The sequence below is a fragment of the Pseudoalteromonas sp. Angola-4 genome, from assembly GCF_028599265.1.
Lineage (GTDB): Bacteria > Pseudomonadota > Gammaproteobacteria > Enterobacterales > Alteromonadaceae > Pseudoalteromonas > Pseudoalteromonas atlantica.
Map to the genome: position 1 here is coordinate 57,672 of NZ_JAQREK010000017.1, position 45,705 is coordinate 103,376.

Genomic DNA, 45,705 nt, shown 5'->3' on the forward strand with positions numbered 1-45,705 from the left:
AAATGCGCCAAAAAGATTCAAACAACATTTTGAGTATACAAGTTAGTTGATAGCTCAAACGCATATGCGTTGGTCGAATTTACCCAGTGATACACCACGTAGATTTACAATGCACCCCATTAGACCAATGGATAACTTTTAGTAGGGCAAAGCCCATGAACAGGATGTGAATGAGTAAAATGTCTACCAAATAATGGGGTAAAGGTGAGCCAGCGTTGATCTAGCTGACTCGAAGACGGACAAAACTGTTAAATCATGCGGCATCACTAAGACGGAGGCTTTCGTAATAGTCTTCCGCCAGAGCGGTCATTTTGAACTGAGCATCTACTCCAGCGATCTTTTCAACGGCATCTTTAATTTCCTCTAGATCGACACTGAAGAACTCCTTACGAATGTTAACTGCATTAACACGTTGAGAATGGAATTCACGGTGCAAAGCTGTTTCGAGTGCAGGTGCATCATCAGTATAAATCATGGCATGTACGTCAAATGGGAATGGTACACTGGCATCACCAAGCTCTTTAACTCTGTCCATAGGCTCTAGCCTACGCGTTAAACCTATCTTGTAAACATCTTCTCCAAAGGAACCAATGTTACTTATCACGTACACATGGCCCTTACGAGTTTGTTCCGCCATACTCTTGGCACGTTCTTCTTTGGCTTCAGCTTCGGCCAATTGCAGCTCTAGAATGGCTATTCTTTGTTCCATTTCACTACGTTCTTGTTCATTAGCTTGAGCAAGCTCTTGCTGAGCTTTATCAAGAAGGTTTCGATACATTTTTTCTTCTTTCTCAGCTTCAGCTATAGCTTTTTCAAACTCCTTTATTGCTCTCTGCTCTTCACGAATTTGCTCTTTGATGAGCTTCTGCTCGGCAATTTCTTCCTGCTTCTTCAGGGTATATTGATACTGAAGCTTACATTCTTCGAATTTTAGTTCGATGTAGTCAATATCAAAGCCACACTCCATTGTCGCAGCTGACTTTTCTAGATTGTTTGCTAGTTTCTCGATTCGTTCCAGCGTACGACCAAATGAGCTTGGTGAAACCTTGCCAATAAGCATGTCACATTCAATATTGAACGCAGTTAGCATTAGCTTAACTTGACCATTGAGGATTTTTTTATTCAAAGACTTATCATTAGAAATAACGGTCGTTTCAGGGAAGGTGACAGCGGTTTTCGCTTTAATCATGTCTTTTTGCTGCTGCCGTATGTCTTTGATCTCTTCAGAATAGCGAGTTGATGTTTCGTAGAGATATTGTGGCATTTCAAAATGACCATGAGCAGTATATTCATCGAGTCGTGAATACAAGTCTATCCCACCCATAAGCTCGTTCAGATCCTGTTCGCTCTTTTCAATATTGGCATTAAGTTCATTTAGAGAGTTTTGGGCCGCGTCAAGAGACTGTTGCTGTTCTAGAATACTAACTTTAAGAGAGTCATCTTGTCCTTTCAAAGCTTGTAGGTCGGCAGTTTCAGTGTTAATTTTGGAAAGCGCCTGCTTTGCTATCTCATTAGTTTGCTGAAGAGATTCATTTGCTTTCTTTAATGTCTCGTGCTCTTCTTTGGCTTTCTTTAACGCTTCATCTATTGACTTGTACTGTCCAACTTTTTTATCCGCAAAGCGTTTCGTCACTATATAGGTCAGCAAAACTGCTAACAAAGATATGCCTGCTAATATCAGTAAATTATTATCCATTGTTTACCTTAAAACCTCTTGTATGAATTGCTTTCTAAGTGCGGCTCGTTCTTCGCAGCGGTTTTGGTACTCTTCATTTGCATTTGATAGCGCATTTTTAAATGCTTGCTTTGCTGCGGATTGTTGCTGTCTTACTTGCCGCTTTAGTTCTCGCTGAGCTTCACGCACACCTTTTTCATGCTCTCTAAGTGCTTGAGCTTCAGCACGTTGCCGAGCTTTCTCTCTACGCTGAGTTTCGCGGGCGGCTTGTTTGTTGGCCCTATCTATAGCTTTAACAACCTTTATAGCCGTCCTTAAACCACTTCCTCGTCTGGCCAATGCATTTCTCCTCTAAGCAAATTAGAATTATGCTTCCGATGCTAGCACAACAAAATTGGAAGGGTTACATTGAAATCAAACAGATTACATAAAGTCTATAGCTATGAGAGCGCTAAGGTTTCAAATATCTATGTTTCTTATAGGCAGATTAGCTCCTTGCTTTGAGTTAGAAAAAATATTCCAAATGATGGCATGGGGAGTAATGGCTCATGCAGTCGCTGACTAATCTTGGGGCAAAGGCAGCATAAGAACACTGCCTGCGCTAAATCAACAATCGGTTTATCTCGATATTTTAATGGCGTCTTCAATCTCTATTCCCAAATATCTGATGGTGTAATCAATTTTTGTATGACCAAGTAGTAACTGAACGGCACGTATATTTTTGGTTCGAGCATAAACCAAAGTCGCTTTGGTTCTTCGCATTGAGTGAGTTCCATAAAGGTCAGAATCAAGTCCTAATTGCTCAGCCCAGCTCCTGATGATAGACCTGTAATATGAATAGCTTATTGGTTGATTAGAGCGACGTATACTCCGAAACAAATAATCACTGGGTTGCAATTTAACTTCTTGAATCCAATGGATAATACTTTGTTGTGTTCTCGGAGTTATCTCAAATTGAACTTTGATCCCAGTTTTCTTCTGCGTTAATTGAACCCTTTCAAATACTTGATCGAGAGTAGTGACGTCTCGAACTTTTAAAGAGAGTAAGTCACATGATCTTAGCTTGCTATCTATAGCCAAATTAAGTAAAGCTAATTGCATCAAGTTGTTTTGAATTTCAATTCGAGTGCGAATACGCCAAATCTCTTCAAGCTTGAAAGGACGTTTCACACCAGTAGCATTGTGGTTTAGTTCTGGTTTCATAGTGACCTCCTATTTAAAAGTCACTATGAGTGATAGTGGATGGATTACTGATTAGGATTTGGACAAAAACGCGTTAGAGGCTATGGTCAGCTTTGTGCTAAAAAGGGGATCTTCATCTCACCACTCACCGGAATTTTTGGAGCGAAGCGAGTTAAATTTCCTAGTGCAGTGGCTTCTTATAAGCTTTTACACTAATTATGCAACAACCTCGAGCATTTCGTTGTAATGAATCTCATCAACTTCCTGAAGCCACGTAAAAATATCACCAATGACATTTTGGCTTTCACCTAAAAGGTTTTCTGAAGAATCTTCATTGATTTCAATAACAGCACTATGTGAGTATTTGTTTATGAATCGATAAATCTTTTCTTTGGTAGATTCATCAGTGATTTCGCAACCGTTCAAGCCACAATTCATCAGCTGCGCAATATCACTTCGGTGCTTTGGAAACTTGAAGCTAAAAAATGATTCAAGCAGTTTCCTTGAGAGATTCGCGGTTAAAAAGACTTCGTCTCGAGACAATGCAGAACTATCTTTGTATGCATGCAGCTTTGAAAATATATAATGGTATTCTGAATTGTAATTAACCAGACTAGAGTTTGCGTCTTTAAATGTCGATTGGCGTGGAGTGACTGTTGACGCTTCAATTGTATAAAAGAACGCATTTGGATCTTTGGGCGGATTCTTTCGTTTTCTATTGCGGTTTACACCTTCAAACCAATCTCGGATCAATTTGAAGTAAGTAAAGTTGTGCGTAAATACAAATAACTGCTTTGCTTTGTTACAATTGCTACGAAGAAATGAATACGCATGAAATAAGTGGTTCGAGTCAAAGCTTGAAACGGGATCATCCACAACAACGATAGTATTTTCCATCTTGTTATCGTTTTCTTTTAACTTGGTTATAAAGTAAACAAAGGCAATAGCAGTTTTTTCCCCTTCGCTTAAGTTTCCTTCTACCGGAATAGATTCATTCCGCAATATTTCATAGCCTTTTTTAAAAGGGCTAAAACGAAGGGTTAATTCACTGCGACCAAGAAACTTGTGAAGTGATTCATTAAACTGGTCAGCCCCCAAGCCCTCGTTTGATAAAGAATCTTCAAGGCTTCTAATTTCACTGTTTCGGCTAGTTATTGTGGCTTTTAATGTATTATTTGCGGCTGTACGGTGAACAACTTCTTTTTTCTTACTGTGGTAACCGAAAGACTTAACCTCACTGGTTGTATAGTGAAGTTCAAGTTGTTTCTTGGATTTGTCTGTTTCCTCCTTGAAGTTGTTCGATTTGTGGTTGTGCTTATCAACAGTTGTACCAATCGCTGCCATAGCATTGTTAAAGGCCTTTATCGAAGATTCACTAATAACGTCGACCGTAAGACCAGTCTCAAGGGGGTTTCCTGTCTTCTCTTTCAGGATTTTATGCCAAGCTGAGATTTCTTCATTAAGGTCTTTGGTAGCCTTTTCCAAGGCTGCACATAATTCGCTGTACTCCTTTTTCAATTCTTCGTAAAAGTCAGCTGTCGCAGGTAAAGTAGGGACTTGAATGTATTGAGCTGTAAGCCAACCATCAGCATTCACAAGCCTGCTTTGAAAAGCTTTGTAATCGTCATTGAAATGGGCTTCGAGTTGTTTGATGCGCTCTTCAGTTATGGTATTACCACAAAATTCACACTGGTTTGATTTATGGCGCTTATGAAGATCAAGACCAGTTTCAACCCAAGACTTTATATCACCATGCTCAACAAGTCGTTGAATGGTTTTACTGACTACGCTGGTATTTAGAAGATCATCAAGACGGCCTTTTGCTTTGCCGAAAGTTTCCTGATTAATTGCCTTTCGTGTGAATGAAATAGGGTTCTTCTGATCTGGTTTAGCAGCATTGGTTAGTTCGATAATTTTATCTTCATTAAGAAGCGGCTCGTCTGTTTTCGTTGCTTGAAGGTTTGAGGCGATAAACGCTTCAAATTTTGTTTTGTTATAATTAAGATAATGGCTATCAGACGTATCAATAGATTGGAGGCTCATTTTCAAGCGACGAGCACTATCAGTTCCAAATTTTGAAATGGCACCTTCCAGTTTTTTTATTTCTGTTGCTTCTTTGCTATACGCTTCGGAATCGGCCTTTTGCGTCTTCTTCAGCTCTTCCAGCTTTTCTCGTTCTTCAATTTTGGCTTTGTCTACCAGCAAAATACTTTTGACAACGCTATTCCATGAAATATTTTCGTCAATGAAGTCTTGATTGAAGGTGTATACGTTTAGATCAGAAGTCCCCACGTTCGCTTGTGTGATAAGCGTACCGTTGTCTACTCTTACTTCGAATTCTGAAGAAGGAAATTTACTGGAAGTGGCTTTATTTTCTATACAGCGAAACAACCCCGAAAGCGTAGATTTACCACTTCCGTTCCAACCATAAAACAGATTGTACTTCCCAAAATCTTTAGCATTGGTGTTAGTGTGATCCTGATAGATACCAAAGTGTTTTAGTTTTTGTATGTTTTTTATTGACATAACATCCTTGCTTTAAAGCTACGCTGTGTTCAATTTGCGTCTAAAAATTTTAAAGTGCGCGATGCGCACATCTTTTCCCTGATATCACTTCATGTATTAAATAAATTTATTTTTAACAAATAACGTAATGCATTGCCAACTATAATTTTTATTGGTGCTAATGAGATCCAGAAAAAAGAAGATACGTTAAAGGAACATTCGCTTTTTAGAATTGGCTCTATAGTACTAAATTACTTGGACCGTCTCTTAATTGCTCAAAGCCATAATTAAATAATTTACCCTAACTTGTTTTGGGGCAGAAACGATCTACGGCTGATAGTCGGCTTATGGCACTTTAGAGAAGTTCGACTAGAGCGAAGAGCAGAGAGTCGATCAAAATCATTTTTGGACAGAAACGCGCTAAATTATTTGCTCTAATTCGATAAAATAAAAAACAAGCCAATGATGAACACAAATAATTAAACTTCTATCCCTTACCAACAAATTTCTTTACTATTTTTAAATTTTTAAGTCTATGTTTTAGTATAAAAATGGTTATTATATAGGTGAATAAATAACCTAAACCATTACAGAGGATATACATATGTTCATTAAACCAGGACCGAAAAGAGAAAATGATGATGGAACGCCGGATAAAAGACAACGTACTAACACACCAGATAAACATAAGCCGTTAAAACGACATGATCACCAACGAGGTGATTAATTTAGACCTAAATTATTTAAAGTTATTATAATTTTGTTACTTTTGTTGGGAAAATAAACTTCCACTTTTCTTGTTTTTTTTATTTTTCCCTTTATTTTTCCACTTTACTATCCAACTCATTACAGGGCAGAAATGAGTTGGACTGCCGAGCTTTCATTAGATACCTACTTATAATCTTAAAGTACAAAACGGAAGTAAACTTCCGGTTTCTAACCCAATATTGCTATATTTCGGAAGCAAACTTCCGTTTATAGGGATTCAAAGGTAGTTATCGGAAATATACTTCTGTTTTTTGAAAGCGTTAACCTAGATAGCTATATGAGCCATTTTTTGGGTCTTATTTGAGCGAAAAGCAGACATTGACCGTTAATCGTTTCAACGACGGCAATTAGCCATACGTTGCATGTTTGCTCCCTTACTGGTTTTACGATATCCAAAACCGACATAACGACCATTAAGCAAATACCAAAGTAAAATAGGTATGTGCTCCAATCATATAGCCAAAGAGGATAAAGCGTTAATAGCACTGCTACAGGCCCTAGAATGCTGAAGACAGCTCTGGTATGGTTTTTATTTTTGTGCCAGTTGTATAAGTTTACCAATAGTTCCAAAGATGCAAAAATAGGTAAAAGCGTATTTACAGCTATTCCTTTGAAGTGAGAGAAGAAGCCTAGTCCTAATGCCGATGCAAGTGACCTTAATGCAGGGAGGCAGGCCGTGCCGCTAGCCAAACGCCACTAGAGCCTACTCTGTCTAATATTTTATTTATCATTTGAAAGTCTATTGGTTGATATTACCATCATTCTAAACTCCGTATACAAGTACGGAGTCAATCATTTTAATGAGTCAATTATGGGGCAATGTGTTGGATCTTCGTTTTGCATACAGGTATTTGTCATACCCACAATTACTTTCTCTAAACGTTGAAGGTCATTAATTTTGTCTCGAATGATTGCTAACTTTTGTCGGTTTAATAGCTCAACTTGAGCGCAGTTGCTGTCCATAGACATTAGCGATTTTATTTCTCTTAACGTAAAGCCGAGCGCTTTGGCTTTTGTGATAAACCTAAGTTGTCCTGCTATTGATTCGTCATGTTGTCTATAACCAGATATTGGTTTCTCAGGTGGTGTAATCAGTCCTTCTCGTTAATAAAAACGAATGGTTTCTACATTTAAATTTAATGATTGTGCTAATTTGCCAATGGTTTTCATTATTGCCTTTGTGAATACTACTAATCTAAAGTTATATTTAGTTCAACTATCTAATGACTTGATAATGCCACAGACTTCAATTGTACCGTCAGACCCGCAAGAGCTTGCCATTAGTTTTAACTCTTTTTTGAGTGCATTCAATTCCTTCATTCGTTGATTAACTAAAGTTAGTTGCCGATCAATTAATGCATTTACACTAGAGCAACTCTCCTCTGGCTTGTTTTTTAATTCAATGAGTCGCTTAATATCATTAAGCGGAATATCTAAACTTCGACAATGCTTTACGAACTCTAGCTCTTTAAGTGCCTTATTAGAATACAACCTGAAATTCCCTTCAGTGCGATCAGGATCTGACAGCAAGCCCTCCTTTTCATAATATCGGATGGTTTGTACTGAACACCCCGATGTTTTCGATAACTCACCAATTTTCATAAAATTTCCAAATAAACTTGACCCTATAGTCACTATAGGGTTTATAGTTAGAGCATACAAGTTAATCGGAGATGAAAATGAGCGATTGTGGGTGTGAAGTTGAGCTAAAAGATAACCAGCAAAAAACGGTGCTTTATTGGCTTCTGGCTATCAATGTCTCGATGTTTGTTTTTGAAATTGGCTTTGGTTGGTTATCAGAATCAACGGCTTTAATTGCAGATTCGTTAGACATGCTAGCGGATGCAATCGTCTATGCAATTGCACTATACGCGGTGGGAAAGTCAATCCAACATAAGGCTAATGCTGCTTTAGTGAGTGGCTATTTCCAACTGGGGTTAGGCGTGCTAATTCTAATGGATATTGCTAGAAGGCTGTATGGTGAAAGTGAGCCTCACTCTTGGTTTATGATTGGCGTAGGCATGGTTGCTTTAGTTGCAAATGTGATTTGTCTCATCCTTATTCGAAAGCACAACAACGATGAAGTACATATGAGAGCTAGCTGGATATTTTCAGCGAATGATGTAATTGCAAATCTTGGTGTTGTTATCGCAGGCATACTCGTTATGGTGCTGAAACAGCGTTGGCCTGATATCGTCATTGGTAGCATCATTTCAATGTTAATTCTTCGAGGCGCTTACCGAATACTAAGCGATGCTAAACAAGAATTAGCTGTTGCTGAGAAAACACGTTAAACACCAAATGAAGATAAACAATCAACCTTTGGTTGTTCAAAGTAAGGAAACATCAATGAATAGCAAATATCTAGAAAAAACCAAGATAGTAAATTTTGAACACTCTACAATTCAATCATTAATTTCTGAGCGTAATTGGCAAGAACTCGATGACTTCAACAAAATTGGTGCAGCCTACCAATTTGTTAAAGATGAAATATTATTTGGTTACAATGAGAGTGATGATATTTCAGCAAGCAGTGTTTTAGCCGATGGTTACGGACAATGCAATACCAAGGGTAACCTGCTGATGGCTTTGTTACGAGGATTAGGTATTCAATGTCGTTTTCACGGCTTTACTATTGAGCAGCGATTACAAAAAGGAGCTATTCCCACTTATGTATTTTGGTTAGCACCTAAATATATCATTCATAGTTGGATTGAAGTTTATTTCAAGGATCGTTGGATAAACTTAGAAGGCTTTATATTAGATGAACAATATTTAAGTTCACTACAGCACAAATTTAGTCAAATAAAAAACGAATTTTGTGGTTATGGTGTTGCAACAAAGTGTTTCTCTTCGCCAGATACAGATTGGCGTGGTCAAGATACCTATATACAAAAAGAAGGTATTCATGATGATTTTGGTGTTTATAATTCCCCTGATGAGTTTTATCTCGAAAAAGGAACTAACTTATCAGGAATCAAACGTTGGATGTATCAACGAGTGATCCGTCACTTTATCAATTTTAACGTAGTCAATGTAAGAAATTTAAAAGTTCTTGAGGTGGAAAATGCACAATCATAGCCATAGCCATTCGCATGGAAAAGACGACCGTATAGGTTGGACATTTTTCCTTAATGTTTCATTTACTATTATCGAATTTATTGGTGGTTGGCTAACCAACAGTACCGCTATTATGGCTGATGCTGTACATGACCTGGGTGACAGTTTATCTATAGGATTCGCTTGGATACTGAGTCGTTTCTCGGATAAAGAAGCATCCGATAGATTTAGCTATGGTTATCGTCGTCTTACCCTGTTTGGCGCATTAATTAACAGTATTGTATTAGTTATTGGTTCTGTCTGGGTGCTATTTGAAGCAATACCAAGATTATCTAATCCTGAAATGCCAATGGCTGAAGGAATGTTGGGTCTTGCATTACTTGGGGTTGCTGTTAATGGGTATGCAGTATTTAAACTAAAAGCGGGTAAAACGCTGAACGAAAAAGTACTTACGTGGCATTTGCTTGAAGACGTACTTGGCTGGGTTGCAGTCCTAATTGTTTCTATCGTGCTGCTTTTTGTAGATCTACCCATATTAGATCCTTTGCTTTCTATAGGCTTTACACTGTTTATATTGTTTAACGTTTTGAAAAACCTGAAAACAACATTGGCACTATTTCTTCAAGCTACACCTGATGAAGAAGTGCAGAATAATATTGAAAAAGCGATAAAGGCTATACCTGAAATTAATGGGATTCATCATATGCACTTTTGGTCATTAGACGGGGAAAGTCACGTATTAACTGCTCACCTAGAGTTAGCCCATAACTTTGAGGTTGATAAATTAATTAGGCTAAAACAACAAGTGGCTAAGGAACTTTCTTCTTATAATTTATCTCATACAACCATTGAGTTTGAGTTTCCTCAAGAAACTTGCCGTGACGAGCATGAAAAACATGCGCATGGCTAGTTTAGAAAACCTTTTTTTGATATTATAATTTTTCATATTTAAGTAGGTGTTTATTTTGAAATTCAATGTTGCGTTAAAAATACTATTAGTCGTTTCGATTGTTTTGCAATCGTTAACTGCTGTTGTATCCGCAACACCTGAGAATCACCAGATAGATATAGAGCACCTTCAAATTCAACATGATCATGCAGATGATCGAAATGTTTTAAATGATAATACAGATGATGAACAGCACGATGTAAAGGATTGTCATCACTGCGGACATTGCAGTGGCAGCCATTTATCTTGGATTTTAGTCAGTAATTCAAATGTCGATGGTAAGCTAAATATTATCAATAAAACTCCTTATCAAATTGATCAAACAAGTACCTTTCTTGAAGCGATACTTCGTCCGCCTATTTCTTAATTAGATTAATTTTTAATGACCTATTTATCCTTTAATAATGGATAAAGGTTTCGTGTTTATTAATTTTAAAATTAAGAATTTTTATGTATATATATTTAAAAAATGCAGGTTTAGTCCTGTCTTTATGCATGGCTGTGAGTTTTTCAGTTGCCACTTATGCCAAACAGAAAAGTATTTCATGGCTAGATAGTCAAATAAATAAAGATCCCGAAGTTGTTGCGGCTAAAGAGTTACTTAATGCAAGTAATCATAGAGCCAAGAGCTTAACTAAAGCCGTATATAACCCAGAGCTTGAAGCAAGCTATGAAAAAGAGGGTGATTTTGATAATTATTCTATTGGTATCAGTCAAACGATTGATTTTTGGGATAAGCAATCAGCAAATAAAAGCATTGGTGAAATTGGTGTTTATGCAAACCAGCAACAATTGTTATCTCTACTCGATTCTAAAAAGGCTAACGCTTTAACTGCAATAGTTAATTGGCAAGCAGCAAAAAAGGTGGCTCAGTTACTTTCAGTAAGAGAAAATCAATTACAAACGCTCGTTGGAATTGTTGAAGATAAGCGAAAAGCAGGACTTCTAGAGCCACTTGACGCTGAACTGGTTTATTTAAACTTGTCCCAAGTTTTCAGTGAAATATCTGAGTCGCAAATTGCTTTGAAAAATGCAGAGGTAAATGTTCAGGAGTTATTGCCTGATTGGACGCCTAATACTACCAATTTGTTTTCATTTACTTTTGGAGCAACAAACTATTCATTTAACTCTCAGTGGGTTGAGGAACATCCAAAAGTTAAACTCGCTAGAGCGCAATGGAAGGTAAAACAATCTAAAGCTCAACTAACCACTATGGAATCTAAAGCCAATCCAACCATTGGAGTTAACGCAGGGAAAAGTGGAGATGAAGACTTGATTGGCGTGACTTTCTCAATTCCTTTAAATATCAGAAATAACTATTCAGATACTGTTAAAGCCGCTTATTCAGAAGCAATTGCAGCAGAGGCTAAGTTTCGGTCGGTTTATCGAAAGCAGTCATTTGAAGCAAAAGCTAATTATGAATCGCTTATTGTCAGTAAAAAATACTATGAGCAATGGCAAAAACTGACAAAAGGCAGATTAGATAGCAGCGAAAACTTATTAAATAAGCGCTGGGAAGCTGGTGACATTAATACTTCTGACTACTTACTTGCATTAAATCAACGTGCGGAAGGGCTTCATGCAGGAATACGTTTGGAAAATCAATTCAAGCTTGCAGAAATATCCTTCATTTTAAGTATGGGTCAGTTATCCAAATTTGAGATTTGAGCGCTTTGTTTTTTCAGTAGCGAAAAACGAAATCTTAAATTTATTAAAAATATAGGTTACAAAAATGAATACAGTAATTAGTAAAAAATTTTTAGCCGTAGTAATTAGCAGCCTGTTAGTTGGGTTTACTACAAATCATGATGCTTTTGCACAGTCGTCAGATGGAACTGGTTCTGTCACAAACGTTTCGAAACAAGAAGAAAAAGAACATCAAGATGAGCATGAACACGAAAAGGGACATGAAGAAGATAAAGGTGACCATGACGAGCACGGCCATGAAGGTGGTAATAAAGAGGGAGAAGAAGAACATGAAGAAGGTATCACTATTGATCCAAAGAAGATGTCGCTTGCTAAAATTAAAGTGGAAAGTGTTAAGCCTGAATATCAATTTAGCTCCGTATATGCACCTGGCGAAATAAAAGCTAATGGCTATAAAAGTTATGTGGTATCACCACGTACAGAGTCAGTCATTATCAGTCGCCATGCAGCGCTTGGCGAGTATGTAGAAATAGGTCAGAAGTTAGTTACATTATTTAGTGAAGCAATGGCACAAGCACAAGCTGACTATTTAATCGCTTCAACCGAATGGCAACGTGTAAAAAAGCTGGGTAATAAGACGGTGAGTGAAAGTCGATTATTACAAGCTGAAACAACATACAATGCGAGCTATGGCAAGCTCATTGCTTTAGGGTTAACTGAAAAAGCAATAAATGGTATTTCTAACAAAGACATTAAAGCATTTGGACAATATGCATTAACGGCGCACCGTGAAGGTGTCGTGCTTCAAGACGACTTTATCCAAGGGCAACGTGTTGATGCTGGGGATGCAGTCATGTTGTTAGCTGATGAAAAACAACTATGGGTTGAAGCAAAAGTTTCTCCAAATAAAAAGCTAAATTTATCAATTGATTCTCCTGCGGTACTTAAATTAGAAGGCCAGAGTTACAATGCCAAAGTTATCCAAGAAGCCCATACAATTGATCCCGTAACTCGTACAAGAATTATTAGATTGGGGGTACAGAATGCTGATGATAACCTTCATTCAGGTATGTTTGTAAAAGTTTACTTTCAGTTTGCCACAAAGCAGAAAGTGATGGCTGTGCCAGAAGAAGCATTGATCCGCAGCGCAGATGGTGATTGGACGGTATTTGTCGAAGACCACCCTGGAGAATTTAAAGCTGTAGAAGTAGAACTAGGCCGAGCCTTAGGTGATTTTAGGGAAATCATTGGCCTTGATAGTGGGACGCGAATTGTAACCAAAGGCGCATTTTTTGTTGCTTCTGAAATCGCTAAAGGCGGATTTGATCCGCATAACCACTAAGGAGCAAGACTATGTTTAATAAAATAATAGATTGGTCTGTTAATAATAGACTCCTGATTTTGATTGCGCTGTTTGCCACAGTTGTCGGCGCAATTATGGTTATACCAAAACTAAATTTAGATGCCTTTCCTGATGTTACTAATGTTCAAGTTGCTGTAAATACTGAAGCGCCAGGACTAGCTGCTGAAGAAGTTGAACAACTCATTACGTACCCCATTGAAGCGGTCATGTATGCCTTACCTGATGTAGAACAAGTGCGCTCAATTTCTAAAACAGGCTTGTCTGGCGTCACGGTTGTTTTCAAAGAAGGCACCGACATTTACTTTGCAAGACAACTTGTATTTGAGCGTCTTCAAGCCGCAAAAGAACTGATACCAGAAGGTGTCGGCACACCCGAAATGGGGCCAAACACCTCAGGGCTAGGCCAAGTATTTCAGTACCTTCTTATTTCAGATAAAGATGCAGGCTATGATGCTATGGCACTCAGGAGTCTCAATGATTGGGTAGTAAAATTACTCGTTATGCCTGTCGATGGTGTTACTGATGTACTCTCCTTTGGAGGTATTGTTAGGCAGTACCAAGTAAATGTAGATCCATCTAAGCTTCTTTCTTATAACCTAACGCAAGAAGACGTTGTTGGTGCCCTAGATAACAACAATGCCAATGTTGGCGGATGGTATATGAACCGTGGGCAAGAGCAGCTTGTTATTAGAGGTGCAGGTTGGTTTGAAAGTGGTGACGCTGGTATTAGTAATATCAAACAAGTTCCCGTCAAAACAGTTGATGGGACAGTTGTGACGGTTTCGGATATTGCTAAAGTTGAAATGGGCAGTGAAATTCGTCAAGGTGCTGTCACAATGACGCGCAAAACCGAAGACGGTAAAGTCGAAAATTTAGGTGAAGTTGTCTCTGGCATTGTCTTAAAACGCATGGGGTCTAATACTAAAGCCACCATTGATGGTATCAATGCAAGAATCCCATTGATTAATCAAGCATTGCCTAAAGGTGTTCGCTTTGAACCATTTTATGATCAGGCTGATTTGATTGAAAAAGCCGTTGATACAGTAGTTGATGCACTATTACTAGCATTTATTTTCATCTGTATTGTATTAGCACTATTTTTAATGAATATACGTGCAACCTTCCTTGTCCTAATATCTATTCCAATTTCAATTGGTATCGCGTTAATGATCATGGCTTGGTGGGGCATTTCTGCAAACCTTATGTCATTGGGTGGCATTGCCGTAGCCATTGGTATGCTAGTTGATGGTTCAGTCGTGATGGTTGAAAACATGTTTAAGCATTTAAATAGACCAGACTCTACCCATTTAAAAACTGTAAAAGAAAGAGTGCCTAGTGCTGATACTGATCCACATGATGTAGAACAAGATGAGCATGGTATTAAGTTACGTCTTCAAAATGCGGGTAAAGAAGTGGCTCGTCCCGTATTTTTTGCAGCTTCTATTATTTTAGTCGTATTTACGCCTTTATTTAGCTTTGAAGGTGTTGAGGCAAAGTTATTTCAACCTATGGCAATAAGCATCATTTTAGCTGTTATATCTGCTATTGTGGTTGCGTTGTTTGTTGTACCCGCTTTAGCTACTTATTTATTTAAGTCAGGTGTAAAAGAGAGGGAAAGCTTTGTTCTTAGGCCATTAGACAAACTCTACAGAAAAGGGCTTACATTCGCACTAAAACGCACCAAATTAGTCATTTCAGCCGCACTTATATTAGTTTTCTCTGCCTTTGCATTAGTTCCATTAATTGGTACTGAATTTGTACCTGAGTTAGAAGAAGGGACGATAAACTTAAGAGCAACGCTTGCACCTTCTTCCAGTTTAGATACCGCGCTCACTGTGGCACCAATTCTAGAAGAAAAACTAATGGCTTTCCCTGAAGTAACCTATGCATTAAGCCGAATTGGTCGAGCAGAAATAGGTGGAGACCCAGAGCCTGTGAATAACATCGAAATTTACATAGGGTTGAAGCCTGTTTCTGAGTGGACCAGTGCATCTAATCGATATGAACTTCAAGGAAAAATGGAGAGATCTTTAGAAGAATTCCCTGGGTTGCTACTCAACTTTTCTCAACCTATTGCGACTCGTGTCGATGAGCTACTATCTGGTGTTAAGGCTCAGTTGGCGATAAAGTTGTTTGGGCCTGAACTTGAGGTACTGGCGGCTAAAGGTCAAGAAATAGAAACAGCAATTAAAAACATTGAAGGTGCAAGGGATGTTGCATTGGAGCAAATTGCTGGTGAAGCGCAATTGGTGATAAGTCCTAACAGGCAAGAACTATCACGCTTTGGATTGTCTGTGAGTGACATAATGGAGGTTGTGCGTGATGGTATTGGTGGTGTTGAAGCCGGACAAATAATCAATGGTAATGAACGTTATGATATTTACGTTCGCATAGAGGAAGAGTACCGAAGTAACAAAGAAGCTATTGCTGATATTCGGCTTCAATCACCTACTGGTGCTTGGGTGCGACTGGGTGACGTAGCCTCAGTCTCATTTGAGTCAGGCCCACCACAAGTTAGACGCGATGATGTACAACGAAGAGTCGTTATCCAAGCAAATGTACAAAATCGAGATATGGGAAGCGTGGTTGCCGATATCAGAAAGGTAATTGCTGAAAAGGTTGACTTACCTTCAGGTTATTCTGTTTCGATTGGCGGCCAGTTCGAAAGTCAAAAACGTGCTCAAAATAGGTTAGCTATAGTTGTACCTTTATCGTTAGCACTAATCGCACTACTACTTTACTTTGCCTTTGGTTCTGTTGGTCAAGCTATGCTGATATTGGTCAACGTGCCGCTTGCTGTAATTGGCGGAGTTTTCTCCTTATATTTATCTGGACAATACTTGTCTGTACCAAGCTCCGTTGGCTTTATTACCTTATTTGGTGTAGCGGTATTGAATGGGGTCGTTATGGTAGAAAGTATCAACCAACGTATTAAAGACGGTCTAGAAGCATCTAAAGCCGTTTTTGAAGGCGCTACTTCAAGATTAAGACCTGTACTTATGACTGCTATAACATCAGCTTTAGGTTTGATACCGATGTTAATGTCTAATGGTGTTGGTGCAGAAATACAGCGCCCATTAGCGAGTGTTATTGTTGGCGGCTTGGTAACTGCAACACTGTTAACATTATTTGTTTTACCTGTTTTATATCGCTGGTTTTCAGAGAAAAAAATAAAAGAGCTATCCAGATAAAATGACTGTGAACTCTAACCCCACGCTAAAGTCACGTTTAGCGTGGGGTTATTGAGTAGATGAACGAAAAAAAGATTAGATTTAACAATAAACTAATAGTCATGACTGCTTTGTCGGAACATTTGTCGTTAAACAGGCCAAAGCTAACTTCCGCTTTCGTATCTTTGCAGTCTTAATCTCTATGTGTCTCAAGGTCGGCTTATGGCACAGAGCAGACCGCCGGTAATTATTGAGTGATGCAATCCACGGCTATAACTGCCCATGAATACAAGTTCTTTATGTAATGAAAAATAAAGATGCGCTGTTGCTACTCCGCAAAGCATCGGCCTAAATAAACTCTACCTCGAAGTAAACCGATTAGCTTTCGTATAACAGATAGGCAAATTATCAATTCAAATCACTTACTGTAATAGATGTTTTCAAGCGATTTCTCGTTGTTTAAGAAATTTACCTAATAAAAACATAATTATTTTTAGAGTGTAATTTAGTTAATAAATCTCAATTTAAGTGCCATATTTCATTATAAATCAATAAGTTCTCAACGCGCCGTGAATTCTCGATTTAGGTGGCACTGATCACTGGTTGCCAGTCCAACTATTAACGTTGGTTGTTTTTTCTATTGCGGCGACGCAAGTTAATGTGGTAATTGACTCAGTGGGCATACTTCCAAGCTTGTTTGCTGAAATATTTACATTTGGACTCATCCCTTTTATTCGCATGTTGGTGATCTGGAAGATCTTGAGATCCTCGATTCAGATATTTACTAGCGTTAATTTCCACTATCTTTTAATTGGTTTTGTAGTTTTTGAATTTCTATTAACAGTGCCTGATTCTCTTCGTCTTTTTGCTCTGCGCTTTCTACCGCTTTTTGCCTTTCTAACTCAAGGCGAGTTTTATCTGATTCTAGTTCACTAATTTTTAATGACTTCTTAAAAGATTCAGTTTGTTGCATAGTTCTTTTACGACTCGAAATATAGTCTTCTAGAGAGCCTGCGCTGCGGTGGGTCATTTCCCTTTCCATCTGAAGTGCAATTGCAGTTTCATTAGCACTAAAGCCTAACTCTAATGCAGCGTCCAAATGTTTATCAAGACTATCTCCGGAAAATTTATGGCGTAATGAATAAATCGATTTACCTTTAGGCCAGCCAAGTTCTGTGGTGATTTCACTGAAGATCTTGCTGATATTCTCAGCGGTTAATGGTTGAAAGCTGTTGGGGTCTAAGAATAAATGACCTTCATAGTTGCCAGTATCAATGTTGGTGAGAAACTCTTCCAAATCATTCTCAATGAAATTCCTGACAGCGAGCACTGTAGAGAACCTAAAGCTCACTGGCATAGTATTTCCTTGCTTAGCCAGCTTTGGAACAATTGATAAACTATCTTGCTTGTTGAGGAAGAACTCTCTTTCGATGATTTCTTTAGAAAATTGAAGCCTACGATAGCTACTAACAGAAATCGGGCGGCTACCCGTTTCATTCATGATCTGCGCAATTAGCAATAGTGACGCTCGCTCATAGCCCTCATATTCATTAATTATGTAATTGTTAAGTTCTTCTAGCTCATACTCACTTGCATCTTTTCTGTTTCGGCTTCTGGTATCACAATCTCTAAATAATTCTGGATAAAGTGAATTATTGTTTGGCTTTTCATTTCTAGATACGGCGATTTCCTTCAAAAGTAATGATGATGTTATCTGATATGAAAACTTATTGGCCGGATCAAAACCAAGAATATTTGGGTGATATGTACCTTGCTTTTGTACCCAATGATAAAAGTTATAGATTGGCATCAAAAAGTCGCTATTGACTGTCTGTTTAGCAACGTTTTCATCACCTCGATATCGTGAATCTGTTGTCGTTTCTTTCAAGCAGAGCGTCCTAAATTCCCTCATGCGAGAGTCATTCATTTCAAGCCAGCTTATTTTATGTTTACCAGAGTTCAAAAATTTAAATAATCGTCTGATAGCCTTTCGATAAGTGCGTATAGTTTTGGGGTTTCTATCCAGCTCAATGATAAAATCTGTAGGTGCCCAAAGAACCTCTCCGTTGATATCTTGGTAAACATAGTGGTCTTGACGATCATAGTGTACTTTTGTTTCAGTAATACCGTTACTCATCTGAAACCTCCAACTTTAGTGGAACACCATGATGCCTATTAGCGCTAAACTCTGCGGCATCAACCGTATTGACTAGTTGATTCCTATTACCGATAAATAACATCGACTCTCTAGATGCGTTTATACATGTGTAAAGCCATGATTTATCAATCAAATAGAAATTATCCAAAATAACTAAGGAATGAGTAAATTGATTCCCCTGAACTTTGTGCACCGTAATTGCATAACAAAGCGCAATACTTTCAATATCATCTAATGACAAATCAATACAATCACCACCAATGTCTATCTTCATCCAACACTCACGCCCATATGCAACGACAGGCTTTTCGTATACTTCTACTATGTTTGCTAACGTACCAACCGATACATCAATAAACTTATTAGGTTTGGCAAAAATAATTGGCTCCCCCGCGTAGAAAACAGATTCACCAATTTCTAGCTTTGCTACTTTTTTCCGGTCAAAACGAATCCGCTGAACTTGAGAATTTATGTCATCGCATAACTGAGGATTCGAACAAATGATCTTAGGTACATCACTTAACATTGAAGTCAATTCGAACCAAATATTGATTGTAATGGTACTAAGCATCTCGTGAGATTTATCTTTAGTATGGTACATACTTAGGCTTTGTTCTTTTGACACGTCAAATGCGGTAATAGCATCGAATACTGATGATGCAGTATTATTAAATAAAGAGTTAGAGATCCGTTGGATATCTGAATTCGATGTCGAACCGTAGACTTCAAAAAGCCCTGTAATCGCATCATGTTTTAAGTCAGCAGCCTGTTTGAGAAAAGCTCCCGGACCAATTGGTGGCAATTTGTATTTATCGCCAATAAAACAAATGTGAGCATTAAGAGGAACAACCTTTAATAGTTTATATAACGTTAACATATCAACTGAATTTGAATTTTCTATCAGTATAAGTGCTCCTGACAATGCGCCTTTTAGGTTTCGCTTTTTTGCCTGTGAAATGAAGCGATTAATAGTTTCTCCCTTTAAATTAGGCAGTATATTGTCTCCATTACAAACAACTGAATTAACTCTCCAAACGTTAATACCATTATTAAGGCATACATCAATGATGATCTGGGATAGCAAAGACTTTCCTGTACCAGCTTCTCCTACAATAAAAGAAACAGGTCGATTAAAGGCATTACCTAATGCCTGTAACTGAAGAGGATTTAGTTCAACACTGTGGTGATCTAATATTGATAACGTTTCGTCAAACGCCAACGAATTCGTATCAAATAGCTGCTTTATCTTAGATAAACGCCTGTGAAGTAATGCATTAATTGCCTTTTCAATCGCCTGATGACCTAAGATTTGTATAGTGTCATTTTGTTTGTTGAAACAAAGTGTCTGAAAAGCACAGTCTTCAATTTCATTAAGTTCAAGCCCAATGCCTGCTTCAATCAGTTCAGCTTTGACTTCATTAGCAGGTAACGCCATATCACCGTTATTGCTATGTGCTGAATAAAGTAGTGATTCAACAAATGAAATAGCTCTACGCTTATCGTTTAAATTGATATCAAAGTTAGCTCTTACTTTTTTGTCTAGTGATTTCCATGTCCGCTTTGCAGCATTTACAGAGGTTATAGGATAGAGCAGATATGGATTCTTTTTTATCAGGAAACTTGCGTCACTTCCTAGTAGCTGACGAGTAGTTTCAACATACTCAACTGGTAAGTTGTGCCGCTCAAAAAATAGATCTAATTCACTTTCACCAACAACTTTAGCCCAACCATCACAAAGATTTTGAGCCATAACTGGTGAGATTTTTAGCTTTTTACAGTTAGAAAATTTTTTAGCCGAGTAACTATGTAAAGTTGCGAACAAACCATCGCCAAAAGCGACCTTAAGTTTCTTGGCCCAATAGCTATTTATACCGACAAAATGAGCGTTGTAGATAAGAAAATCACAAAGAACATCTGTTGAAATCTCTGCGCTGGGGTACTGCTTTGAAGCCTTATTAACAACAAACTGTGAGCCATATTCTTTATCAAAGGAATAATCACCAGTCGCTCTCCAGATTTCTCCTGTTTGCGGGATTGACGTAATCGCACCGAATTCAGCCTTAACGACTATTTTTTCACGTGCAACCTTTAATAAAAATATAGATGAGATACCACGTTTATCTTGTGTATAGTGCCGAACTAAAGTGACTACGCCTGTTAATTGCTTAACATCTTCGTGAAATGATATATTGCTTATTTGCATCACACGTCACCGTCATCCAAGTAAAGCTTTGGAATATACCGACCTGTTGCCAACAAAAACTCTTCTGAAGCCAGATCTAATTGAATAGAGTTAAGCTGGGTCTCTAATGCCTTAACTTTCAATTCAAGCTCACTATTTGAAACCATATTTTCTACATTTTCTTTTGCTGAATTTTCTTCTTCAACATCATCAGGTAGTTCAATCTCAAGCCCGTTTTGTTTTCGAACTAGCTTCTCTATTGGACCATCAGGAGCAAATAACTTTTGTAGATCTTCATTCGTATCAAGCGTTGATTTAGGCACATTATGCATTTTGAAAATTTGAGTCTTGTTAACCCGACCTTGATACAAAGGGATAACAGGCGAAGTATTTAACCAATCTGCTATCTTTTTAGCATTCTGTTTACCGATATCTTGAGAAGACTTTCTGCGCTTATTCACCATGATTTACTTCCCCGGAAAATCAATAATAGAGGTGCTCTCGTCAGCATTTTCGTAGTCGATACCATGTTCGTCTAAAAGCTTTTTTAGTTTTGCATTTTCGATGCTAAGTTGCTTGTTCTTTAGATCAGACTGCTTAAGTTGTTTTTTCTTCAGATCAAGCTGAGATTTTATAGACACGCGTACACTTTCAATCTGGTTTTCTAACGTGCTGTTTTCTTCCTCTAAGTGTTTGTTAGTCAATCGAAGTTCAATTAGTTCATACGCTAACCCCTGATGATTCGCTTCAGAAACTTTCAGTTTTTCTTCTAGCTCTTGTAGGGCGTTCTTTTCTTTAGTGTTGGCTTGCAGCTTGGCCTTAAACTTCAGCCTTTCCCAAAGGTTAAGCCTATTTTTATCGCCATAGATTCTTAGCTTTAAATTCGTTGGTATTGCATCCAGAGACTTTGCAGACGTTGTAAATGGCGGAATATCATATTGCTTAACAACTTCTTTGCTATTTTGTTTACCATTCCAGTTTCTTAGTCCTGTAGGGCTGCTAGGGAAGAACTCAAGGACGTATTTTCCGTTGTTATCAACCTGCTTGTTACCATTAACTATTACAAAGGGGATTCCCTCGCTTGCCCACTTTTCAAGTATTTCCACTTTTTTTTCAATACGCTCAAAAGCTTCTTTTTGTTGGGGATCTTGGTTTTGATTTATCTTAGACATTAGGTTGCCCCCCTTTGAAAATACTCTTACTTCTTTCCATTGTACGTTCATGGCTTTCAATCAAAATCTCTAAATTAGCGCTTTGTTCCTTAGCTCGCATACGTTCAACGGGGAGCGTCAAATAATCAGCTTGTACTGCCTTTAGTGCGATTAAGTCTTCTTTCATGATATTAAGCTGGGTTCGTTTTACTTCTTGGTATGCACAACCCTTACATACAGATGGTTCACAAGGAGCCTTGTGCTTTTTAGCTTCTCCCTCTTTTTTATGGCAAGTAGCATGGGGTTTAGGCTTGTGTTTATGACCCCTAGCATCAAGTACTTGAGCCATTTCATTACTTTTTTCTTTGTTAGGTAACTCGCTAAAGCCTTTACCGTACTTGTCTTTGGTATAGTTGTTGAACCTCACACTCTTTTGCAAAACGCGGTAAACCTTTTTCAAATAAGAAGTATATTTACCTGCCATTTCTTCGGTGCCCATAAGTAAGGCCAGAATGTCTTTTGCCGTTGTTTCAACACCTACTTCAGCAATGATTTTATCTAGAGCCTTATTTTCTTCTTTTATCGCAATGGTTGATTCAGCTTTCTCATTTCGAGTCAGCTTGGTTTTATGATGAAGTTGCTCATGCGTTTCTCTAGCGGCAGGCTCCGTTACATAAACAGTTGTTTCTTCGGGATCAACATGTCCTAGCTGGTGACATAATGCTAGTAAGTCTGCGTTTTTATACTGATAATGGTAAATAACAGCGTAGATACGTCTGAATGGGTGGCTTGACATGTCCACTTCAGCATCATCTAGCACCATTTTTAAAAATGCATTGCCAGTGATCTTTGAATCTTTTCCCTTATTAAAATGATATTTATAGTGTTTAAAGTTTCCTTGATCATCAATTCGAAAACTTGGCACATTAAACAAACCGTCAACATCAACAGCGCCCCATGCTTTTTTCAATTTAATTAAGCATTGAATTGCTTTAGTGCTACCGTTGTTAGTTGTGTACCAGCGTCGCTCACCATTTTTCTCGTTATAAAAGCACGCTTGATACCAATTGAATTTTTTATCTTTACAGCGAAAGAACTCTTCCGTAATGCCAATAAGAGGGTGCTGGACTTCGGCTTGTCTTCTTGCGTTGTAAGTTTGCAATATGACATAGCATGCGGTCATCAATAACGTGATTACTTCGGTTACAGAGAACGCCTCAGAATCTTTATCTGAAGCGGTTAAACTCGATTTGTGAATTTCAATACCTAGCAGTTTTTCAAGCTCTTTAACTTTTTTCGAACTAACTAAAAACTCTGGAAATCTACCTTCAGTCAGTGTTCGATGGCGAAGCCCTTCATCAAGGTATTGATTTTTTAAGTTGGTAATTTCATTTACTAATGAAATTATTTTGGATGAATATTCGTATACCCAAAGGTGTGAACCGCCTAATAGATCAACAACATGTTCTAAATCCAAATTTTTTGTGCGACCAGCAACTTTACCTAGTTTTTTAGAAAGCTGGTTGGGGTTAGGAAAAGGAATAAACTGCATCCGATCTTCATTATCTAGTTTTGCAAACCTATTCCAAGTACCAAACCAGTTATTCAAAGATTTAACGGCTGGTTGAGAAGGTGCAGATGCGCCTTTGGATGCTAAACGAGCAGCGAATTTAACTCCCTTTGATTTTAGGTGTTCTGTTACTTTTTTGTAAACGCTGGTTGGAACTTGATTTTCTAGACTAACCGCACCGATACATTGGGCAATCTTAGGTACTCTTATACTAGTTACTTTAGAGTTTTCGGTATTACCGTCTTTGATTAAAAATGGCTCTAGTTCGTCATTCTCGATTAACAAATCGACAAATGAATTAACTCGTTCATGCAAGGCTAGCGTTGCTGGAATACCACCTTCTTTGAGCGTTACTTTCATCTTATCGATTTGCTTTTGATTTACACCATTTAGTACGAGATGACCATGTAAGCACATATATTCAATGAATTGCGCTGCAACGTTAACTTGCGACATTATCCCTGTTTTTACAAATGTCGGCGTATGTTTAGCTCTGTTTGCATAGATATCGACGATTTCAACAAGCGCCTTGGCATAGTCAGGGTAAACCAAGATAGGCACTGGGTGCTGCCACCCCGCAGCACCGGGAACCCATATATCACGTAGATCTACAGAGCCTTTTTGCACTACCGTTTCATTGGCTTTCGCGCCAGTGATCTTTGCATGATAATGTAAAACAGTACCTTCAATAGAGAGCTTTTCATCTGTAACTTGCAACAGTTTTGCATTTTCTAAAAGCAGGTCGTCATGCTCTTCCAGTATCTCTTCCGGCTTTATGTCTTCTAAGAACTGGTACTTAAGATTACTGTTCATTTTCTAATCTCCCTTTAGCGTCTTTGAACATTAGAGGATTGGATAACTCTACATACTTCACTAAACCAAACGTAAATCGCATGTCAGGTGCTATATACTCATCAAAATACTCTCTACCATGCTTTGCCAGCAGCACCTCACCACGTGCTATGTAATAAGCCTGATGTCGCAGGGTTCGTACAAATTCATCAACACCCAGTTCAACGCGATTGAACTCGCAACCTTCTCCTGAATGGCATTTTCGACCTTTACAAATGCTATCTTGCTTTGATTTATCAACAGCAGCGAAGATGTCTGTGCATGATGAGCCGTCTGCTAAAATGAACCAATCTGGCAATTCTTCTTTATGGTCTGCTGGTGCTACGATTAAATCTTCGTCAATGTTGTTGCGATCTAAGCCGTATTTCTCTATTGATGTTTCTTTATGTCTAAACTGGACGGTTGTCTCAAATTTTCGCTGAAAGTCAGCGTTGTTGGCTTCATATTCAGTCACGGCGATAGGGTGCGTTAGATAAGCAGAAGTGACTCTACTGCTTGCATGATTCCGTTCTCGTTGTGAATTAACCAAGCTACCGTCGATACCTTTTCTAAGGTTCATTTGATGTTTGGCTAATAACTCCATCCGGAAATATGGAAGGGTGTAGTGATCACGCAGCCTGTCTGTAATAGCTGCCGATAGGAAATTTAGTTTTGTCGAACCCGGAGTATCCCAAATACTATCTGGTTGAAAGTCCATTCGTACCATGTTGTCATGATGTTGGATAAGAAAGCTGATCACCTCACGAATTTCTCTTTCATGTGGCTCAATCGTAACGGGCGTAGTCTCTTTACCTACTTTTTCTTTGAAGCCAGCAAGTACAAAAGGTCCTTCTGGTATTTGCTCCGGCAAATTTGCACGAGTCAATGTAGCTATTACATCTTTATTCCAAGTGGTTCTGATAACTAATCTGATAAAGCACACAAGAAGAATATTTTTAGGCAAAAATACACCGGACCAAAAGAAGTCTTTCATGCCAGAGCCAGTGTTAGGAAACCAGTGTTTCACATAAGTTGGGATTAACTCAGATTTTTTTTGACAGTAAGTTGTATTGCTTACCCCAATAGATAGCTGGTGCTGGAGATAAGCTCCCATCACAACTTCAGTTGTAAAATTTTTTCTAATAGAACTCGCTTGTGACTGTAGGGTGAGCCGACCTTCGTAAACTTGATTTTCTCTAACTAAAGCAGTTACTTCTTTAGGGATATCCTTGGTAAAGAAACCATTAACGTCTTTTACAGTGTAAATGTTAAAAGTGGATACAAGCTGTTTGTAGCATTCAACTTCTTTCTTACACGCATTTAGTATCTGGTTAATTGGCTTTTCAAAGTACTCTTGTACACTTTTTCTTAGCTCTGACAACGATTGTTGTTGGTTTAAAATAGGGCTGGGTAAGATATCACCATTTTCGTCAACAGGCTCAATTAGCTTTTGAGCATTCATTTCGTCAGAAGCACTAAACCGAGATTTAAAACCACAGTGTTTTATATTAATCAGGCCGTTGATTTTACCCGCATGATTACTTAAAAATGTTCGTAGGCTCTGGCTTCTAGAAGCCTTTAATTGTATATTTTGCTCATCGATGATGTCTTCAAGTTGAGTAAAACCTAACCTGAAACTTCGCTGATCTAATTCAGACAATGTGCTGGTAAGGATATTACATATTAGTGCCGACTCTGATGATGTATCTATGACATAGCCTAAAGTTCGCTCTATGTACGACAAGGATATGGCTGGCATTGGCGTGGTCGCTGTGTGAGTTTGTAGGTTATTCAATGCTCTTACCAGAACGCTATTTGGCTTTAACAATGGCGCTAATTTAGTAAGGTTAAACTTTACGGTGACATCATTTTTTTTACCGTTAACTTTGGAATACCCTTTGAAAGCCATAGTGTTTATTTTTTCTTTAGGATTAATAGTTGAATCAATCTCAAAATCTTTTAGTAACCTCCCGTTTTGAGTAGCGCTATCACATAGGTTCAGAAAGTCACGAATGAGTTGCAACTTTTCTTGCTTCTTATTTGGGAAATGTTCGGTGATTAATAACTCTAGATCGATTAAGCCCTTGGAAACATTATAAGTAATCAAGTCTTCGGGCTTTTTAGCAAATAGTAATCTCGCATCACTATGTCCTCCATGCTGAAGCAAAATCAATATTTCTATTAGATCAGTTACGCTGACTGTATCGGCAGCGCTAGTTTCTGATATTTTTTCGAACTGATTAAAACAATTCTCGCCCACACTTTCCAACGGCAGAACCAATGGTAGTTGGAACGAATCAACAATATATTCAATGTTTTCACATTGTATTCTGAACCGTGGTTTAAACTTTAACTGACCTGAGCTGTTAAAGTTGGTTTTGAAGAGGTCTTTCGCTTTATTTAGCTCAGGAGCAGTTAGCCCATGAACAAATAATTTCTGTCTAAATAGTGTACTTAGCTGATTTAACTTTTTATTTGGGAAAGCTTCAAATAGGCTTTTCTCAAAATCGATTAGTGCCTCGTTAACTCCGGTTGGTGTTAATAGGTTTAATGGTTTGTTAAGAGAAATCTTTATTTCAGAATTTTCAGGCCAATGGTCAATTTCGCGTAACAATTTTTTAAAGCCCGCAATGACGGAGTATTCAAAGGGCTGTTCTCTTGAAGCGTTTTCTAAATTGATTAAAAGATTGTGTAAAACCGAGTCCTTAATAAATAGATTTGAGAAAGTGTCGGGATCAATAACGGTAAACTTTATTTTATTATTTACATCAATGGTAAATAGGTCGATGTTAGGATTTTTTTTAAAGTCTACATTTGTTGATAGCAGTGTTTCATAAGCTAATTCTGATGCATTAAAACCATTTTCTATTTGAGTGCTGAATGAATTGAAAAAATTTCTGACTGAGGTGCTGTAGCTTTTGGCTCTGCTCAATGGAAAGTTGCTTACTAATGCTAGCTCAATTGACTTGTAACCTTGGATTAGATCTTTGATGGTTATCGTCTCTGGTTTACTCACCAATAAGTGGATTGAAGCTTGGTGATCTTCTTCGTCAGCATTTATCAGATGTAGCAATTTTGATATCGCTAATCGTAAATTGTAATGTGCTAGAGATGATGTGTTTACACTTTCATCATCCCATTTAGAATTAATTAAACAGAGTTGTAAAAAGCTGCCTTTTGGCGCTAAGCTTTGAAAAATTGTATTGTCGATGTTGAGGATGCTTTTATTTTTATAGTTTTTCATGGGCTAACTTAGGTATACCTTAAAATTGTATCGACTTTAAGACTAGCAGTTATAAATAATAATACTTAATCGGTCGGTCGGTGTGTCTATTTTAGAGCTATAATACCTCAAAACATTACTGGCACTGGCCAGTGCGCTTGAAATGGTGATTGAACGCGGTATTTACGACAAGGTCATTGTAACGCGTAATACCCCCGAAATAGCTGAGTCTATCGGTTTTTTACCCGGTACCGAAGAAGAAAAAATGGCGCCGTGGTTAGCTGCAATTACCGACACCTTAGAGGTACTACACAAAGGAGACGAGAACCCAATTTCGAGTCGCAATTACATAATGGAAAAAGCCAATGTACAGTTTAAGTCGGTGAACTTTATGCGTGGGCGTAGTATTCAAAATGCAGTGGTAATTTTACAACCCCGAATTGGAAAGATTTTAAAGTTTTTACCCCCTTGTTTTTATTGGCCTGTAGAAAAAGTAAAAAGAATTTCTCTAAACATGGATTTTTGTAACGACTTTAAGCATTCCCACAATAGCCAATCTTTACAGAGTATTTGTTATTTGGGATGTAAGTACAACACGCATTCTAGCAACGATGCAAACTTTTGGAGGGCTGCGTCATGAAAAGCTCTGTTGAAAACCGAAACCCTCGTGTTCTTGACACGTCTGCGTTGGTTCATGATCCAAAAAGTATCCTGTCATATCAAGATGATATTTACATCTGTCTAACAGTTCTAGAAGAATTAGATAACTTAAAAGAAAGAACTAACAAATCGGTTAGTGCTGATGCTCGTGTATGTATTCGTATGCTTGAAGATATAATAAATGGGCACAGTGCAGAAGAGATGGAAGCTGGTATTCCACTGCCTTCTACTGAAACAGCTAAACGAGGAAAACTGTTTATTGGAATTGATACCCAGCTCGATATGGCTAAAGAGTTAAAGCACGGTATTGGAAGTGACGCTGACAATAGAATAATTAACTATGCACTGTATCTTCAGAAGGACTTAGATAAAGACGTAGTAATTGTTAGCCGTGACATTAATATGCGCTTGAAAGCTCGAACCGTAGGGGTCATGGCAGAAGACGTTGCCGTAGATAATCAAATATCAGATATTGATCTTTTATACACAGGGGTACAAGCCTTTAAAGGAGATCTTTTTGATCGAATTAAATCAGACAAAGACTTCAAGGTTTCAGGAGAAGTTTATACTTTCCCAATAAGTCTATTTAATGATGAAGTTCAGCCAAACATGTATTGGTACGATGAAGCTGGACACATTGGGCGAATTTCAGAAGTAACAGATACTGAGGTATTCACAAAGTTATTACCTCGTAAACAAGAAAAAGTATGGGGCATTTTGCCTAAAAATCAGCGTCAGGCAGTAGCTTTAAGCCAATTAACAGATCCATATTATGACTTAAATATCATCCTTGGCCCTGCTGGCTCCGGAAAAACTTTTTTAGCAGTTGCTTCGGCGCTGCATCAAGTATTGGAGTTAAAAAAGTACAAAAAAATCGTTGTGGTGCGCTCCAGAGACTTTATGGACGATGATCCGGGGTTTTTACCCGGTGACCTGACAGAGAAATCAATGCCGTTATTAGCAGGTATAACAGATGCGCTTATATCAATGCATTCAGGTGATAACAATGAAGGTAATATTAGTGCAACTGTTGAGCATGTGATCGAAAAAGCCAATATAGAATTTACTAGTATGGCTTACTTCCGAGGTCGTTCAATAGACGATGCTGTTTTAATCATTGATGAAGCTCAAAACATGACTAGAGCGCAAATTAAGGGCATGTTAAGCCGTGGTGGCAAAAATTGTCGCACAATCGTGTTGGGCAACTTAGCCCAGATTGATGATAAGTTTGTCACACCCGCATCTTCAGGTGCTAGCGCGGCTGTTAACGTGTATAGAAACTATGAAAAAGGCTCAGTATTGATATTTGATGAAGTAGAGCGTAGTAGCTTGGCTGAATTCACTGAAAAGAACATGTAGGCATCAAACTACAATTCACATTTCCTTATAATATTGCGACAATAGCCACTGCTTTTTGCAGTGGCTTTTCAGAGAAGCCCGTTCCCACGAAAACAGGACGAAATGGATTTACTCTGAACTAAAAGATTAAATATTCACAAAAACTGAGTGACATAGGTGCGTGGCCTAGCGTTGCCGTTTTTTGGTGTATTGATGTCTTTTAATAAAGAAGACCTGCTAGTAAATATAAAAAGGCAGGCAAAACGATTATCTAAATTATTAACTATTCCCCTTGGACAAGCCCAAGAAGCCCTAGCTATTTGTCTGTATGACTGTAACAGTTACAGCGATTTACTAGTAAAAATAAAAGCTGAATCCTTTGACAACCCATTGATAGCACTGTCTGCTCTCTCACCAAACTCGGAAATATTTTTAGTAAAAATATTAGCTAGCCACCTAGATAGCATCATTGGAAATTTTGAAAAAAAATTTCCCGGTTCCAATATAAATGAAGAATTAGTCATATCCCTTTTCGGACTTAGCTTTGATGAGTTCAAAGCCAAAATTTCTGACTGATTTTGTACAAATCCGTAAGTTGCCATTTAAAAATTTAGCGATATTATGAGTGAAAGGTTGTGCGGACAGCCTACGCCTACACATGTTTTTCGCCTTGAAAAACGTGAACAGTGAAGCGGAGCATCCGTAAAAATTTGGTTATTTGAACAATAAATAAAGCAATGTGTTGGTAGGCCATTGTTTATTGGAAAGTTGTTTGGAGAACTAAGTGATCTCACTTTATCAATTAAAGAATAAGCTCAATAAACAAGCAAAAGAGTTTGCTGAGTTATTAGAGTTTCCTGATCTTTACGCCCAAGGCCTGTGGGCTAGAGGTGTTTATAACTGCCCTCATTTTTCTGATACCCATAAATATCTCTCTGAAGTATTTGAAAAGAAAAAGCTGGACTCAATTCTAAAGCACGATTCCCTGAAATATTTAATGATCAACGAATACGATGATCAAGAAATTATTGAATCGCTTCATAAAGAAATTGAGTCAATGGCAAACCGTATTGAAAGCCTGATGCTGGTAGATCTCGAAACATTAGAGTTAGTTTCAGTGATATACCAAGTTTTAGGGTTGCCTGAAAATGCCAAGTTTATTGTAAATACAGGTGCAGACTTCCGCTTAGAGTGGCGACCATACTTTGATGCCTTTGATGATCCGTTGATAGTTCAATATGCAGATTTAAAAGTTCATGGTTGTTATTTCAGGCTAATCGCTTGCAAGTTTCCGTTTGAAAAGCTTTCCTTGGATGACATTAGAAAATACATGTACATCAATCATGTAAACCATAATGGTGAGTTTGAAGGCTGTATTTCTGAAGGAAATACATTTTCTAAGCATGTGCACTGGCTGGTGTTGACACTTGAATTATTCAGTAGCGGCAAAGTAAATAAGGCTCAGTTCAATCCAACAACCTTCAAAATCGAAGGTATGCGCTATTTGGTATATGGCTTCCCATTGATTCCTTCCTTTGTATCTGATTGGCACAAACCTGATTTATGTCTACGAGTCAAAAATCTAGATGGCGATCAGAAGTTCATTGTTCGTATCGAACAGCAAGATCTTGTTTTTTATGCGAGGCGCGTTGATACCAACTTTTTTAACACAATCGATTATGAAAAATACATTTCGTTGTATCAATCTAGTGTTCTGTCACATTTTGATGCTGACAACAATTTGCTTAAAGTTGATGGGGTTAAATATCTAAGTTTTTTTCGTCCTTTTTCTGTAGAAGATATGAAAGGAGTTCAAGCATGAGACCTAGAGTAAAACTAACCAACGCAAAACTTATCTCAATTCAATCTGATACAGAGGAAAAAGTTGAACGGGTGCTTTACGGCACATTTGCTGACGAAAATGAAAATGGTAAAGAAGGAGATGCTTTATTCACGATAAAGGTTTTGGAAATCAATGGTCTAGAAAGTAAGTGCTTTGGTGTTGACTTTTATATCTTAGATGCTGAATCTAAAGAGTTTGATGTAAATGCATTTGAGTTTAATTTAATGCATGAGTGTATGTATTCTCCTAATGAGTTATTAGAGCTGCGAGATATGCTCCCGGCTAGTTATTAGTAAGGGAATACGTTGGATAGAATATATTTAAAGGATGCCTACATAGTATCTGTTTACGACTATAAAGAATTTGAAAAAATATTTCTTGGCGAGTTTTTATCAGGGGGGGTTATTGAAGATGAAACATTCAGGTTTCGGCCATTTCAGCAAATCGTGACTTCAAAGATTGTTAGCAAATCTGCTGATGAGGATAAGTTAGAAATATACACACATAGTGGGAGTTGTTATGTGATTGATGCTGACCATAAGTTAATTGATATTTCATTTGTTGAACTGGTTGTTATGAGAGCAGGAGCTTATTCGGCAGATCGAGTTTTAGAAATGAGAGAGCAACTTAAGTCTCAAAATAAAAGCCATTGAATAGCGAAGATAAGAAGTCTGATGAGATTATTATTTGTCACTTACCTCTTTGAAAAATTTGACGATAATCAAATATTCATAAATGTTTATACAGCATCAATTGACTTAGTCAAAAATTTGCATTAGTATTAGAGATGTATATTTGTAAGAGAATTTTATGTCTAAAGCATTTTCAAAAGTCTTAGTAATGACGCTTATGCTGGTTGCCTTTGTAGGGCAAGCATTTGCGTATTCTGCTATGCCTTGCGAAATGTCATCAGGTTCTCACGAATCACACATGAACATGGATCATGGTGATATGAATAAAAGCAGTAATGGTCAATCAGAAGATTGTTGTGACGTTGAATGTATTTGTCCTGCAAATGCTTGCTCATCTACGACAGTCCTAAATTCCAGTATTGATTCGACAGATATTCAAATATTCAGTGAATCTGTAGCTGCTCTGCAATCTAAACAACCTCATTCAATTTCCACTTCCCTTTATCGTCCACCAATTTTTGCCTAATACAGGATTAGTGCGTCCAAATTTCTCGCACATGTAATTAATTTTTCTGTTAGTCAATATAGCGTCGTAGCGCTATAGATATTTTCCAGCGATGTCTGGGGGCAAAAATGATCAATAAGTATTTAAAAATAGCAGTAGTAATGCTGCTTTCACCTGCGTTTGCAAACGCCAACGAACATAACCATGCACACAATAACGACGTAACACCTTTGGAGTTAATCGTTTATAAAACCCCTACTTGTGGGTGTTGTAAAAAATGGATAACTCATATTGAAGACAAAGGGATCGTTGCGCATTCCAAAGATTTCCGAAACATCGGCAACATCAAAACTAAGTATGGTATCAAACCTAATTACCGTTCATGCCACACGGCAGTGAGTAGAAATGGATTTGCCTTTGAAGGTCATATACCTGCTAAATTTATTCAGCAGTTCTTATCAGAAGAACATCCCAATGCGATTGGGCTTTCAGTTCCAGCAATGCCAGTTGGCTCTCCCGGTATGGAAGTCGATGACCGCTTTATGCCATACAACGTGTTAATTCTATTTAAAGATGGAACGAGCAAAGTCTATGCAAAAGTTAAGACATACGAGGAGCAATTCTAATGAAATTGAACTCTTCAAACCTTACTTCACTTTCAACTGCATTAATACTCGGCTTATCTGTATTCTCAGCTCAAGCTGAGAAAGTAGTGTCGCTTGAACAAGCTATCACCTTAGCTCAGCAAAATGATCCTTGGCTTCATGGTAGCCGATTGAAACAAAGTGCAGTTGAAAATAGAAGTATTGCTTCAGGTACTTTGCCTGATCCGAAAGTATCGCTAGGGATAATGAATTTACCAACAGATACTTGGGATTTAGATCAGGAAGGAATGACTCAGCTAAAGGTTGGCGTCTCTCAAATGTTTCCGAGAGGCGACAGTCTAGAGATCAAGAAAGACCAGTTACAAATTGAGTCCACGAAATTTCCACTGTTACGAGAGGATCGTAAAGCTAAGTTGAAAAGCCAAGTGTCACAACTTTGGTTAGATGCTTACTTAGCCCAACAAACTATTAAATTGATTGAAGATGATTGGTCTCTCTTTGAGCAGATGGCGGAAGTGGCTAAAGCTAGCTATTCAAACGTTGTTGGTAAAACTAGACAGCAAGATGTTATTCGTGCTCAGTTGGAAATCGTGCAGTTAGATGACAGATTAACTTCGCAAAAGCAGAAACTAGAAACGACAATCGCTCGTCTCAATGAGTGGCTTCATATTTACGATGCGGATCGTTTGAATGAATCATTCAACTTTGACGCGCAACCATTAGAGTTTAGCGTCTCAAAAGAATTGCCTTCGATTCAATTGAATAATCCAACAGTCCTAAAAGCATCTAATTACTCAAGAAATCTATTGGCTCAGGAGCTTTCGAATCACCCAGCCATACTTGCGATTGATATAAAACGCAAAGCTTCAGAAAAAGGAATTGAGTTAGCCAAACAGCAATATGAGCCGCAATGGGGTGTTAATGCTAGTTATGCCTATCGCGACAATATGCCCTCTGGTGATAGCCGAGCTGATTTATTTTCTGTTGGGGTAACGTTTGATTTACCCTTGTTTACCGAGAACAGACAAGATAAGCAAGTTGCAGCTTCTATTGCAGATTCAGAGACTATTAAAACCGAGAAACTATTACTGACAAAGCAAATGATCAGTGTTTTAGAAAAAGAACTAAGACAGCTTAAACGCTTATCAGATAGACAATCTATCTATCAAGAACAACTCCTTAAACAAACTCATGACCAAGCAGAAGCGTCATTGACAGCCTACACAAATGATGATGGCGATTTTGCCGAAGTTGTTCGAGCAAGAATTGCCGAATTAAATACCAGAATATCAGCTTTAAGAATTGATGTTGACGCACTTAAAACAGTTGCTCGTATCAACTATTTCTTTGCGCATTCTCAATCTAACTCAAATGCTGAACATAAGTCGATGCAAACTTCACACAAAACTAATCAGCACTTATCCAGTCAGCAATTTGGAGAAAAATAATGTCAACGAATACAAAAACAATTATTGCCATCATCATTGGGGCAGCACTTGGTGCTGGAGCATTGAGTTTATATCAAGGTACTGGCTCAAACAGTAATAGTAATGAAGCAACATCAGGAGAAAAAAAGCCTCTGTATTGGGTTGCACCGATGGATTCTAATTACCGCCGGGACAAGCCCGGTAAGTCGCCTATGGGGATGGATCTAATTCCAGTGTATGAGGAAGGATCATCTGGTGATGACTTTGGCCCCGGAGCAGTAAAAATTGCGCCTCATGTAGTGAATAACCTTGGGGTTCGCACTGCACCTGTTGAACTGAAAAATATGCATACTGAAATCTCAACGGTAGGTTATGTTCAATATGATGAAGATAAGCTAATTCATATCCACCCACGGGTTGATGGCTGGATTGATAAACTTTACATCAAAGCAGCAGGTAACCCTGTAGAGAAAGGGCAGCCTCTTTATACACTATATTCTCCTCAGTTAGTTAATGCTCAGGAAGAGCTGTTAATAGCGTTAAAGCGCAACAATAGTTCTTTAATTTCAGCAGCCAAAGATCGCCTAAAAGCGTTACAGCTTTCAGCAGACTTTGTTCAAAAGCTAGAAAAGACACGAAAGGTTCAGCAAACAATTACCTTTTATTCACCACAAGCAGGTGTTGTCGATGGTTTGAAGGTTAGAGAAGGTTTTTATGTAAAGCCGGGAAACACCTTATTAAGCATTGGCCAGCTAGATCAAGTTTGGGTTGAAGCAGAAGTGTTTGAACGTGACGCAGCCTTAATTAAAAAAGGACTTCCTGTATCAATGACACTGGATTATTTACCCGGTGAGGACTGGGCTGGTGTCGTTGATTATGTTTATCCAACATTGAACAGTAAAACACGCACACTCCGAGTGAGATTGAAATTTGATAACACAGACTATCAATTAAAACCAAATATGTTTGCACAAGTCTCTATTCACGCTAATCAAGCTGATAGCACCATCCTCGTGCCTAAAGAAGCCGTTATTAGAACAGGTAAACAGGACAGAGTAGTACTTGCGTTAGGTGATGGGCAATTTAAATCTATTGAAGTGACTATTGGCCGGGTTGATATCGACAGCATCGAAATATTAGACGGCTTAAATGAAGATGACGTTGTGGTGACATCTGCCCAATTCTTGATTGATTCTGAATCAAGTAAAAGCTCTGACTTTAAACGAATGACTCATGATGAAGTGCCTAACTCTGTTTGGATGCAAGGGGATGTTAATAGTGTTATGGCAGGGCACCGCATGGTTAATATTTCACATGGCCCTGCTGAAGCTTGGGATTGGCCTGAAATGGTTATGGATTTTACTGTGGCTGAAAAAGTCGATATTGACTCATTAAAGTCAGGTCAATCTTTGCACTTTGAAGTGAGCAAAACCGAAGACGGTGGATATGAAATTACTGGAATTCATATCATGAGTGAGCCTGAAGTATCATCAGCAACAGTATCTGGTTTGATTAATGCGATTGATATTGATACACGGATTCTAAATATTAGCAGAGGCCCAATAGAGAAATGGGATAGACCTGCTGCGACGATGGATTTTATCGTCGCGGACAATATAGAAATGGTTGATTTCAATGTCGGTGATAATGTCACTTTCACTTTTGAGGTTAGAGATGACTTAGTTATCACTGACATTTCTCTTGAATCAGATGAACAACACGGCAAGGAAAATAAAGCTGCTGTTGATCATTCTAATCATTAAGTGGGAGAAAAATAATGATTGAATCAATTATTAGATGGTCTATCGGCAATCGTTTCTTTGTTTTGTTGATTACCTTAATTATCGCGTTTGGTGGTTTGTATTCATTACAAAAAACACCAGTAGATGCACTCCCCGATCTTTCTGATGTGCAGGTGATAATTAAGACGAGCTATCCGGGACAGGCACCACAAGTAGTGCAGGATCAAGTGACATTTCCTCTTACTACAGCGATGTTATCAGTGCCGGGGGCGCAAACTGTTCGTGGTTACTCATTTTTTGGTGATTCCTACGTCTACATTATTTTTGATGACGATACTGATTTGTATTGGGCTAGAAGCAGAGTACTTGAATACTTAAGCCAAGTAGCATCAAGCCTGCCTGATTCGGCAAAACCTCAATTAGGACCTGATGCAACAGGTGTGGGTTGGGTATACATTTACGCTTTAACAGATAAGTCTGGAAACCATGATCTAAGCCAATTAAGAAGCATTCAAGACTGGTTCTTAAAGTATGAACTACAAACTGTTCCGGGCGTGTCCGAAGTTGCCGCCGTTGGTGGTATGGTTAAGCAGTATCAAGTGCAAGTAGATCCTGATAAATTGAGAGCTTACGATATTCCTCTAAGTTTAATACAAATAGCCTTACAAAAAGGGAACAAAGAAACTGGCGCATCCGTTGTGGAAATGGCTGAAGCTGAATATATGGTTACCGCAACGGGGTATATTCAATCAGTTAGTGATATAGAGAAAATCCCACTTGGTATTAACGAACAAGGCACGCCATTGCGTATTGGTGATGTTGCTACCGTTAATTTAGGGCCTCAAATGCGCCGTGGTATCGCAGAGCTTAATGGTGAAGGCGAAGTTGTTGGTGGTGTTGTCGTTATGCGCTTTGGTGAAAACGCTCAACAAACCATAAACGGGGTAAAAGAAAAACTTGAATCGCTTAAATCTTCTCTACCAGAGGGGGTGGAGATTGTCCCTGTTTATGACAGATCGAAGTTAATAGATCGTGCTGTTGATAATCTTTGGAGCAAGTTGCTAGAGGAGCTTGCAGTCGTTGCTATTGTCTGTGTGGCTTTCCTATTTCATCTTCGCTCATCTATTGTGGCAGTTGTTACTCTGCCATTAGGTATCTTGGTGTCGTTCATTATCATGTATATGCAAGGCATCAATGCCAACATTATGTCTTTAGGCGGTATCGCTATTGCGATTGGTGCGATGACTGATGGTGCAATAGTGATGATTGAAAATATGCACAAGCATATGGAGAAAACACCACTAACAGATGAAAATCGCTGGCAAATTGTTGCTAAGGCTGCGAGTGAAGTAGGCCCTGCACTATTTTTTAGCTTACTGATCATTACAGTCTCATTCTTACCTGTATTTATCTTGGAAGCGCAAGAAGGAAGAATGTTCTCTCCGCTCGCCTATACAAAAACCTATGCAATGGCGGCATCAGCAGGTTTGGCGATCACATTGGTGCCTGTTTTGATGGGCTACTTTATTCGAGGCAAAGTTGTTTCTGAAAAGAAAAACCCGTTAAACCGATTATTGATTGCTATCTACATGCCTGTTTTAAAGCAAGTCATGAAGTTTCCAAAATCGACAATAGTAGCAGCAATATTAGTGACTATCGTTGGCTTTTGGCCTGTCGATAAAATTGGTAGTGAATTCATTCCGCCATTGGATGAAGGCGATCTCATGTATATGCCTACTACCTATCCCGGTATTTCAATTGGTAAAGCAAGGGAGTTATTGCAGCAAACAGACAAGCTTATTCGCACTGTGCCAGAAGTTGAAACAGTGTTTGGTAAAGTAGGAAGAGCTGAAACTGCAACCGATCCTGCACCTTTAACCATGATTGAAACCTTTATTCAGTTGAAGCCTCAAGAAGAGTGGCGTGAGGGAGTTACAACAGAATCGTTAAAAGCTGAGTTTGATAAGTTGGTTAAGTTTCCGGGCTTAACCAATGCTTGGGTTATGCCAATCAAGACCCGCATTGACATGTTAGCTACAGGTATAAAAACGCCTGTCGGTATTAAAGTCGCCGGACCAGAACTTGATGTAATTCAGGATATCGGCCAACAAATAGAACAACTCTTGCCAGAAGTGACAGGCACAGCGTCAGTTTACTCTGAACGAGTTGCAGGTGGACGATATATCAAGGTTGATATTTCACGAGATAAATCAAGTCGCTTTGGGTTAAATATCGAAGATGTCCAACAAGTAGTTTCTACTGCGATTGGCGGTATGAATGTGACACAAACGATAGAGGGTCAAGAGCGTTACCCTGTTAATCTGCGCTATCCGCAAGATTATCGAGATTCTCCTGAGCAGCTAGCACGATTACCTGTTGTAACACCAAGTGGTCAACGCATTGCACTAGGTGATGTTGCTGATATTCGAATAGAGAATGGCCCACCGGGTATTAAAAGTGAGAATGCCAGAATCAATGGTTGGACTTTCATTGATATTGATAGCGTTGATGTAGGTACTTATGTTGAAAATGCTAAAGAACACTTAGCAAATAACCTGACATTACCAGCAGGCTATTCAATTACTTGGGCCGGACAATACGAATATATGGAAAGAGCGAAAGAAAAGCTCACCTATGTATTGCCTTTAACACTCGCCATTATTGTTATTCTGCTTTACCTGAATTTCAGAGCGTTTAGTGAAGTGGCTATCATTATCGTTACCTTGCCGATGGCAATGATCGGTGGCTTATGGTTGATGTATCTAGAAGGGTTTAATTTCTCAGTAGCTGTTGGTGTGGGCTTTATCGCTCTAGCTGGTGTTGCGGTTGAGATTGGCGTGATAATGCTGGTTTATCTCAATCAAGCACTTGCTGAGCTTAAGGAAAAAGCGGTGGAGCGAGCAGAACTCATCTCAGATGATGCATATCAAGATGCATTATTGCACGGTGCTGGCTTACGAGTTCGTCCAGTAATGATGACGGTAGCTACAATCATTATAGGTTTAATGCCTATTTTATATGGTACTGGTACAGGTTCTGAGGTCATGAGCCGCATTGCTGCTCCTATGGTAGGCGGAATGACAAGCGCTGTGCTGCTCACGCTTATTGTACTCCCTGCAATTTACTCAATCATTAAAAAGCCTGAAGTAAATGCCTTTAACAAAGAGCTTTCTAACGTGGAGCCTGAGAATAATGCTTAGCACGGCTAGAAAATATCACAAATGGCTAATGGCATTTGTCGGAATACAATTCCTCTTCTGGTCTATTACAGGCGTGTATATGGTGACTATGGATATTCACTATATACACGGCGAAACCTTGGCTAAGAGTGAGGAAGCCAAAATAGATTTAGCAAGTATGGATTACTCCATTGTAAAGCTAGCTGCGGATTATCCTAAAGCTAGCCAAGTTACACTTACTCAAAGTATGGGCCGTCCTTTGTATTCTTTTATTAATGGAGAAAATGGAAAAGTAGCAATAGATGCTAAAACTGGAGCTGTTCAGGCCCTTGTAGATGAAATCAAGGCTAAAGAAATCGCACAATACCATTATGCGCTGAATCATCAAATCGACAGCGTAAGGTTGATTAAGTCAGCGACAAACTTGCCTGCTGAGTTGTCCCCAAGGCATTTACCTGTTTGGAGAGTGACGTTTGAGCAATTCTCCACACCGACATTTTATATAAGTCAACAAACAGGATCACTTGTTGCCAAGCGTCATGATTACTGGCGATTGTTTGATTGGATGTGGCGTTTTCACATTATGGATTACGATGATGGAGAAAACGTATCTAACTGGTTTTTGTTCTTGGTCGCAACTCTAGGTCTAATGGGCGCAATTACTGGCGCTGTATTGACTTATTACCGAGTGCTTTCCCCAAATAAAAAGGGAGTCATTTGATGCGACTATTTAAGTTAAATACAACGATACACAAGTGGCTTTCTTTATTTGTTGGTTTACAACTGCTTATTTGGTTGGGAACGGGCCTTTACTTCAATTTGATGGATCACAGTAAAGCCAGTGGTAATGAACTTAGAGTTCATTCTCATCATGAAGGTAGCATTACAGGCTTTGACCTATTCCCTATTAAAGAGATTACTAGTAATGCTCCGCAGGAAGTAAACCTTATATGGGTTTTACATCAGCCTTACTATCATTTTGTGTTCGATAAGGGGCAGCATAGCTATCAAGAACGCCACTCAAAGCTATTTGATGCTGTAACAGGAAAGCCATTTAATTTGTCTGAAGAACAAGTACTAACTTTGGCAAAAAACTCCTACTCAGGACAGGGTAAGTTAACTACTCCAGTGTTATCTCAACCTCCGTTTTCTGATCACGTAAGGCAGCAAAATCCTATGTGGCAAGTTGCCGTTGAGGATGAGAACAATACAACTATTTATTTAGATAGTATTACAGGTCAAGTACTTCGCCATGCCAATGATGATTTCAGATTGAAAGATCTGATGATGAAGCTTCACTTTATGGACTATGGCAATTCTGGAGGATTTAACCATTGGTTGATCATTGCATTTGCTTTTGCAACGCTATTCCTTTCAATTACTGGTGTTACTTGGCTGATACAACAGTATCGAAGTGGTTTACTGAAGCTAGGTTGGGGCACTAACAAGCAAAAAGTGGCAGTGACGTTTTCCAATGAAAATACTATTACTGACATCTCAGCAGTTGGTCGCTCAACTGTACTAGAAGGGCTAGCTAGTTCACATGTATACCTTCCTTCAGGTTGCGGTGGTGGCGGTACTTGTGGCAAATGCGTGTTCTTAAGTTCAACTAAATTACCTATCACACTATCTGAACAGGAACATTTATCTCAGGAGCAACTTAAGGAAGGTTATCGGCTTGGATGTCAGCATAGGTTCTCTGAAATTAGTTCGATTGAAGTTAATACTGATCGCAATATTGAAAATCATGAGCTAGTTGTGGTTGCGACTAATTTCATTACTCCTTTTATCAAGGAAGTGAAATTTAAGCTGAAATCAGGCAAACAGTTGGCATTTAAAGCTGGTGCATATATGCAATTTGATGTGCCAGCAGGGATGAATAGCTTACGTCCAGATGATATGCCAGAGTGCTATGAAAAATACTGGGATAGCTACTATCATGGAAAATTTTCTCATAACGGTGCAACTCGCCACTACTCATTAGTTAACTTTGACGAGGAGTCTGATGAGTTAATGTTTAATATCCGTTGGCAGACCGCAAAGAATGGTTTTAAAGCAGGAATAGGTTCAAGTTATTTAGGTTCACTCCAAGTAGGTGAAACGATAACTGCAAAAGGCCCTTTTTCTGATTTTTATGCCACTTCAAATAAAAAAGTTAGTCGCGTGTTTATTGGTGCGGGTTCAGGACTTGCACCACTGAGGTCTATTATTTTTGAACAGTTGAAAAAGCATAAAGATAAAAGTGGTTTGACTCTTATCTATGGTGCGCGAACTGAAGATGACTTGCTATACCATAATGAATTGAAGTCACTGAGTGAGAAGCATAAAAACTTCTCTTATATTCCTACTCTTTCTAATCCTTCAGAAGAATGGCAAGGGCACTCAGGCTATGTTCAAAAAGTACTTCTGCCGTATATGAACCAAAAATCAGAACTGCTTTTGGCTGAGTTTTACTTGTGCGGTCCAGAAGCAATGATGAGTGAAGTGGAAAAAATAATTACAGATGCTGGGATTCCAAGTAATCAAATTTTCAAAGATAAATTTAGTCGTTAATCCATTAAATAAATAGAGGTATATATGAAAACATTAATTAAACTTTTAACCATAATCAGTGTTGTTTTTAGTAGTGCAGTATTTGCACATGTGCATCTTGAAAAAAGCGTGCCTGCTGATAATGCAATGCTAATGAATACTCCAGAAGAGTTAACTTTGGTGTTCACCAAGGAGGTACGGGTTGTAAAAGTTTCATTGGCCAATAAACAAGGCGAAGAATTTAAATTTGGATTCGAGCCTTCTAAAGTCGCTACTAGCAAATTTACATGGAAACTACCTAAATTAGCTCCTGCAAACTATGCTGTGGATGTAACCTTCTTAGGTAACGATGGTCATAAAATGAAACATAGCTTCGGCTTTATGGTTCACTAAAATAGGCGGTGTGATTGATATGGAAATGTATATCTGGAATACAGTCATTGTACTGTCAAAAATTGTATTTTACATCGGCTTTGCCTGTATTGCTGGTTATACATTTTTCAGGCAAATATTTGAGAATAATGAATCTCATACTAATGCTGTAATAGCGAATTTAACGTGGACAAGAACTTATATAGTTATGGCTTTGATCGCTAATATTACTTGGTTCTTTGCCAGTACTGGTGCAATGGCAGAAGAGGGAATTCAGGGGGCGATAGACGCTGATATATTGGCTATTATGTGGGACTCCTCTGTCGGCACTGGAGCTTTGCTTCGAGCGCTTGGGCTAGTTACCGCAATAATCGCTTTAGCTTTAAGGTTCAAACTCGCTGTGAACTCGTACTTAAAACAAAGCGCTTTAATGTTGAGTTTATTAATCCTTGCATACTCATTCACGTTACTGGGTCATATTTCTGAGTTAGGCACAATTGAAAAAGGCTTGCTTATTTTGCATGTGCTCGTTATGGCATGGTGGTTTGGGGCGTTATTGCCACTAAAACAGGCTTGCCAAAAGCTAGATTATGTAGAACTTCATTTACTGATGGAAAACTTTGGTAAACAAGCAAGTATTGCCGTGAGTTTATTGTTAATTGCTGGCCTATGGTTAGCTATTCAATTAGTCGGTAGTGTTGAAGCACTGTTGATTTCAAGTTACGGGCAAACTTTGTTATTTAAGCTGTTTCTCGTTGTTTCCATATTGGCTATCGCCGCTAAGCATAAACTAAAACTTGTTCCACAACTTAAAAACAATGATGGCAGAGAAGCCCTATCTAAGTCTATCACGATAGAAATGATAGTTGCTCTCGCCATTTTAACCGTTACGGCTGGGCTTACTAGTGTTGTTGGCCCAGCATATTAAAACCTAAAAAAGAGAATCAAAATGAAAATAATAAATGTATTACTTGTTTTATCAATGATGTTTAGTTTCGCGGCAAACGCTCACGGAGATAAACACAAAGGCAAAGGATTATTTAAAGGGATAGATACGCCTGCTGCAAAGGTAGTGTTGGCGTTCCACGAGGCACTTGAAACTGGCAATAAGAAACAAGCTAGAGCGCAGTTAGCGGATGATGTCACCATTTATGAGGGCGGTCGTGTTGAAAGAAGTGCTGATGAATATGCCCATCACCATATGCTGTCGGATATGAAATATCTAGCTTCTATGAAGAGCGAAACGCTTGAACATCAAGTGACGATACTTGGAAATACCGCTATCTCTGCCTCGCGTAGTCAAACTAAAGGTACTTACAATGGTGAAGAACGTGATTATCAAGGGATGGAAACGATGGTGCTGGAAAAACAAAATGGTGAATGGAAAATTAAGCATATTCATTGGTCACACTAATTTATTGGTCAAACCTCGGAGAGTAAAATGAGAATTAAAGATCCATTACATCAAATTTCTACACCGCGTAGACGCTTTGTACAAGGTTTAGCTGCTGGCGGTATATTAGCTGCTTTTCCAAGTGTTCTTCATGCAGCTTCATCTTTAGTGGCTGGAACAATAACAGGTACTGTGCCCGAACTAAGTGGAGAAATAATAGATCTGGTGATAGATGAGTCACCCGTAAACTTCACAGGTGTTGTAAGAATGGCTACAACAATCAATGGCTCAATACCAGCTCCTACCTTGCGCCTCAGAGAAGGTGATGACGTTACTATCAGGGTAACAAATAAATTATCAGTGCCGAGTTCAATTCATTGGCATGGGATCATTCTTCCGTATCAAATGGATGGCGTACCGGGTATTAGCTTTAAAGGTATAATGCCGGGTGAAACCTTTGTTTATAAATTTAAGCTGCAACAAAGCGGCACATATTGGTATCACTCACACAGTGGCTTTCAAGAAATGACAGGTATGTACGGCGCATTAATTATTGAGCCAAGAGAAAAGGATATTATTAGTGCTGACAATGAGCATGTCATCCAATTGTCTGATTGGACTGATGATGACCCAATGGATTTGTTCCGCAAGTTAAAAGTACAGAGCGATGTATTTAACTTCAATCAGCCCACTGTTCCAGAATTTTTTGATGACGTTTCAAATAGCAGTGTTTCGAATGCTTTGCAACGCCGGGAAATGTGGAATAAAATGAGAATGAATCCTACAGATTTAGCTGACTTATCTGCATCAGCAATGACCTTTTTAATGAACGGTAGTACGCCAATGTCAAATTGGCGAGGAATGTTTAAAGTTGGAGAAAAAGTAAGACTTAGGTTTATTAATGGCTCAAGCAATACTTTTTTTGACGTTCGTATTCCCGAACTAAAACTAACAGTTGTACAAGCTGATGGGCAAAACGTTGAACCAGTGACAGTAGATGAATTTAGATTCGGCCCTGGTGAGACCTACGACGTAATTGTTGAGCCTAAAAATGATGCCTATACGATTTTTGCTCAAAGTATGGATCGCTCTGGTTACGCAAAAGGAACTTTATCAAGCTCGCCTAATATTGATGCGCCAGTACCTGCACTTGACCCTGTTGAATGGTTAACGATGACAGATATGATGGGCAATATGACCCACGGCGGTGAGCATTCTGCAATGGCAGGTATGGCTGGCATGTCAGGTATGAACTCTAAAGAAATGGATCATAGCGCTATGGATCACGGTGCAATGGCGATGGATCATAGCAAACATGGTATGTCTGAAAACCCATTAGCGGTTGCCAGCTCTAAAGTGCGTCATGCAAAAACGGAGTATGGAGCTTCTGTTGATATGCGCGTTGATATGCCGAGAACAAATCTTGATGATCCTGGTATTGGTTTACGTAAAAATGGTCGTCGTGTTTTAACACTTGCAGATTTACACTCACTTGAAGGGATCACTAACCAGCAAGAGCCAGAAGCTGAAATTGAGCTGCATTTAACCGGAAATATGGAACGTTATAGCTGGTCATTTGATGGCTTAGAATTTGGTAAAAGCACGCCAGTGCATATGAAGCATAACCAACGTTTAAGAGTTATTTTACAAAACGATACCATGATGACGCACCCTATGCATTTGCATGGTATGTGGAGTGATTTAGAAAACGAGCAAGGTGATGTGCAAGTGCGACGTCATACGATACCTGTTCAACCCGCACAAAGAATCAGCTTTTTAACCACCCCTCACGATGTAGGTCGCTGGGCTTGGCATTGCCATTTATTATTCCATATGGATGCCGGTATGTTTAGAGAGGTAGTCGTATCATGAAACAATTAAAACTATCTAAATCATTAGGTTTATTAATGTTAACAGGGGCTTCATTAATTAGTTTCCCTTTATTAGCGCAAAGTGAAATGGCACAAATGAATAGCGCTAAGATGCAACCACAAGGAGGAAGTGCACCTAAAGATGCAAGAGACCCCCATGCTTACTCTGCGG

36 protein-coding genes and 1 pseudogene are annotated in these 45,705 nt (G+C 38.6%); 24 read left to right on the plus strand and 13 right to left on the minus strand.

The annotated features are described in order from the left end of the window. Positions 1-253: 253 nt before the first annotated feature. The 7 genes from PSH48_RS16900 to cadR all read right to left on the minus strand — a co-directional run bounded on the left by PSH48_RS16900 (position 254) and on the right by cadR (position 7,732). Positions 254-1,696 carry a DUF4041 domain-containing protein gene (locus PSH48_RS16900; protein WP_273611919.1) on the minus strand — a complete coding sequence of 481 codons (1,443 nt, stop codon included), beginning with the start codon at positions 1,694-1,696 and terminating at the stop codon, positions 254-256. Between the two features lie 3 nt (positions 1,697-1,699). Beyond that, a complete protein-coding gene (locus PSH48_RS16905; RefSeq protein WP_273611920.1) occupies positions 1,700-2,014 on the minus strand; it encodes a hypothetical protein in 315 nt (104 codons plus the stop codon). A gap of 279 nt (positions 2,015-2,293) precedes the next feature. Beyond that, positions 2,294-2,878 (minus strand): tyrosine-type recombinase/integrase, encoded by a 585-nt coding sequence (locus PSH48_RS16910; protein WP_273611921.1) that lies wholly within the window; start codon positions 2,876-2,878, stop codon positions 2,294-2,296. Positions 2,879-3,073: 195 nt separating this feature from the next. Continuing rightward, a complete protein-coding gene (locus PSH48_RS16915) occupies positions 3,074-5,383 on the minus strand; it encodes an AAA family ATPase (protein WP_273611922.1) in 2,310 nt (769 codons plus the stop codon). 1,020 nt (positions 5,384-6,403) lie between these two features. Further along, a complete protein-coding gene (locus tag PSH48_RS16920; RefSeq protein WP_273611923.1) occupies positions 6,404-6,820 on the minus strand; it encodes a MerC family mercury resistance protein in 417 nt (138 codons plus the stop codon). Positions 6,821-6,922: 102 nt separating this feature from the next. Next, entirely contained in the window at positions 6,923-7,225 is a 303-nt protein-coding gene (locus PSH48_RS16925; RefSeq protein ID WP_327067425.1) for a MerR family DNA-binding protein, read from the minus strand. Positions 7,226-7,342: 117 nt separating this feature from the next. After that, a complete protein-coding gene (gene cadR, locus PSH48_RS16930) occupies positions 7,343-7,732 on the minus strand; it encodes a Cd(II)/Pb(II)-responsive transcriptional regulator (RefSeq protein ID WP_024032398.1) in 390 nt (129 codons plus the stop codon). Between the two features lie 77 nt (positions 7,733-7,809). Between cadR and PSH48_RS16935 the strand changes: the two genes are divergently transcribed. The 7 genes from PSH48_RS16935 to PSH48_RS16965 all read left to right on the plus strand — a co-directional run bounded on the left by PSH48_RS16935 (position 7,810) and on the right by PSH48_RS16965 (position 16,340). Beyond that, positions 7,810-8,424 (plus strand): cation transporter, encoded by a 615-nt coding sequence (locus PSH48_RS16935; protein ID WP_273611924.1) that lies wholly within the window; start codon positions 7,810-7,812, stop codon positions 8,422-8,424. Positions 8,425-8,479: 55 nt separating this feature from the next. After that, entirely contained in the window at positions 8,480-9,211 is a 732-nt protein-coding gene (locus tag PSH48_RS16940) for a transglutaminase-like domain-containing protein (protein WP_004588887.1), read from the plus strand. Then, positions 9,198-10,100, plus strand: a complete 903-nt coding sequence (locus PSH48_RS16945) for a cation diffusion facilitator family transporter (protein ID WP_004588886.1) — start codon at positions 9,198-9,200, stop codon at positions 10,098-10,100. The genes PSH48_RS16940 and PSH48_RS16945 overlap by 14 nt, the downstream gene beginning before the upstream one ends. A gap of 46 nt (positions 10,101-10,146) precedes the next feature. Further along, positions 10,147-10,506, plus strand: a complete 360-nt coding sequence (locus tag PSH48_RS16950) for a hypothetical protein (protein WP_273605406.1) — start codon at positions 10,147-10,149, stop codon at positions 10,504-10,506. Positions 10,507-10,589: 83 nt separating this feature from the next. After that, complete coding sequence (locus tag PSH48_RS16955; protein WP_273611925.1) at positions 10,590-11,807, plus strand: TolC family protein; 1,218 nt, start codon at positions 10,590-10,592, stop codon at positions 11,805-11,807. A gap of 64 nt (positions 11,808-11,871) precedes the next feature. After that, positions 11,872-13,128 (plus strand): efflux RND transporter periplasmic adaptor subunit, encoded by a 1,257-nt coding sequence (locus PSH48_RS16960; RefSeq protein ID WP_064386706.1) that lies wholly within the window; start codon positions 11,872-11,874, stop codon positions 13,126-13,128. Positions 13,129-13,139: 11 nt separating this feature from the next. Further along, a complete protein-coding gene (locus PSH48_RS16965; protein ID WP_273611926.1) occupies positions 13,140-16,340 on the plus strand; it encodes an efflux RND transporter permease subunit in 3,201 nt (1,066 codons plus the stop codon). 769 nt (positions 16,341-17,109) lie between these two features. Here PSH48_RS16965 and PSH48_RS16970 read toward each other — a convergent pair. Genes PSH48_RS16970 through PSH48_RS16995 form a run of 6 tightly spaced genes read right to left on the minus strand, consistent with a single transcriptional unit; the run spans position 17,110 to position 27,455 of the window. After that, the gene (locus tag PSH48_RS16970) at positions 17,110-18,456 is read right to left on the minus strand and encodes a hypothetical protein (protein WP_273611927.1); all 1,347 of its coding nucleotides are present in this window, start codon (positions 18,454-18,456) and stop codon (positions 17,110-17,112) included. Continuing rightward, a complete protein-coding gene (locus PSH48_RS16975) occupies positions 18,449-20,680 on the minus strand; it encodes an AAA family ATPase (RefSeq protein WP_273611928.1) in 2,232 nt (743 codons plus the stop codon). Before PSH48_RS16975 ends, PSH48_RS16970 begins: the two co-directional genes overlap by 8 nt. Continuing rightward, complete coding sequence (locus tag PSH48_RS16980; RefSeq protein ID WP_239480513.1) at positions 20,680-21,123, minus strand: hypothetical protein; 444 nt, start codon at positions 21,121-21,123, stop codon at positions 20,680-20,682. The genes PSH48_RS16975 and PSH48_RS16980 overlap by 1 nt, the downstream gene beginning before the upstream one ends. Positions 21,124-21,126: 3 nt before the next feature. After that, positions 21,127-21,831: a hypothetical protein gene (locus PSH48_RS16985; protein ID WP_273611929.1), complete on the minus strand. Its 705-nt coding sequence runs from the start codon at positions 21,829-21,831 to the stop codon at positions 21,127-21,129. Beyond that, entirely contained in the window at positions 21,824-24,193 is a 2,370-nt protein-coding gene (locus PSH48_RS16990; RefSeq protein ID WP_273611930.1) for a hypothetical protein, read from the minus strand. Before PSH48_RS16990 ends, PSH48_RS16985 begins: the two co-directional genes overlap by 8 nt. Next, the gene (locus tag PSH48_RS16995; protein WP_273611931.1) at positions 24,183-27,455 is read right to left on the minus strand and encodes a hypothetical protein; all 3,273 of its coding nucleotides are present in this window, start codon (positions 27,453-27,455) and stop codon (positions 24,183-24,185) included. The genes PSH48_RS16990 and PSH48_RS16995 overlap by 11 nt, the downstream gene beginning before the upstream one ends. Before the next feature lie 109 nt (positions 27,456-27,564). Between PSH48_RS16995 and PSH48_RS17000 the strand changes: the two are divergent. From PSH48_RS17000 to PSH48_RS17080, 17 genes and pseudogenes are all read left to right on the plus strand, one after another. After that, positions 27,565-28,074 (plus strand): annotated as a pseudogene (locus PSH48_RS17000) (PhoH family protein); the annotation flags it as partial. Next, positions 28,071-29,453: a PhoH family protein gene (locus tag PSH48_RS17005; RefSeq protein WP_008464132.1), complete on the plus strand. Its 1,383-nt coding sequence runs from the start codon at positions 28,071-28,073 to the stop codon at positions 29,451-29,453. The pseudogene PSH48_RS17000 and the gene PSH48_RS17005, both read left to right, overlap by 4 nt. A 192-nt stretch (positions 29,454-29,645) precedes the next feature. After that, positions 29,646-30,008 carry a hypothetical protein gene (locus PSH48_RS17010; protein ID WP_024595179.1) on the plus strand — a complete coding sequence of 121 codons (363 nt, stop codon included), beginning with the start codon at positions 29,646-29,648 and terminating at the stop codon, positions 30,006-30,008. 208 nt (positions 30,009-30,216) lie between these two features. Continuing rightward, the gene (locus PSH48_RS17015) at positions 30,217-31,254 is read left to right on the plus strand and encodes a hypothetical protein (protein WP_145234888.1); all 1,038 of its coding nucleotides are present in this window, start codon (positions 30,217-30,219) and stop codon (positions 31,252-31,254) included. Next, positions 31,251-31,568 carry a hypothetical protein gene (locus PSH48_RS17020; RefSeq protein WP_008109627.1) on the plus strand — a complete coding sequence of 106 codons (318 nt, stop codon included), beginning with the start codon at positions 31,251-31,253 and terminating at the stop codon, positions 31,566-31,568. The genes PSH48_RS17015 and PSH48_RS17020 overlap by 4 nt, the downstream gene beginning before the upstream one ends. Positions 31,569-31,580: 12 nt before the next feature. After that, complete coding sequence (locus PSH48_RS17025) at positions 31,581-31,928, plus strand: hypothetical protein (RefSeq protein ID WP_016899198.1); 348 nt, start codon at positions 31,581-31,583, stop codon at positions 31,926-31,928. A gap of 157 nt (positions 31,929-32,085) precedes the next feature. Then, on the plus strand, positions 32,086-32,433 hold the full coding sequence (locus PSH48_RS17030; protein ID WP_076923064.1) for a hypothetical protein: 348 nt from the start codon (positions 32,086-32,088) through the stop codon (positions 32,431-32,433). Positions 32,434-32,540: 107 nt separating this feature from the next. Continuing rightward, positions 32,541-33,038, plus strand: a complete 498-nt coding sequence (locus tag PSH48_RS17035; RefSeq protein ID WP_004589252.1) for a DUF411 domain-containing protein — start codon at positions 32,541-32,543, stop codon at positions 33,036-33,038. After that, positions 33,038-34,465 carry a TolC family protein gene (locus PSH48_RS17040; protein ID WP_004589253.1) on the plus strand — a complete coding sequence of 476 codons (1,428 nt, stop codon included), beginning with the start codon at positions 33,038-33,040 and terminating at the stop codon, positions 34,463-34,465. The genes PSH48_RS17035 and PSH48_RS17040 overlap by 1 nt, the downstream gene beginning before the upstream one ends. Further along, a complete protein-coding gene (locus tag PSH48_RS17045) occupies positions 34,465-36,207 on the plus strand; it encodes an efflux RND transporter periplasmic adaptor subunit (RefSeq protein WP_004589254.1) in 1,743 nt (580 codons plus the stop codon). Before PSH48_RS17040 ends, PSH48_RS17045 begins: the two co-directional genes overlap by 1 nt. A 14-nt stretch (positions 36,208-36,221) precedes the next feature. Next, on the plus strand, positions 36,222-39,386 hold the full coding sequence (locus PSH48_RS17050) for an efflux RND transporter permease subunit (RefSeq protein WP_273611932.1): 3,165 nt from the start codon (positions 36,222-36,224) through the stop codon (positions 39,384-39,386). Beyond that, positions 39,379-40,086, plus strand: a complete 708-nt coding sequence (locus PSH48_RS17055; protein WP_273610002.1) for a PepSY domain-containing protein — start codon at positions 39,379-39,381, stop codon at positions 40,084-40,086. The genes PSH48_RS17050 and PSH48_RS17055 overlap by 8 nt, the downstream gene beginning before the upstream one ends. After that, positions 40,086-41,918, plus strand: a complete 1,833-nt coding sequence (locus PSH48_RS17060) for a 2Fe-2S iron-sulfur cluster-binding protein (RefSeq protein WP_273610001.1) — start codon at positions 40,086-40,088, stop codon at positions 41,916-41,918. Before PSH48_RS17055 ends, PSH48_RS17060 begins: the two co-directional genes overlap by 1 nt. Before the next feature lie 24 nt (positions 41,919-41,942). Beyond that, on the plus strand, positions 41,943-42,290 hold the full coding sequence (locus PSH48_RS17065) for a copper resistance CopC family protein (RefSeq protein ID WP_273610000.1): 348 nt from the start codon (positions 41,943-41,945) through the stop codon (positions 42,288-42,290). A gap of 19 nt (positions 42,291-42,309) precedes the next feature. Beyond that, positions 42,310-43,197: a copper resistance D family protein gene (locus PSH48_RS17070; protein WP_273610007.1), complete on the plus strand. Its 888-nt coding sequence runs from the start codon at positions 42,310-42,312 to the stop codon at positions 43,195-43,197. 21 nt (positions 43,198-43,218) lie between these two features. Further along, entirely contained in the window at positions 43,219-43,683 is a 465-nt protein-coding gene (locus tag PSH48_RS17075; protein ID WP_273609999.1) for a YybH family protein, read from the plus strand. Between the two features lie 27 nt (positions 43,684-43,710). Continuing rightward, positions 43,711-45,534, plus strand: coding sequence for a copper resistance system multicopper oxidase (locus tag PSH48_RS17080; RefSeq protein ID WP_273611933.1), 1,824 nt, complete (start codon positions 43,711-43,713; stop codon positions 45,532-45,534). Positions 45,535-45,705: the final 171 nt, after the last annotated feature.

Coding starts and splice junctions, on each gene's coding strand:
- PSH48_RS16915 (WP_273611922.1), bottom strand. CDS start 5,383: ATGTCAATAAAAAACATACAAAAACTAAAACACTTTGGTATCTATCAG.
- PSH48_RS17055 (WP_273610002.1), top strand. CDS start 39,379: ATGCTTAGCACGGCTAGAAAATATCACAAATGGCTAATGGCATTTGTC.
- PSH48_RS16995 (WP_273611931.1), bottom strand. CDS start 27,455: ATGAAAAACTATAAAAATAAAAGCATCCTCAACATCGACAATACAATT.
- PSH48_RS17045 (WP_004589254.1), top strand. CDS start 34,465: ATGTCAACGAATACAAAAACAATTATTGCCATCATCATTGGGGCAGCA.
- cadR (WP_024032398.1), bottom strand. CDS start 7,732: ATGAAAATTGGTGAGTTATCGAAAACATCGGGGTGTTCAGTACAAACC.
- PSH48_RS16900 (WP_273611919.1), bottom strand. CDS start 1,696: ATGGATAATAATTTACTGATATTAGCAGGCATATCTTTGTTAGCAGTT.
- PSH48_RS17060 (WP_273610001.1), top strand. CDS start 40,086: ATGCGACTATTTAAGTTAAATACAACGATACACAAGTGGCTTTCTTTA.
- PSH48_RS16990 (WP_273611930.1), bottom strand. CDS start 24,193: ATGAACAGTAATCTTAAGTACCAGTTCTTAGAAGACATAAAGCCGGAA.
- PSH48_RS17040 (WP_004589253.1), top strand. CDS start 33,038: ATGAAATTGAACTCTTCAAACCTTACTTCACTTTCAACTGCATTAATA.
- PSH48_RS16970 (WP_273611927.1), bottom strand. CDS start 18,456: ATGAGTAACGGTATTACTGAAACAAAAGTACACTATGATCGTCAAGAC.
- PSH48_RS16975 (WP_273611928.1), bottom strand. CDS start 20,680: ATGCAAATAAGCAATATATCATTTCACGAAGATGTTAAGCAATTAACA.
- PSH48_RS16980 (WP_239480513.1), bottom strand. CDS start 21,123: ATGGTGAATAAGCGCAGAAAGTCTTCTCAAGATATCGGTAAACAGAAT.
- PSH48_RS16960 (WP_064386706.1), top strand. CDS start 11,872: ATGAATACAGTAATTAGTAAAAAATTTTTAGCCGTAGTAATTAGCAGC.
- PSH48_RS17070 (WP_273610007.1), top strand. CDS start 42,310: ATGGAAATGTATATCTGGAATACAGTCATTGTACTGTCAAAAATTGTA.
- PSH48_RS17010 (WP_024595179.1), top strand. CDS start 29,646: ATGTCTTTTAATAAAGAAGACCTGCTAGTAAATATAAAAAGGCAGGCA.
- PSH48_RS17020 (WP_008109627.1), top strand. CDS start 31,251: ATGAGACCTAGAGTAAAACTAACCAACGCAAAACTTATCTCAATTCAA.
- PSH48_RS17065 (WP_273610000.1), top strand. CDS start 41,943: ATGAAAACATTAATTAAACTTTTAACCATAATCAGTGTTGTTTTTAGT.
- PSH48_RS16940 (WP_004588887.1), top strand. CDS start 8,480: ATGAATAGCAAATATCTAGAAAAAACCAAGATAGTAAATTTTGAACAC.
- PSH48_RS16985 (WP_273611929.1), bottom strand. CDS start 21,831: ATGTCTAAGATAAATCAAAACCAAGATCCCCAACAAAAAGAAGCTTTT.
- PSH48_RS16935 (WP_273611924.1), top strand. CDS start 7,810: ATGAGCGATTGTGGGTGTGAAGTTGAGCTAAAAGATAACCAGCAAAAA.
- PSH48_RS17030 (WP_076923064.1), top strand. CDS start 32,086: ATGTCTAAAGCATTTTCAAAAGTCTTAGTAATGACGCTTATGCTGGTT.
- PSH48_RS17050 (WP_273611932.1), top strand. CDS start 36,222: ATGATTGAATCAATTATTAGATGGTCTATCGGCAATCGTTTCTTTGTT.
- PSH48_RS16955 (WP_273611925.1), top strand. CDS start 10,590: ATGTATATATATTTAAAAAATGCAGGTTTAGTCCTGTCTTTATGCATG.
- PSH48_RS17080 (WP_273611933.1), top strand. CDS start 43,711: ATGAGAATTAAAGATCCATTACATCAAATTTCTACACCGCGTAGACGC.
- PSH48_RS16945 (WP_004588886.1), top strand. CDS start 9,198: ATGCACAATCATAGCCATAGCCATTCGCATGGAAAAGACGACCGTATA.
- PSH48_RS16965 (WP_273611926.1), top strand. CDS start 13,140: ATGTTTAATAAAATAATAGATTGGTCTGTTAATAATAGACTCCTGATT.
- PSH48_RS17005 (WP_008464132.1), top strand. CDS start 28,071: ATGAAAAGCTCTGTTGAAAACCGAAACCCTCGTGTTCTTGACACGTCT.
- PSH48_RS17035 (WP_004589252.1), top strand. CDS start 32,541: ATGATCAATAAGTATTTAAAAATAGCAGTAGTAATGCTGCTTTCACCT.
- PSH48_RS16910 (WP_273611921.1), bottom strand. CDS start 2,878: ATGAAACCAGAACTAAACCACAATGCTACTGGTGTGAAACGTCCTTTC.
- PSH48_RS17075 (WP_273609999.1), top strand. CDS start 43,219: ATGAAAATAATAAATGTATTACTTGTTTTATCAATGATGTTTAGTTTC.